Source organism: Nonomuraea sp. LP-02 (assembly GCF_036289125.1).
In the GTDB taxonomy this organism is placed as follows: Bacteria; Actinomycetota; Actinomycetes; order Streptosporangiales; family Streptosporangiaceae; genus Nonomuraea; species Nonomuraea bangladeshensis.
In genome coordinates, this window is record NZ_JAXCLK010000002.1 from 793,421 (window position 1) to 851,091 (window position 57,671).

A 57,671-nucleotide genomic window follows, 5' to 3' on the forward strand; every position below is an offset into this window, starting at 1 on the left:
GCACCAAGATCGCATACGTGTTCAAGTCGGATGTCTACACCCGCAACGCCGACGGCACCAACCCGCAGAAACTGACCACCCAATTCGTCACCGGCTCCTCCACCCGCCCGGACTGGTCGCCTGACGGCACGAAGATCCTTTACATCCAGTCGCAGATGGGCCCGCCCCCGGTCGTCTGGGTGATGAACCCCGACGGCAGCGACAAGACGATGCTGATCGCCATCGCCACCTCGGCGGTGTGGTCCCCGGACGGCACCAAGATCGTCCGCTACAGCGGCGGCTACCTCGTCACCTTGGACGCCGACGGCTCCAACCAGGTCGTCTTGCCCGTGAGAGGCAACGTCGGCGACTGGGCGCCCTCCCGCTACCGTTTCGGCGGCTTCCAACCGCCCCTGGCCGCCCCGCCCGCCGTCACCCACCGCAAGGCGGGCGCCGCCGTGCCCGTGACCTTCAGCGTCGGCGGCGACCAGGGCCTCGGCATTCTCGCGCCCGGCTCTCCGTCCAGCCAGCCGTACGACGCCGAGACCGGCGAACCGACCGGCCCGCCCGAGCCGGCCCAGGACGCCGGACAGTCCGGCCTGCACTACGACCAGGACACCGGCACCTACACCTACGTGTGGAAGACCGGCAAGGCGTGGAAGGACACCGCGAGGAGACTGATCCTCACCTTCGAGGACGGCACTCGCCACACCGCCGACATCCAGTTCCGCTGACCCCGATCCGGTCACCAGCCCAGGCTCAGGCCGAGGGCGGCGATCAGGGTCGTCGTCACGGCGGCGCCCGCCAGCGCGCGCAGGTCCGTCGAGCGCAGGAAGGAGCGCAGGAAGGAGCGCAGGAACGGGCGCGGGAGCGGGCGGCGGGCCAGGGCGGTGGCCAGCCCGGCCACCGGCCCGGCCGCCAGCGCGACCACGGCGGCGGGCGAGCCGTCCTGCAGGCCGCGTACCGCGCACACCACCGCCACGGACGCCGCCAGCCCCACGAGCAGCGGCCCGGCCAGCACCCGCGCCCGCCGGCCGAGCGCCATGGCGGCCGTGGCGAGCATCGCCACGGGGGCCAGCGCGATCACCGCCATGGTGGCCCGTGAGCTGGCGGTCGTGGCCGACGGCAACGAGTCGGCCACGACCGTGAGCAGGAACAGCAGGGCGGCCGAGGCCACCAGGGCGCAGCCGTTCCCGCCCAGCAGCCACGGCGGGGGCGGCTGCGCCCTGGCCCGCCGCAGCAGCTCCCACGCCAGCCCGGCGGTGCAGGCCGAGACGACGATCAGGAAGGCGGCGTGGTACCAGCCGGCCCAGGAGAAGGTGTGCGCCCGCACGAGCAGCCAGTTCACCCGCGGCGCGGGGTCGAGCAGCCAGGCGAGCTGGGTGGCGAGACCCACCAGGCCGCCGGCCGCCGCGGCGAGCCCCGGCGGCCGGCCCCGGTGGGTGCGCGGCAGGAGCGTGACGCCTCTGGTCAGGCCGTAGACGATCGCCGGCAGCAGGATCGCGTCCCCCACCGTGCCGCTCCAGTAGCGCCACATGTCCGGCCCGGGCAGGTTGCCGGGGACCGTGGCGGCGGCCATCGCCCCGAACCCCGCCGCCAGGCAGGCCGCGGCGGCGAGTGCCGGGTGTCGGTCAGGCGTCATACGGGGGCGCCCCGAGTCGTGCCGGCCGGTCATCGCCGGTGCTCCTGCTCATCGCCCGTACAGGACACGGGCCGGGCGGTTGCTGGGGGTCTGGCCGTCGCCGGGGGACTCGTACCAGGCGCGCAGGCACCACAGGATCTGGCCGCGGCGGGCTGCCCCGGCGTCGATGCCGATGTTCCTGGACGCGGTGGGCGCCCTCTGGCCGGATTCGCCCTCGCCGTAGCGGCCCTCCTGGATCAGGCCCAGCCTCACCCGCGGGTCGGCCTCGGCGACGTTGCGCAGCAGGGCCTCGAAGGAGCGCTCGCCCAGCCTGACCCACCAGCTGCCGGGGGCGGGCAGCGGCTGCGGGTAGACCGAGCGGACGGCCTCGTCGAGCCGGACCAGCCAGTCGATCGTGGACGTCCCGGAGGCTCCCGCCAGCTGGCCCACCCACTGCAGCACGGCCGAACGATACCGTTCGCGCTCCTGCTCGTCGGCCAGGTGCACGCTCTGATAGTCCTGCCTGAGCGGCGTCCACAGGTCCGGGTCGAGGTCGATGGCGTTGAGCACGTCGCTGATGACCGCCGCCACGTCGCGGTGGCGTTCGAGCGCGTCCGGGCCGAGCGCGGCCCCGACGTCGTCCCGCAGGCCGTCGGGGGGACGGAAACCGGCGGTGACGTCGGGGAACGCCTCCGCCGCCCTGGTCCGCCAGCGCTCCGCCTCGGCGGCCGGCAGCCGCAGCAGGACGCCGGCCAGCCGCGCGGGATCGTCACCGTCCAGGGGTCTGTGGCAGTGCGGGCGTACGGCGGGGTCGGCCGACAGCTCGGCCGCGAGCGCGGCCCATCCGTCAGCGACCGCGGGCCCGGCCGGGGCCGGGAGGAGGAGGCGGGCGCCGAGTTCCCGGTGCACGGTCTCCGCCGCCCGCCACACGGCCTCGTCCTGACCTCCGGGGTCGCCCCGGTACAGCAGCAGCGCCAGGTCGCACGCGCACCGGGCGAGGACGTCGCGGGCGGCGCCGCCCAGCTCGGACGTCCGGTCGGCGAGCAGCGTGGTGAGCGCGGCGTCCAGCGGGCCGGCGGCCATCAGTGCTCCCCGGTGAACGGGTCCCACGAGCGCCGCCAGTTCGGCACGCCCACGTCCATCGCGGCGGCGTGCACCGCTCCCGGCACCTTGTGGATCAGCTCGACGGCGCCGGCGGGCAGGTATTCGGGATGTCCCGCCATCACCCGCAACCGTCCGGTGGAGTCGAGCGTGGCCCAGTGCCGCAGCGTACGCCGGGTCCGCGGGTCGTCGTCCGGGTACGGCGCCGCGACCGCGCCCAGCTCGATCCGCCGCCCGTCCGCCTCGCACGCGACGAACAGGTACTCGTCGCCGGCGGGAAGGGGCAGTGCCGTGGCGGACACGGCTCCGCGCACCGGCGCGGCCCCCATGTCCAGCGAGTGGAAGGCGTGCGGGAAGGCGGCCTCGGGCTCGGCAGGGAGGGGCGGGAACACCGGCACGCTCGCCCCGTCGGCGGTCAGCACGTGGACGGCCAGCCCTCGCCGCATGATGTCCTGCAGCGTGTCCGGCCGGATCGTGGTGCCGTCCGTCGCGCCGTCCACGATCAGGTGGCTCGTGGTGCCGCGGCGCAGCAGGATGGTCGGGTTGAGCTCCTGGTCGATCTCGAACTGGAAGTAGAGGTCGCGCGGCGGCTGGGCGGCGCCGGCTCTGGTCAGATAGCGGAAGCGTCCCCATTCGATCGACTCGCCGCCCTCGATGCGGCGGTGCACGCGGATGTCGGGCCGCAGGGGCAGCCAGCGGCCGCGGGCCCGCATGCGGCCCTGCCGGTCCCCGATGTCGAAGACCGCGCCGGAGCCGATGAGCTCGGTCGTGCCGGTGTCGTTGTCCACCAGGTCGAAGCCGCCGGGCACGGTGAGCAGCAGGTTGTCCACCTCGATGTGCAGCACGTCGTCGCCTCTGGCCAGGCGTTCGACGTGGTGCTGCTGGCCGCGTTCGACGGCGCTGTTGTCGCGCTGGCTCTGCGCCCAGCAGGCGCCGATGGACGTGGCCTGCTTGGCGTAGTCGCTCTCCACGATCAGGGCGGCGGGGTTCCACACGATCGGCGGCGCCGGGTCGTCCGCGGCGCCGGCCTCGGCCTCGGCGTTGACCTCGGCGGCGAAGCGGTTGAGCACGGTGTCGCGGACGATGGCCATCTCGCACGACTTGCCGGACAGCGCGATGCAGTCGAGCTCCTCGCCGGGCTCGGCCCGCAGTCTCGACCGGGTGAGGTCGGCGGCCAGCGTGACGGCCGTCTCGATGATCGGCCTGGCGAGTCTGGCGAAGCCGTCCTGGTCGAGGTGCACCTGGGCCGGCTTGAGCCTGCCCACCTCCTCGCGCCGGCCGAACCCGTCGGGCAGCACTCCGGCCAGGTCGCTGAGCAGCGGGGCGGGCATCTCCCAGTCGGCGCCTTCGCCGAGCTGGTACTTGGCCCGTTCGGCCTCGCCCCACAGCAGGTCGAAGGCGCGCTGCCCGCCGCCGGCCGCGTGCGTGGGCAGCAGGTCCCGCAGCGCCTCGGCGACCGGCGGCGGAGCCGGCGAGGGGTCGGCGTTGCCGAGGATCAGGTCCGCGAACCGGGGCTGCGCGCCGAGGTGGCGGGCGCCGTCGCCGGTCGCCTGGGCGTCGAGCGCGTCCACGATGAGCGCCTTGAGCCAGTAGAAGATCTTCAGGGTGAGCAGGTCGCCGCCGAGCTGCGCGTGGCCCGTGGAACCGAGGACCCGGGGGCGCAGCAGGTAGTAGCGTCCCTGGACGAGCGGGTCCAGCCGGGGATCGGGCACGGTGAGGTCGTGCAGCTCCAGCAGGAGCAGGGCGATGTCGGTGGTGCCGCCGCCGATGTCGATGACCAGCAGGACCTGCCGCCACATCCGCTTGCCCGGCACGGGGCGGCAGCGGGCGCGGAACGCCTCGATGCCGGCCTGCGCGTCCCCGCCGAAGTCGCGCATCAGGAAGAACAGGGCGGCGGCGACGGCCTCGTCGTAGTCCATGTGCACGTCCATCGGGGTGCGCAGGCCCAGCGCGTCCGCCACCAGCTCGCGCAGGCGCTGCCGCGCGCCGGGAGGCGTGGTCGTCGGGTAGGTGACCACCACCTGCTCCACCCGGCGGCCCTGAAGCTGGGCCTCCTGCAGCGTGTCCGCGTACTCCTCCACGCGGCGGGCGAGGTCGGCGTAGGCGGCGGCGAGCAGCAGGTCGGTGTCGTCCGCCCAGCCGTCCTGCCGGACGTCCAGGCCCGGCGCCAGGCGTTCGGGGGTGACGAGCCGGCGTTTGAGCCCCCGGTACAGCCGCCGGTGCCGGCCGTCCTCCAGCGGGTCGACCAGCAGCGCCGCCCCGGCCCCGCCCTCCGGCACGGCGAGCACGCTGGCGATCTCCCGCGACCGTTTGGGCGCGAGGGTGAGCGCGACCCGGTCCAGCCTCAGCGAGGGCATCGGCGGCACCCGGAACACCTGGTCGTGCACCTCGTGCAGGCGCTCGACCAGCCAGCGCAGCTCGTCGTGGTCCAGGGGCAGGGTCTCCAGCTCCGTGCACACCGCGTCGAGCAGCGCGCCGCGCGTGCTCCGCCGATGCGCGCCGTCCAGCTGCTCGGCCAGCGCGGCGCAGCTGGTGATGGGTTCCTCCTGCCCCGCCTCGCCGGCCAGCCGGAAGTTGACCCGGTCGAGCAGCTCCCGCTTGGCCTCCTCGCGCGGCCATTCCCGCCTCAGCAGCGCGGCCACGCGGCGGTCGGCCTCCCGGGACCTGTCGGGGTCCAGGCCGTGGGGCGAGCGCCGCCGGTCGTGGAACATGGTCGCGGTGGCGGATGACGTGCCCAGGTCGAAGGCCAGGGTGTAGAGCCGCTCGCAGCCGGCCAGGGACGGCCGCAGGGGGGTCCTCGTGCTGTCGTTCATCGGTTCTCCTTGATCGTGGTCGGCTGTCACAGCAGGTCGTCGTAGCCCTGGCCGGGGAGGTCGGGGCCGGGGCGGGGCCGGCGGGTCCTGCCGAGGTCGCCGGGGGTGGGCAGCTCGCGTTCCAGCTCCTGCATCGCCTCGGTCAGCCGGCCGTGCAGGTCGGCCACGACGCGGGCGACCCTGCTCTGCACGGTGTAGGCCATGCCGTTGGCCAGGTCCCTGCGCAGCTGGAACAGCCGGCTCTGGTGCCGGCGCGCCACGGTGCGCTCCCTGGCCTCCGTGTGCCGGCCCATGGCCGCGTGCCAGGGCAGGGCGTGGTGGTCCGCGAGCGGGAACAGGTGCTCGTCCACGGTGAGGTCGGCGCCGCCCGCCGAGTGGATCGAGGTGCGCAGCACCTCGGGCACCCAGTCGCGCGGCCGGGTCAGGTAGCGCAGGAGCAGCATCCGTCGTTCGCCGCCGTCGGCCGGGTCGAGCAGGGCCAGCCGCTCCTCCAGCAGCCCGCCCGTACGCGGGTCGTCCAGCAGCTCACGGGCGGCCGCCACGGCCTGCTCACAGTCGTCCATCCACCGGTCGAGGGCGGCCGAGAGCAGGTCGAACGCCTCGTGGTGGGCCTCGGCGAGAGCCCGCATGTACGGCTCGCGCAGGCTCTCCGTCGTGTCGGCGGCGCCGTCGTCCGTCCGGGCGGGCGCCGGCCCGGGGAAGACGGAGCGGTGCTGCACGGCGCGCGGCTCGATCGTGCCCCTGACGCTGCGCCGCATCGTCTCCGTCCAGCAGTTCCACAGGTAGACGTCGCCGATGACGGCCCGGCGGACGTGGTCGAGCACCGCGCGGCCGTCCGGCAGGGTGAGCGCGCTCAGGCCGCTCAGGCGGGAGATCCGCTCGCGCATGGCCAGCGCCGCCTGGCTCAGCGCACGCGCGGCGTGGGCGACGCGCTGGTCGTCGCCGTCGGCCGCCGGGCCGCCGCTCTCCAGCCGCTGCAGCCGTTCGAGCCGGTCGCGCAGGTCGCGCTGGACGGCGCGGCATTCGCCGAGCAGGATGCGTACGCCGTGCTCGCGCAGGTGGACGGTGATCCGCCGGCGCAGCGACTCGATGCCGCCGTCGGCGGTGTAGCCGGCCAGCGCCGCGGCGAGGCGGTGTTCCGGCGCGTGCGCGTCGCCGGCGGCGTGCGCGCGTAGCGAGGCGGTCACGGGCTCCCAGCCGCGGGCGCGCTCGCGCACCTCGCGGTCCCGGCCGAACACGGCGCTGGTCAGCGTCGTGGTGTCCGCGCGGCCGCCGCTCAGCTCGCCGGCCGCGCGCAGGAGCGAGGCCAGCTCCTCGCTGAGCCCGCGCAGCGCGGTGAGCGTGACGGCGGGGCCGGGGACGGGCGGGGTGATCGCGTCGAAGTGGTTGGCGACCACCAGCAGGGAGTGCGCGAGCTCCTCGCGTGACCAGCGTCCTCCCTCCAGCAGCCCGCGCAGCCGGGCCGGCCCGACGGTCTCGGACTGGCGGGCGTTGATCACCACGGCGATGCTGGTGACCCGGCGCAGCTCGCGCTGGCTGAGGTACTCGTCCCTTGCCCCGCCCAGGGTGTTCAGGCCGGGGTGGTCGCACAGCTCGACGCCGCGGGGGTCGCCGACGGCCGACAGGTCCCACAGCCTCTCGGGCATGCGTACCTCGTAGGTGACGCGGCGTACCAGCGGGAAGACCTCGCGCAGGGACTGGGCGGTCAGCTCGGCGTCGGCCGGCAGCGGCGCGACGAAGTGCCGCTCGGGGAACGCGTCCGGGATCGTACGCGAGCCGCCGATCTCGATCGCCTGGTGCAGCAGGGCGGCGTCCACGGCGAGGTGCTGGCCCGGGTCGGTCGCGGGCAGCAGCCGCCCGCCTCTGGCGACGGCGTCGCGCAGCCGCAGCAGCTCGTAGGCCAGCGCCCGCACCTCGGCGTTGGCCTGCGCGTCGCGCCAGAGCGGCCGGGCGAACTCCTCCAGCCGGTCCCAGCCGTCCACGACCGGGTTGTAGCCCCGCAACATGCCGATCGGGTACGGCAGGCGGCACTCCGCGACCACCGCGTGCAGGCGGGACATGATGAAGCCGGCGCACTCGGCGACGGCGTTCAGCGACAGGAAGCTGATCCAGCTGCCGGCCAGTTCCGGCACGTCGCCTCGCGGGTCCGGCAGCACGCGCACGGCCGTCACGTTGCCCGTCGCCGGCGCGCCCGAGACCTTGAGCAGCTCCGGCATGCGCAGCAGCGCGGACATCAGCCGCGACTTGCCGGCGTTGGAGTCGCCGACGAAGGCGAAGGTCATGCGTTCCTCGGTGCGCTCGGCCAGCTCGGCGGCGAGCCGTTCGGCCTCCTGCCGGGCGACGCGGACGTGCGCCTGGGTGGCGGGCGGCTGCTCGCGCAGCCGGGCCAGCACCTTCTCCGCGTAGTCGCGCAGCTCTTTCAGCTCGGCGAGGTCATCGGTCATCTCCGGACTCCATTCGTGTTCTGGGGAGCGGTCCGCATGTGGTCCATGCGCCAGTCGTGGCGCCAGGACTCGCGGGTCATGGCGGTGTCGAACTCGAGCCGGTCGCGCGCCCTGTCGAGGTCGGCGCGGAGCCGGTCCCGGCCCATCTGCCGGTCGAACTCGGCCCGCTGCCTGGAGCCGTAGATCGTCCACCGGCCGAGTGCCTTCATGCTCAGCGGCATCAGGTCGAGCGTCACGAACAGGCCGCGCACCAGCCAGGGCAGGGAGGCGATCGCGGGGTCGCGGTTGGCGTCCATGAAGGCGGAAAGGCCCCGCAGCTGGGTGAGCCAGCCGTTGTTGGCGTAGATGGCGTCGATCTCCTTCTTCAGGCCGGGGACGGCGGCGACCGCCTTGTCGCCGCCGCGGCCCAGCGCCACGGCCTGCCGGGTGAGCGCGGCGCTCTGGCGGTCGTAGCCGGCGTCCTGCAGGGCGGTCGCCTTGCGGACGCGCCGCAGCTCCCCTCTGGCGTCCAGGTAGTCGGTCCTGGCGTCCCCGGCGGCCGGGCCGTAGCCGACCAGGCCGGTGCCGGAGATGCCCTTGGCCTCCTCGACGTACCGCTTGCGGGCGCGCTCGGCGGCCCTCGCGGCGGCGTCGCGCAGGTCCTTGTTGTGCGCGAGCTGCTTGCGCAGCTCCGCGGCCCGGAACTCCAGCCGCGCCACCGCCCTCTGGCGGGCCTCGGCGGCCTGCCGCTCGTGCACCCGGGCCGTCTCCTCGGCGATCTCCGGGCGGAAGATCATGAGCACCAGCGCGTCGCCGATGAGCCAGGCCACGATGACGGCGAGGACCACCCGGGCGCCGAAGAAGACCGCGCGGGCCGGCCCGGACCGCCGGCTGCCGCCGTAGGAGGGTTCCCCCACGATGGAACGATCCAGACAGAAGATCAGCAGCGCCCACACCGCGGCGTACGCCAGGAACGCCGGCTGGAAGGCGCCCGCGATGATCGAGGCGTACAGCGTGAACGTGATGCCGGCCATCAGCGCCACCAGCAGCACGAAGACCCCCACCATGCTGTAGCGGTACAGCTCGGTGCGCGAGGCCAGATGCCCGGTGTCCACCGCCCCGCACCACAACAGGAACCTGGTGACCCGGCCGGCCCGTGGCCGTCCTCGTTCCTCCATCGTCGCCCCCATCCCGTGTCCCCTCGCGTGCACTTCCAGCGTGCGCGGGAACGGGGTACGCGGCATCGGGCGAGCGCACCAACCGGCGGGCGGCCCTCTGGGGGCTCGCCCCCACGGGCCCGGTTCAGTGCCGGTCGCGCAGCCGCAGCAGCGCCTCCCTGATGCGGTGCGGATGACGCAGGCGGCCCGTCACGAACTGGGCGAACAGCAGCCGCTGCTCGGTGGTGGCGCTGGTGATGCCGACCCGGGTCAGCGCGTTGGTGATGTGGTTCTCGATCGTCTTCTCCGACAGCCCGAACTCGCCGGCGATCTCCTTGCGGGTGTGGCCGTCGGCGTACCTGGCGAGGATCTTCAACTGCTGGTCGGTGAGCTGCCCGGCCCAGTCGAGGTGGGGTTCGAAGTCGAGGACGGTCAGGACGTCCAGGCCCTTGCGGCGGCACTCCTCGCGCATGCCGATGACATTGGCGACGAACCTGTCGGCGGACATGCCGACGCGGTCGAGCACGATCGGGATGGAGTTGCCGTGCAGGATCTCCTCCAGCAGCCGCGCCTGCTCGTCGGTGAACCTGATAGCGCCGCTGCGGCCGGCGTCGATCAGCGCGTTGGCCAGGTTCGGCTCCAGGAACGGCTGCCCGCGGTGCGTGTGCATCAGCGCGTCGCACATGCCCATCGGGTGCACGCCCTTGTACAGCACGCTGTGCGCGCCCAGCGCCCACGCGCCGACCTTCGTCTGCCAGTCGTCGCGCATGGTGACGACGACCACCCTGAACTGGCGCAGCAGCCGCAGCACGTCCGCGCGGGCGCTGCCGGTCATGAGGTCGAGCAGGCAGACGTCGAAGATCGCCCGCGAGCGCAGCAGGGAGGTCGCGCCGCGCTCCTCGGCCACCACGACGAAGCGGGGATCGGCCTCCAGGTGCCTGACCAGGCCCTCGCGTACCAGGAGGTGGTCCTCGACCACCGCCACCCGGATCGGATCGCTCATGCCCGCTCCTGTCGCTCGTGCACGCCGACTTCGAGGATCACGATCGCGCCGTGCCCCGGCGAGGAGATCCGCAGGTCCCCGCCGAGCTCGCGCAGGCGCGTACGGTGCCTGGCCAGGCTGTTCAGCTTCGCGTCCGGCGGGAACCCGGGGCCCTGGTCGCTGACGGAGACGCGGATCAGGCCGTCCTCCGCGTCGGCGCGGACGAAGGCCCGCTCGACGCGGGCGCGCGTCGCCACGTTGAGCAGGACGGCCCGCAGGGCGGCCTCGACGGCGTCCGACACCTCCTGCGGCACCGCGCCGGCGCGTTCTCGGAAGGCCTGCGACAGCAGCGGCTCGGCCACCAGGCCCAGCTCCGCGACCTCGGAGACCTCCCGGTGCACGGTCTCCACCAGGCCCAGCCGCTCGGCCGGGCGTCCCGTGTCGATGAACGCCCGCAACCGCGCGTAGTCCTTGACCAGCAGCGTGCGCAGCCGTTCGAACTCGCCGGGCCGCCCGCACTCGTGCTCGGCGACCCGCTGGACGGTGTGGCTCCAGTGATTGTGCAGTTCGTCGGACAGCTCGCGGTGATGGCGCTCCTCGGCCGCGCGCCGGCTGAGATCCGACAGGTCGGCCGCCGACCGGCGCAGGAACCCGGCGCCCCGCTCGATCAGCACGGCCAGCGCCACGAACCCGCTCAGCGCGATGATCGTCTCCGGCAGCAGCACCTTGCCGGGATCGCCCAGGGCGACCAGGTAGGCCACGGAGATGCCCGCCGTGCCGGCCGACAGCACCGGCAGGCTCTTCGACAGGCCGGCCCCGCTGATCTGCCCCGTGGTCCAGATCACCAGCGGCGCGAGCACGCTCGTGCGATCCCCGGCCGGCGCGGCGAACGCCGCCAGCGAGAGCATCACCACGCCGGTGCCCACCTGCATGATGCCGGTCCACGCGCCGCCGTACTCGCGCAGGTGGATCAGCCGCGCCGCCAGCGCGGCCGTCTCCGCCGCCGCCAGGACCACGATGGCGACGCCCACCCAGGAGGGTCGCAGGGCGTCCATCATGTACGGCGCCGCGCCCACCCACTGCACGACGTGCAGCGCCCGGTACAGCAGCAGGATCTTGGCCAGCTGCCATTCCATCCGCCGGCCGGCGAACCGGTACTTCTCGGCGAGCTGGTCATGGGTGATCGAGCGTCTCACCCGCCCGGTACGCCCCGCACGGCGGAACCCCGTCCCTTTCACGGGCGTTCAGGGCAGTCCGTGCAGGACGAAGGACCCCCAGATCGCGGGGTCCGGATAGGCCTCGCGCCCCCGCAGGAGCGCGGCCCTGAACGCGTCCGCGGCGGATCCGCCGCGCCGCAGTTCCTCGTGCAGCACGGCGGCGATCCTGGCGGCCGGCACGGCGGGCACCTCCCGGCTCATCGCGACGACGCGCTCGGCGCCGCCGACGAAGAAGGCGCGCACCAGGCCGCGTACGCCCTCCGGGGTGTGCAGGCCGGAGGCGGAGTGGCAGGACGCCAGCACGACGAGGCCGGCCCGGAGGGCTTCGGCGGCGATCATGTCCGAGGTGAGCCGGCCGTCGTCGTCCGCCGACGGGGTGAGCGCGATGATGCCGGGCGGCCGGTCCAGCCGGAGGTGCGCGTCGAGGAAGGCGTGGGCGTAGACGTGGACCAGATCCGCGCCGCGCAGGCGGTCCCGTACGGCGTCGATCGTGCAGGCCGCGCCCGTGAGCGGCTCGACCCCGTACAGCGCGGCGATCGGCTCGGTCTCCCGCGCGTCGAGCGCCGTCGCGTCCTCGAAGCCGCCGTCGGGGTGCGGCAGCTTCGCGTCCTCGGGAGCGCTGACGATCAGCGGCGCCCTGACCGGGCCGCGCAGGGGGTCGGCGGCGAGCAGTTCCAGGAGGTGGACCGACTGCGCGTAGGTCACCGGATGGCGCTCGATGAGCTGCACCCCCTCCTCCAGGGTGAACGCCGCGAAGGGCAGCTCCCACAGGATCCAGTCCGGCACCACGACGACGGGCCGGTCCGCGGCGAGCAGGTCCTTGAACGGGCGCAGCAGCACCGGCCCGAGGTCGGGGATGTCGCGGCTGTCGGGAACGTTCCCGCCGGTCTCCAGCAGCGCCGTGAAGACGTCGGCGGGGACGCGTTCGTGCGCGCGCCGGCCGTCGGGGCCGATCGCCCAGGCATGGATCTCCCGTAAGTGGTGCAGCGTGGCCAGGGGGTCGACGCCGATCGCCGTTCTCATGAAGTCGAAGTGGGCCTGGTAGTAGAGCAGCGAGACGTTCAGCCGCCGGGCCAGCCCGCCGATCCTGTCGAGGTCGGGGGGCTCGGCGGGCACGCTCTGGCGTTCCGTTCGCGCCGCCCGCACCTGCGCGGCCAGCGGCCCGAACCGGCCGCGTTCGGCGACGCGCAGGGCCTCGTACGGCTCTCCGGCCGCCAGGTGCAGCTCCTGCAGCGCCTGGGAGAGGGGATACACGATCTTGCCGTGCAGTCCGGCCAGGCCGGGTTCGTCCGGGGCGCGCTCGATGAACGTGCTCCACAGCGACTCGCACTCGGGCGCGTAGCTCTTCGCCCGCTCCGGCCGCCCCGTGTCGAGGTTCAGGCGGACGAGGTTCATCAGCGCGACGGCGACGCCCCGGACGTCGCCCACCTCGCGTTTGAGCTCCAGGCTCTCGGCCAGGTGGCCTTCCGCCCGGTCGAAGTCGCCTTCCGCCATCTGCACCAGGGCGCGCAGGTTGAGCGCCAGGGCACGCCCCCGCCGGTCCGACGGGTGCGCCTGAGCGAGCCAGCGATCGAGATAGCCGATGGCGTCGGCGTGCCGCGCGGCGCAGCGGGCCGTCTCGGCGGCGACGAGGAGCCCCTGCCGGTGCAGCACCGGGATTCCCTCCGACATGCGCAGCGCCGTGCCGATCGCGGCGGCGGCCTCGTCGTGCCGGCCCAGCAGGGCGAGCGCGTGCCCGAGATTGCCGAACACCTCGGCGGTGTGGCCGGGCGGCCCGCCGGGCAGCCGTCCGAGATGTTCCTCGGCGCACCGCCCCCACTCCACGGCGCGGTGCGTCTGCCCGAGGGCCAGGCTGACCTGGATCAGCTGCGCGGCGGTGAGCGCGGCGTCCTCCTCCCGCCCGGCCTGCGCGCACTGGCGGTAGGCGTGCTCCAGCACCTCGGAGGACGCGTCCAGCAGGCCCGCCTGCCGCGTCGCCTCTCCCAGGATGGACAGCGCGGACCACCGGGTCGTCGGGGCGGGGGGCTCCCGATCGCCGAGCAGCGCCAGGGCGCGCCTGACGTCCTCCGCGCCTTCGGCCGGGCGGCCGCCGATGACGCTCGTCTCGCCGTACTGGATCAGGGCGGATGCGAGCAGCAGGTCGTCACCGGCCTGCTCGGCGAGCGCGATCCGGCGGCGCGCGTACTCGGCCGCCCTCGGGGCGTGCCCGAGGCCGGTGTAGAGGGCCGCCAGGTGGAGCAGCGCCAGGTCGAGCTCCCGCGCGTCGCTCGACCGTTCGGCGGCCAGCACCGCGAGGTGCGCGTTGACCAGGGCGGCGCGGAGGTGCTGGCGCTCCAGCGCCGCGACCGCGCGGACGCGCAGGCGGCGCGAGATGAAGCCCATCATGGTGTGCCTTCCTTCCTGCGCCGCTCGTCACGGGCGCGGAGCAGCGTCACCGTGACGTGCGGCGCGAGCAGGGCGACCACCGCCCCGGCGATCGCGGCCGGCACCGTCTGCAGGGGAGGCGGCGGGGCAAGGCCCCGCCCGAGCGAGAGCACCGACCAGGCGAGCCAGGCGAGCGCCCCGCCGAACAGGGCGCAGGAGATCCGGCCGAAGGCGTCCGGCGCGGTGAGCTCGCCCGCCCGTTCGGTGATCGCGGGCAGCGCGAGGGCCAGTGCGGCGAGCGCCGCGACGAGCGGCGCGTCCAGGCGGCGTGGCAGCGGCACCTGGTACTCCAGCGCCTGGACGACGGCGAGCGCCATGAGCAGGGAGCCCAGGAACGAGGTCTGCAGGATGGTCAGGCGGCGCGCCCGTTCCGCGAGGCGTTCGGTGATCACGACGCGGGCGCTCCGGGCGACGTCCGCCGCGCTGTCGCGGGTGGCCCGCAGGTAGCCGATGTCCGCCTCCAGCTGCTGCCGCAGGACGGCGGTCAGCAGGCGGTCACGTTCGAGGAGCGGACGTCCTGCGGGCAGGGCGTCGGCCATCTGACCGGCCGCGATGCGTACGCTGACCCGCATCTGGCGCAGGTCGCGGAGGGCGGCGACGAGCCCGGCGGTGCTGTTGACGGCCAGGGCGAGGTGCGTCTGCCCCGCCGACAGCGCCGCCATGCCGACCCGCTGCCGTCCGGTGGCGTCGAGCAGCCTGACGAGGTGGTCCGTGGCGCCGTCCACGGTGCGGCTCGCCCGGCGGAACCAGGACGACCCGCGCAGCACCCAGGACGCGTGCCGTGCCTTGGCGGCGGCGAGCAGGTAGCGGGCGAACGGCCGCAGCGTGACCCGCTCGGGAACCGGCCACAGCCAGGCGTACATGACCCGCTCGCGGTCCGCGCGGGTCAGCACGGCCAGGCGCCGGGTGGACGGACGGCCGGCGTTCGGCGTCTCCTCCAGCTCCCAGACCGCGATGTCGTCGTCGAACGGGTGCGCGGGATCGTCCCACAGCGCCTGCTCGCCGGGAAAGCCGCGGCGGGCGGCGCCCGCCCCGATCCGGTCGCACACGCCCAGGTAGACGCGGACCGTGCCGAGCGTGCCGGTGGCATTCCGGGGCCACTGCTCGTCGAGCTCGGTCCACGGCCGCCCTCCGACCGGGGAGAGCAGCGCCATCAGCCCGACCACGTCGTGTTCCCGGTAGAGGACGGCCTGGTAGACCCCGGGCCGCTTGATCTCGCCGGTGGCCAGCACGGTGAAGTCCTCGCCCGCCGCGAGCGCGGCGGGGACCTCCGCCGGCGTGCCGGTGACGAGCTCGGCCACCTCGCCCAGCTCCGCGAAGGCCGCCCACAGCCGCTCGGCCGGCGCTCTCCACGCGGTGCCGCTCGCCCCCACGGCGCAGTACGCGTGGATGACGAGCGCCTGCTCAGTGATCGTCATCAGGCGGCCTCCGGTCCTCTCCGGCGACGAACGCCCCGATGCGCTCGATGGTCTGGTTGACCACCAGAGGGACCGCCTGACTGTCGGCCGAGCCGTCCACCGCCGCATCGTGCCTGACCCGCGGCCCTCCGAGAGTGGGCCCCGCCATCTCGACCCGGCTGAGCGCGAGCCGCGCGCCCCGCACATCGCCACGGGCCAGAGCCGCTTCCAGCAGCCCCAGCTGGGCCGCGACCTCCTCCCAGCCCTCCGGCGAGAGGTGCCAGGCGCTCACCCGCGTCATCAGGTCATCGGTGTCGGCAAGGGTTTCCTCGAATGTCGGCACGGGGAGAGTCCTCCACTCGCCTCGGGTCGCGCGCGTCGCCGATGGACCTCGGCAATGAACCCATACACACCGAGTCGTCCGTCGTTACGCCGCACACGCCGTCTCCACACTTTCCGGAGACTGACCGTACGGCCGGGGTGCAGCGGCCGGCGAGACGGCCGTTCGGCCGTCGGCACGAGGAGTGGTGATCGCAGATAACGCGTTCGTCACTTCGGGCCCGCTCGTCCTGGTTCGGCAGCACTCTGGAGGCATGTCGACAGCGGACGACACCTCCCCCCACGGCGAGGAAGCGCGGCGTGCTCAGCTGCGGGCACGGGCCTCCGGCCAGGGCCAGGTGTATCAGTCCGCCAGGGATCAGACCATCCACCACCACTATCCGTCCGCGCCGGCCCCCGGCCAGATCGTCGAGGGCGACATTCCGCAACGCCCGCCCGGCTTCCAGCCGCGGGAGTCGCTGCTGCGGCAGCTCGCCGAACTGCTCGGCGACCCCGCCGCGGACGGCGGCGAAGAGGATGCGGGCGGCGGGGCGGCGGTGATCTGCGCGGTAGCCGGTACGCCCGGGGTGGGCAAGACCATGCTGGCCGCCTCCTACGCCTGGGCCTGCCAGGCCGCGCGCTGGCCGGTGGTGGCCTGGATCGCCGCCGAGACCACCGACCAGATCCTGACCGGCCTGGCCGCCCTGGCCGAGCGGCTGGGCGTACGCCGCCCCGACGAGGACGCCGCCGCGGCCGCCCGCCGCGCCAAGGCCTGGCTGGCCGCCACCACCCGGCCGGCGCTGCTGGTCTTCGACAACGCCACCGACGTGAACGCCCTGCGCGCCTGGTGCCCGGCCACCGGAGCCACCCGCGTGGTCATCACCACCCGCAACCGCGCCTTCGCCCGCGCGTACGCGCCGCTTGAGGTGGAGGTGTTCACCGCCGAGCAAGCCGAGGCATTCCTGCAGCGGCGTACCCGCCTGACCGACCCCGGCGGAGCCGCCGCGCTCGCCCACGAGCTGGGACATCTGCCGCTGGCACTGGCGCAGGCCGCCACGGTGATCGTCCGTCTGCGCCTGGACCATGCCGGCTACCTGGAGCTGCTGCGCGGCTTCCCCGTCGGCGACCATCTGACCGCGCAGGACGGCGACGCCTACCCGGCCGGGGCCGCCGAGGCCATCCTGCTGTCGGTCACCCAGGCGGAGTCCGCGCTTCCCTTCGCCCATGAGCTGCTGTCGATTCTCGCCGTGCTGTCGCCCTCCGGCGTCCCGCTGCCGGTGCTGTCCGCCCTGAGCGACGCGGGTCCCGAGGCCGGCAGCGCGCCGGTACGCCTGCGGGAAATGCTCGCCGACCTGGCCGACACCTCGCTCATCACCTTCAGCGAGGACGGGACCACGGTCCTGATGCACCGCCTCATCCAGCGCGTCCTGTGCGACCGCGCCGCTCGCCAAGGCGACCTCGGCACCGTACGGGACCAGGCCGTCGCGCTGCTCCAGGACTACACCGACACGCTGCCGGACGGCGCCCGCACCTGGGCGGCCCGCGCCGCGGTCGAGATGGTCATCGACCAGAGCGACGCCCTCTACCGGCGAGTCCCCGCCGACGAGCTCCCCGAGGAGCTTCTGGTGCTCCGGATCTGGTGTGGCAAGTCCCTGCACGACCTGGCCGAGCTCGCCCGCGCCGTACAGTTGCTCGAGGCCACCTTCGCCGACTGTGAGCGGGTGCTCGGCCGCGACCACCCCCATACCCTGGCGTGCTGTACCCACCTCGCCCACGCCTACTATGCGGCACAGGACCTGGGGCGGGCCATTCCTTTGTACGAGGCGACGCTGGGCGGCTGTGAGCAGGTGCTGGGCGCCGACCACCACTACACCCTGATCAGCCGTAGCAACCTGGCCGGCGCCTACCACGCGGCGGGGGACTGGCGGCGGGCCCTCGCGCAGCTCGAGGCCACCCTCCCCGATCTGGAACGGGTGCTCGGCCGGAACCATCCCGACACTCTGTTCGCCCGCCACAACCTCGCCGTCGGTTACCAGGAGGCGGGGGACCTGAGCCAGGCCGTCCGACTGTTCGAGGCCGCCCTCGCCGGCCGCGAACAAGAGCTCGGTTCTGATCACCCCTCGACCCTGGCCTCCCGCACCAGCCTGGCCGGCGCTTATCAGGCGACGGGGGCCCTGAAGCGGGCCATCCGACTGTTCGAGGCCACTGCCGGCGACTATGAGCGGGTGCTCGGCCCCGACCACCCCGACACCCTCACCTGCAACACCCACCTGGCCAACGCCTACCAGGAGGCGGGGAACCTGGACCAGGCCATCGCACTGTTCGAGCGGACGCTGGACGAACGCGAGCGCGTGCTCGGTCCTGTTCACCCCTCGACCCTGGTCTCCCGCGTCTACCTCGGCAGCGCCTACCATGCGGCGGGAGACCTGGATCGGGCCGTCCACCTGCTCGAGGCCACTGCCAGCGACTATGAGCGAGTGCTGGGCAACGACCATCCCGACACCCTGACCTGCCGCAGCACCCTCGCCATCGCCCTGAGGTCAGCGGGTGAACTGAAGCGGGCCATCCTGTTGCTCAAAGCCGGCGTCAGCGACGCCGAGCGGGTGCTGGGCCACGACCATCCCTCCACCCTGACCTCCCGCATCTACCTGGCCGACGCCTACCGGAAGGTGGGGAACCTGGGCCGGGCCATCCCGCTGTACGAGGCCACACTCGCAGACCGCGAACGCGTCCTCGGCCCCGACCACCCCGACACCCTGGCCTCCCGCGTCTACCTCGCCAACGCCTACCATGCGGCGGGGGACCTGATCCGGGCCATCGCCCTGTGCACGGCCACCCTCGAGGCTTGTGATCGCGTGCTGGGGAGTGATCATCCCACTACCCGTGTCGTCAGTGCGAATCTGGCCATTCTCACCTCCGAGGCTGCTCGTCGAAGGGCTCGCCGGCAGAGGTAGCCACCCGGGCTCACGAAGGCGAGCTGGTGACCATGGCCGTACGGCAGGAGGACGTCGTTCAGTCGCGGGCGGCGGACCCGGCCCGGCTGAGGAACCGCAGGCTCGGACGGCCGGCGGCGGAGCGGGTGATCTCCGCTCGTACGCGGTAGACCCGCTCCACCGTCTTCTCCGTGAGGACCTGTCCCGGAGGTCCGGCCGCGACGAGCCGCCCCTCGTGCAGCAGCAGGAGATGGTCGCAGTACTGGGCGGCGAGGTTGAGGTCGTGCAGGGCGGTGACGACGGTGACCGGGGTCGCGGCGAGCAGGTCCAGCAGGGCGAGCTGGTGGGCGATGTCGAGGTGGTTGGTGGGTTCGTCCAGCAGCAGTTCCGTGGGTTCCTGGGCGAGGGCGCGGGCGATGTTCACCCGCTGGCGTTCGCCGCCGGAGAGCGTGGACCAGCGGCGGTGTTCCAGATCGGCGACGCCGCACCGGCGCAGGGCGCGGCGGGCGTGTCCGAGGTCGTCCTCGCCGGTCGGGGCCGCCAGGCGGCGGTGGTGGGGGATGCGTCCGAGCAGCGCCACGTCGAGGACGGTCAGCTCCGCGTCGGTGCTGACCTCCTGGGCGACCACGGCCAGGCGGCGGGCGACGTCGCGCCGGGGGAGGCGGTCCAGGTCGTGGCCGTCGAGCAGGACCGTGCCGCCGCGCGGCCGCAGCAGCCCGGCGAGCAGCCGCAGGAAGGTGGACTTGCCGGAGCCGTTCGGGCCGAGCAGCCCGGTCAGGCCGCCCGGGGTGAACTCGACGGTGATCCCGTCGACGATCGGCCGGCCCTGGGCCGTCCACCTGACGTCGTGGGCGTGCAGGCTCACGCCGGTGTCTCCTTTCTCCGCCGCATGACGAGCGCGAAGGCGGGCACGCCGATCAGCGCCGTCAGCACGCCGACGGGGATCTCACGGGGGGCGAAGGCGGTGCGGGCGACGGTGTCGGCGGCCAGCAGGAACACGCCGCCGTACAGGGCGCAGGCGGGCAGCAGCACGTGGTGCCGGCCACCGGTCAGAGCACGTACGGCGTGCGGGACGATCAGCCCGACGAAGCCGATCGCGCCGCTCGCCGCGACCAGCACCGCCGTGGTGAGCGCGGTGACCGTGAACAGGATCAGCTCCGTCCTGGCCGGGGCGATGCCCAGCGACGCGGCGGCCTCGCGGCCGAAGGCGAACGCGTCCAGCGCGGACGAGGCCGCCCAGCAGGCCGTCATGCCCGCCGCCGCGACCACGGCGCACAGGGCCACGCTCGCCCAGCTCGCCGAGGCCAGCGAGCCCAGCAGCCAGAAGGTGACCCCGCGGGTGCTCTGCGCGTCCGCCGCCCAGATCACGGTCAGGCTGGTGAGGGCGCTGAAAAGCTGTGAGACCACGACCCCGGCCAGCACGACGCGGACCGTGCTGCCGAACCGCCGGCCGATCATGGCCAGCACGCAGCAGAAGGCGAGCGCGCTGCCGCCGAAGGCGCCCGCCGACAGCGCCGCGGCGCCGGTGCCCAGGCCCAGGACCAGTACGGCCACCGCCCCCGTCGAGGCGCCCGAGGAGATGCCCATCAGGTACGGGTCCGCCAGCGGATTGCGGGTCAGCGCCTGCAGTACGGCCCCGCACACCGACAGGCCGGCTCCCACCAACACCGCCAGCAGGACCCGCGGCAGCCGCAGCTCCCAGATGATGCCGTCGTCCAGCGGCGCGAGCGGCCGCACCGGCAGGCCGGCATGGGCCGCGACCGTCCGCAGCACGTCGGCGGGGGACAGCCCGGCCGCCCCCACCACGGAGGCGGCCGCGATCGACAGCAGGAGGAGCAGCAGGCCGGCGCTGATCGCGGATGCCGTCCTCATCGCCTGGCGAAGACGACGTAGTCGTCGAGGTACTGCCAGACGGTGCCCACCTCGGTGAAGCCGGCCGTGCGCAGGGCGGCGAGGTGGAAGGGCAGCGGGGCGATCGGCTGGGGCGGGCGATCGGCGAAACGCCGCTCGCGTTCGGGGACCCGCTCGGCGAGGTCGGGCAGCTGCCCGGCCAGCGTCCACCAGGCGTCCCAGGTGGGGGTCCCGGCGTTGAACGCGGCTTTTTGCACCTGCTCGTCGTGGCGGGCCGAGAGCTCGGCGAGCGTGGGGTGCCCAGGGCCGAAGCGCAGGTGGTCGGCGTTGAGCAGGACCGCGCCGGGCGGCAGGATCGCGGCCAGTTCGGTGTAGACGCCGAGCAGCTGGGACGGGGACAGCCAGTGCAGCGCGGTCGAGGTCAGTACGGCGTCGAAGCGCCGGTCGGCGAAGCGCCGGCTCCAACCGGGCTCCGCCAGGTCGGCGTCGACGACGGTGACGCGCTCGCCGTACTCGCTGAGCACGGTCTCGGCGAGCCGGGCCAGCACGGGGTCGTGGTCGGTGGCGACGACGCGGGAGCCGGGCACGCGGGCCAGCACCCGGTCAGCGATCGAGCCCGGCCCGCAGGCCAGGTCCAGCACGGTCGGCTCGGCGGGGGAGTGCAGGCGCAGGACGTCCAGCATGACCTCGAAGCGGTTCTCGCGGTGGGCGACGTACGCGCTCTGCTGCTCCTCCCAGCGGGCCAGCAGGTCGCGCGGGGTCAGGACGGGGGCGGTCATGAGTTCTCCTTGTTGTACAGGCGGGTCAGTCCTCGGCCGACCTGCTCGACGGCGGTGACGGCACGGATGGACGGGTCCACGGAGGAGCCCGGGACGACGATGAAGCGGTCGTTCCTGACGGCGGTGAGCCTGGAGGCGACGGGGTCGTCGCGGAGGAAGCGCTTCTTGGCCTCGGCGCTGTCGCCGTCGCCGCCTCGGGTCAGGTCGGCCAGCACGATGACGTCGGGGTCGCGGGCGGCGATCTCCTCCCAGTTGCCCTCCGGCCACTGCTGCCGGACGTCGGCGAACGCGTTGCGCGCCCCCAGCAGCCGGGTGATCGTGCCGGGCAGGCCGGTGTCACCGGCGATGGCGGGGGTCTTGGTGCCGGAGTAGTACCACATGAGGTCGGCGTCGAGGTTCGCCGGCGCCGCGCGCTCGGCCGCCTCCAGCCGGCGGCGCAGGTCGGCGACCACGGATCGGCCCCGTTCCGGCACGCCGAAGACGGTGGCGATGTCGTCGATCTCCTTGAAGATCGCCTCGAACTCGGCGGTGGCGGGGATGAGCGCCCGGTCCTCGCAGTCGTTGGACGACAGGTAGGCGGGGACGCCCAGCTTCGCGAGCTCCTGGCGTGACCCGGCGGCCTCGGGGGCGAAGGCCGAGGCGCGCATGGAGTAGACGAAGTCGGGCTTGCCGGCCAGCAGCGCCTCGCGGCCCGGGTACTGCTCGGCCAGCACGGGCACCTTGGCGTAGGACTGCGCCAGTTCGGGCAGCACGGGGTCGGTCTGGTAAGCCGTGCCGGCCATGTGGTCGGCCAGCCCCAGGGTCAGCATGATCTCTGCCGCGTTCTGTTCCATGGCCACCGCCTGCCGTGGCGGGGCCTGGATCGTCAGGGGGAGCCCGCAACTCGTCACCCGGGTCGCCGGGGAAGCGGAGGCGGTGGTCGCCGTACCGCTGCCGCTGCCGCAGGCGGCGGCCAGGGTCAGCACAGCGGCCGCCACACCCCAACGAATGGGAATGGTTTTCATGTTCGCTGACCCTAGCATTACCGGCGTGATCTCCGGGATAATCTGCCGGTGGCAGGTGGAACCCGGTGCCGCCGCGGAGTCGTGAAGGAGTCGGAACGTGCAGCTGCGTCCCGCGAGGCATGAAGACGCGCAGGAGATCGCCAGGATCTGGCACGAGGGCTGGGGCGACGGGCACCGAGGCAACGTCCCCGACGCACTCGCGGCGGTCCGGACCCCGGAGTCGTTCGGCGAACGCGCGGAGCAGCGGATCGCGGACACCGTCGTCGCGATCGTCGGGGGCGCCGTGGCCGGGTTCGTGATGGTGGCCGAGGACGAGGTGGAGCAGGTCTACGTGGCCAGGGAGCACCGCGGCGGCGACGTGGCGACCGCGCTGCTCGCCGAGGCCGAACGCCTCGTCGCGGCGAACGGTCACGGGCGGGCGTGGCTGGCGGTCGTCGCGGGCAACGCCCGCGCCCGCCGGTTCTACGAGCGGAACGGCTGGGTCGACGAAGGGCTGTTCGACCACCTCGCACCGAGCGAGACCGGCCCCATCGTCGTCCCGGCCCACCGCTACGTGAAGCTTCAGCAGGGCTCATCGTCATGATCGGTGCCGGCCGCAAACTCCGTCTGCCTGCGGCTGTCACTTGTATGCACAAGATGGTTGCGTCCCTCCGACCGATCTCCAGGGGAACGTGATGAAGCGGACCGTCGTGGGCGTCATCCTGATCGCGGGTCCGGCACAGCTCGTCGCCGCCCCTGCGCAGGCGGCGCCCGCACCTTGAAGGTGGACGGCATGGTGGGGTTCGGGCCGCACGGCGAGATCGTCATGGCGGGGCGGGGTGGTGAAGGGCACGATCAAGGCCGACAAGCTGGTCGAGGTGTCTGATTCCCGGCATCCGGCTGACGCCTGAGCACGTACGCGGCCCGCTGCCCCATGCGGCTTCCGTCGCGCACCTGTACGAGGGCCGGGACGGGCAACCTCCTGCGCCGGCCTGCTGACGGCGGTATCGCCTCTTCCCCTGGTGGCGGTCCGGGCATATAAGTAAGTATCTAGTTCGTTAATCGACGCCTGGAAAGGTGAGACGACATGCTCACCGCTGATCGTGGCAAGGCCCCTACCGTCGGCCGCCGCTCCGCGAGCCCTTCGCTGGCGCTCGCGACGGTCTGTCTCTCCGGCACTCTGGAGGACAAGCTCACGGCCGCCTCGGCGGCGGGCTTCGGCGGGATCGAGATCTACGAGGACGACCTCATCGTGTCGAGCTGGTCGCCGGGACGGATCCGGCAGGAGTGTGCCGACCTGGGCCTGTCGATACACCTCTATCAACCGTTTCATGACTTCGAGGCGGTGCCGCCCGAGACGTTCGAGGCCAATCTCCGCCGCGCGGAGCGCAAGTTCGACGTGCTGGAGCAACTCGGCGCGACCACGATGGCGGTCTGCTCGACGACCTCCGCGGACGCCGTCGACGACGACGACCTCGCCGCGGAGCAGCTGCACACGCTGGCCGGCCGGGCCGCCCGGCGTGGCCTGCGCATCGCCTACGAAGGTCTGGCCTGGGGCCGGTTCGTGAACACCGTCGAGCACGCCTGGCGGATCGTCCGGCGCGCCGACCATCCCGCGCTCGGTTTATGCCTCGACAGTTTCCACGTGTTCGCCCGCGGCGACGATCCCGCCGCGATCCGTGCCGTGCCCGGGTCGAAGGTGTTCCACCTGCAGCTCGCCGACGCGCCACGGCTGAACATGGACGCGTGGGAGTGGAGCGAGCATCACCGGCTGTTCCCCGGGCAGGGCGATTTCGACGTGGCCGAGTTCCTCGGTCACGTCCTGGCCACGGGGTACGACGGCCCGCTCTCGGCCGAAGTGTTCAACGACGTCTGCCGGCAGGCGGACCCCCGGCACGTCGCCGTGGACGCGATGCGTTCGCTGCTGTCCCTGGAGGAGACGGTCGGCGCGGCCGGGCCGGTGACGGTACGTGAGCGTGTCCGGCTGGCCGACCTGCCGCCGGCTCCGCGACTGGGCGGTCACGTGTTCACCGAGCTGGCCGTGGACGAGATCTCAGGCCCGGCCGTGGCGCGGGTGCTCACCGCGCTCGGATTCACCCATGCCGGCCGGCATCGTTCCAAGCCGGTGCAGCTGTGGTCGCAGGGCGCGGCCCGGCTGCTGCTGAACTTCGCGCCGCAACGGACGGTGTCGGCGGGCACCGCCGCCATCTGCGCGCTGGCCGTGGAGAGCGCCGACCCGGCCGGTTCGGCGCAGCGCGCGGAGCGGCTGCTGGCGCCCGTGCTCCCTCGGGTCCGCCGGGAAGGGGAGGCCCATCTCAACTCCGTGGCGGCCCCGGACGGGACGGCCGTCTTCTTCTGCCGTACGGGCGGCGACGACAACTGGCTCGACGATTTCGCCTCCACCGGGCACGAGGTCCGCCTCGACGGCCTGCTGACCGGGACGGACCACGTCTCGCTCACCGAGTCGGTCGACGACTTCGACCAGGCCGCGCTCTTCTATCACGCCGTGCTCGGCCTGCAGGCGACGCGGACCACCACGCTGCCCGCGCCGTTCGGGCTGATTCACCGCCGGGCCGCGGCCGATCCGCAGCATCACGTGCGGATCAATCTCAACACCGCGCCGCTCCGGCGGGGCGACTGGTCGCCGGCGGTGCCGAGCCCGCAGTACATCGCGTTCAGCACCGACGACGCGATCGCCGCGGCGCGGGCGATGCGAGCACTCGGCGCGCCGCTGCTGACGATCCCCGGCAACTACTACGACGACCTCGACGCCCGCCTGGCGTTGCCGCAGGAGCTTCTCGCGGCGATGAGGCGGCACTCCATCCTCTACGACCGGGATCAGCACGGCGAGTACCTGCATTTCTCCACCGAGATGATCGGCGCGCGGATCTTCTTCGAAGTGGTCCAGCGGGTCGGCGGGTACTCCGGCTACGGCGCCCCGAACAGCGCGGCGGTGCGCATGGCCGCCCATCGCAGGCGACGGCTGACCACGTTGAAGCGGCCGCCCGCCCTCTCCGGCGGTGACCACGGGCACGACTACTCCCTGGCGCATCTGACCGCGTTGAGCCTGTCTCCCCCCGAGCTGGTGAGCGCGGCCGCCGACGCGGGCTATCGGTACGTGGGCCTGCGCATGACCAAGGTCACCCCGCACGAGCCGCACCACCCTCTCGCCACCGACCCCGCGTTGATGCGGGCGACCAAGGTCCGTCTCGCGGCCACGGGAATCCAGGTGCTCGACATCGAGCTCGCCCGGATCCCGCCCGAGGCCGATCCCGCGGACTTCCTGCGCTTCCTGGAGGCGGGAGCCGAGCTCGGAGCCCGCCACGTGATCACTCAGCTTCCTGACCCGGACTTCGCCCGCAAGGCCGACCGGTTCGCGCGGCTGTGCGAACTGGCCAGGCCGCTCGGCCTCACCATCGACCTGGAGTTCCCGTCGTGGACTCAGACCGGCGACCTCACCGAGGCCGTCCGCGTCCTGCGTGACGCACGCCAGCCCAACGCGGGCATCCTCGTCGACCTGATCCACTTCGCCCGCTCGGGTTCGAGCCTGGCCGAACTGCGTGACCTGCCGCCGGAGTGGTTCCACTTCGCCCACGTCTGCGATGCCCCGGCCGAGGCGCCGCCCACCCAGGAGGAGGTCATTCACGCCGCTCGCTTCGAGCGCCTGTTCCCCGGTGAAGGCGGCCTCGAGGTGCACGGGATCCTCGGCGCCCTGCCGCCGGGAATCCCGTACGCGCTGGAGATCCCCCGGGCCACCCTCGTGGCCCAGGTGGGCGCGAAGGAGCACGCCCGCCTCGCGATCACCGCGGCGCGCCGCCATCTCGACGCGGCCGTCCGGCGGACGGGGCCCACGGAGGCGGCATAGATCCATCACACGCGCGGGCGATGGCGGAAGCCGCCTCCTCGGCGGCCAGGAAACACCGATGAATCGAGCCGCCACTGCCCGCGGCGTCCCCGATCACGTGAACGCCGAACCGCGGCCGCCGGGCTTCACAGGCCGCGAGCAGGCCGGTGCGCGGGACCACGCCCTGAGAGATCAGGACGCGTCCCGACACCGGCCGCCATTCTTCGCCGCCGCCGGTGCGGAGGAGCAGCCGGCCGGGTTCGATGGACGAGATCGCGGAGTCGAGGAGCAGGTGCACGTTCGGGTTCTCCGTCAGTCGCGGCACCATGAGGATCTTGGCCCGGCGGCCGACGTCGGGGGCCGGCTCCGGCTGGGAGCCGATGAGCGTCACCTCGGCTCCGCCGGAAGCGAGGTGATCGGCGACGGCGACGCCCTCGCGGTCGGCGCCCCAGACGACGCAGGCGCCGGGTACGTCCTCGCCGCGGGCGAGCCAGCGGCGTACGTCGACGACGTGGGGCAGGTGGACGCCCGGGATGTCCGGCAGCCGGCCGGTGCCTCCGGTCGCCAGCACGATGGCGTCGGCCTCGTGCCGTGCCAGCACCTCCGCCGTGACCGCGACACCGGTGAGGACGGGGACGCCGAGGCGGTCCAGCTCGCCGGCGCACCAACGCAGGATGCCGGGGAACTCGGGATTGACGCGAAGGCGGCCGGCGAGCGCGAACTGGCCACCGATCTGGCGGCCGCGTTCCAGCACCCGCACCTGGTGTCCCTGCCCGGCCAGCAGCCGGGCCGCTTCGAGACCGGCCGGGCCCGCGCCGACCACCACCACCGACGCCTTCTTCGCGGGAGCGTGCGGCACGCCGGCGTACTCGCGGCCCGCCCTGGTGTTGACCGAGCAGGGGATCGGTTCGCCGGTGCCGAGCTGGTCGATGCAGTGGTTGCAGGCGATGCACGGCCTGTAGGGGGCGCCGGTGAGAGCGTGGCGGGGAAAGTCCGGGTCGGCGTGGAGCGTGCGGGCCAGGGAGACGAAGTCCGCCTGGCCGCCGGCCACGATCGCCTCGGCGCTGTCCGGGGTGTTGATCCGGCCGGCGACGCCGACCGGCAGCCCCAGCGCGCGGTAGCGCTCGGCATGAGGGGCGAGCAGGCCGCGCTCCCACTCGCCGGGCTGGATGATCCATTGGCCGGCCTCGTACGAACCGGCCGAGACGTCGAGGAAGTCCAGCAGATCCAGGCGGGAGCGTGAGATCAGCTCGAAAGTACGCTCCGGGGTCAGGCCCCCGTCGAAGCCTTCGTGTGCGGAGACCCGCAGACCGACGGCCACGCCGGGTCCTGCCTGCCGCCGGACCGCGTCGATGACCAGGTCGAGGAAGCGGAGAGGGTCGGCGAACTCGTCGGTACGCAGGTTGAAGGCGGGGGAGAGGAACTGGTGCACGAGGTAGCCGTGCGCACCGTGGATCGAGATCACGTCCACGCCCGCCTCCCGGCAGCGGCGGGCGCCTTGCGCGTAGTCCTGGATCAGCTCGTACACCTCGGCCGTGGTGAGTTCGCGCGGCGTCTCCCCGCCGGCCGGTCGGCAGGGGATGGGGGAGGGCGCCACCGGCTGGAACCCGTTGACCGCGCCCTGAGCGGTCCGGCCCCCATGGTTGAGCTCGACGCCGAACAGAGCGCCCTCGGCCTGTACGGCTTCGGCCAGCCGGGCCAGTCCGGAAACACGGGCGTCGGCGTCGATGCCCAGCTGGCGCAGCCGTCCCCTGCCGTCCGCGCGGACGTACGCGGCTTCGGCGAAGACCAGGGCGGCGCCGCCGCGCGCCCGCCGGGCCAGGTAGTGGAGGTAGCGAGGGGTCACGGTGCCGTCGAGTTCGCAGTAGTTGCGTTCCATCGGCGCCGAGACGAATCGGTTGCGCAGGCGGGCGGGGCCCAGGGCCAGGGGGAGGCCGAGAGGATTGGCGCTAGTCACGTAACTCACTAGTACGTACATTAGGAGGGTCTGTCAACGTGCTTAAAGGGAGACGTGATGGAGTCCTACCTGGTCGGACTGATCGGCTCGGGCATCGGCCCCTCCTTGAGCCCGCAGCTGCACGAGCAGGAGGCCGCGCACCACGGGCTGCACTACGTCTACCGGCTGCTCGACATCGACCGCGTGGGCGCTGACCTGGGGGAGCTGGTCCGCACGGCGCGCAGGTTCGGCTACGACGGGCTCAACGTCACGCACCCCTGCAAGCAGGACATCATCCCGTTCCTGGACGAGCTGTCGCCGGACGCCCGCATGCTCGGCGCGGTGAACACCGTGGTGTTCGACGGCGACCGGGCCATCGGTCACAACACCGACTGGACGGGTTTCGCCGAGTCCTTCGCCCGCGGGCTGCCCGACGCGCCCGCTCATCACGTCGTCCAGCTCGGCGCGGGGGGAGCGGGGGCCGCGGTCGCGCACGCGCTGCTCACCATGGGCGCCGATCGCGTCACCCTGGTCGACGCCGACCTGGTACGGGCCACCACGCTCGCCGGCGAGCTGGCCACCCGCTTCGGCGCGGGACGGGCCCGCCCCGCCGACGCCGCGGAGCTACCGGAGCTACTGGCGGAGGCGGATGGGTTGGCGCACGCCACCCCCACCGGCATGGCCCATCATCCCGGCATGCCGTTGCCCGCCGAGCTGCTGCGTCCCGAGCTGTGGGTGGCCGACATCGTGTACCGGCCGCTGAAGACGGAGCTGCTCGAACAGGCGCGTGCGCTCGGCTGCCGGACGCTGGACGGCGGCGGCATGGTCGTCTTCCAAGCCGTGCACGCGTTCCGGCTGTTCACCGGCCGGGAACCGGACACCGAGCGGATGCTCGCCCATCTGACCGATCTCGTCGCTGTATGAGCGGAAGATGTGCCTAGGATGAGCCGGTGACCAGTCAACCCGCAGCCCCTGAACGCCAGCGGGATCCCGACCGCACCAAGTCGGAGATCCTGGAGGTCGCTCAGCAGGAGTTCGCCCGCCACGGTTACGCGGGAGCGCGGGTGGACGAGATCGCGGCCCGCATGCGCACGACCAAGCGCATGATCTATTACTACTTCGGCAGCAAGGAACGGCTCTTCATCGCGGTGCTGGAGAAGGCCTACGCCGAGGTGCGGAAGGTGGAGCAGGGGATCGAGGTGGGGCACCTGGCGCCGGTGGAGGCCATCCGCACCCTGGCCGAGCTGACCTTCGACCACCACGACGCGCACCGCGACTTCATCAAGCTGGTCACGATCGAGAACATCCACCAGGCCGAGCACATCCGCAAGTCGCAGGCGCTGGCCAACCTGGGCACGCCCGTGCTCGACCTCATCGAGGCGATCCTCGACGCGGGCACGGCGAGCGGCGACTTCGTCACCGAGGCCGACGCCATCGACGTGCACATGCTGATCAGCTCGTACTGCTTCTTCCGGGTGGCCAACCAGCACACCTTCGGGGCGCTGTTCGGGCGGGACATGACCGCCCCGGCGCACCGCGAACGGCTGCGGCGGATGGTGGGGGACGCGGTCGTGGCGTACCTGCGGGGCGCGGGCGCCTGATCCCCCGGGTCAGGGCGTGACCTCGATCTTGCCGGTGGGCCTCGGGCTGTGGGAGTCGTTGAAGAAGTATTCGCCCGGCTTCGTGAAGGTGTACTGGAACGACTCACCCGGCTTGAGCCTGATGTCGAACAGGCCCTCGAAGAACTGCGTGGCCCCGTGGACGTGCACGTTGTCGGCGGGGTTGACGAAGGTGACCGTCGTCCCGGCCGGCACCCGCAGATGGGTGGGGGCCATCGCGTTGACCGCCGTGGACTCGACGGCGCCCACCTGGCCGCCCGCGTAGACGCGGGCCAGGACCACGGTGTTGTTCACGGCGCTGCCGTCCACCGGGCCGCCGGAGACCGGCCGCCGCACCACGGGAGGCGGCGGGGTGGGGGCAGGAGGCGCGCCGCCGCCCAGCTTGAAGGCCCACAGGTGGTCGCCGCGCGGGGCGGAGTTCCCGTACGGGATGCTCGTGCCGCCGGCGTAGACGGCGATGTACTGCTCGCCGTCGATCTCGTAGGCGATGGGGGCGCTGCTGACCCCGGCCCCGGTCTGCCAGCGCCACAGCTCGCGGCCGTCGCGGGCGTCCAGGCAGAGCAGGTTGCCGTCGGGCTGCCCGATGAACAGCAGGTCGGAGGCCGTGGTGAGGATGCCGTTGCCGTGCGCCATCGAGTACGGCAGGTTCTTCTTCCAGCGCACCCGGTTCGTCGAGGGGTCAACGGCCACGACGCCGCCCGTCATGTACTCGCCCGGCGGGCGCAGCCCGTTCGACGCCTCGGTCAGCGAGTGGGCGGCGGCCACGTAACCGAAGCCCGTGTAGACCAGGCGGGTGCTCGCGCTGTAGGAGTGGGCGCTCCAGTCGGCCCCGCCGCCGTGGCCGGGGATCGTCAGGATCGGCTCGTCCCAGTGCGGCGTGTAGAGCGGCCCGATCCGGTAGTTCGGCACGGCGCGGTGCGGCAGGCCGGGCACCTCGGTGCCGAGCGGCTGCCGCACCGGCGTCAGCTCGGTCCAGCCGCCCTGGCGCGGGAAGGGCTGCGTCGGCCAGGTCTTCTGCCGGGGCTCCTGCGGCACCGGCACCTCGTCGATGCCCAGCGGCGCGGAGCCGTCGGTGCGGTCGAGGATGTAGTACATGCCGGTCTTGCTGCCGTACACGACCAGCTTGCGGACGCGGCCGTGGACGCGGGCGTCCACCAGGACCGGCGCCATCACGTTGTCCATGTCCCAGATGTCGTGGTGGACGGACTGGAAGTGCCAGCGGTAGGCGCCGGTCTTCAGGTCCAGGGCCACGATCGAGTTGGCGAACAGGTTCTGGCCGCCGCGCTCGGAGCCGTCCTGCGAGGACCTGCCGCCTCTGGCGTTGCCGAACGTCCAGTAGACCAGGCGCAGGTCGGGGTCGATGGCGCAGTGCATCCACGGCGTCGCGCCGCCCTCCCGCCACGACTCGCCCTCCCAGGTGCCGCCGCCGACGGTGCCGGGCTCGGCCGTGCCCCAGAAGTGCCACACCAGGTCGCCGGTGGCGGCGTCGAAGGCGAGGGCGGCGCCCCTCGGGCCGTCGTTGGTGCCGCAGTGGAGGAGGCCGTCGTGGTAGGTGACCGCGACCTTCTCCAGGTTGCCGTACCCGTTGTGCTGCCGCTCCCAGACCACCTGGCCGGTGCGCTGGTCGAGGGCGATCAGCCAGTTGTCGTTGGCGCAGGTGAAGACCTTGCCCGCGCCGACCGCCACCCCGCGCCTGGTGACCGCGCCGCGCGTCTGCTCGTACTTCCAGATCGTGGCGCCGGTACGGCCGTCCACGGCGACCACGTTGCCCAGCGCCGACTCGATGAACAGGACGCCGTCCACCGCCACCGCCGTGCTCTGGCTGTTGCCCGCCATGAGCCCGCCCTCGATGTTGTTGACCCACGCCCCGCGCAGCCGCCTGACGTTGCCCCGGTGCAGCCCGCGCAGGGCGCTGTGGTTCTGGTTGGCCAGGTTGCCACCGACCTTGGGGAAGTCGCGGTCGGAGCGCCGGCCGGCCGCGGCGGCGGGCGACTGCCCGGCTCCCGCGAGCGCGACGGCGGCTACGGCTCCCGCGAGCAGTTCTCTGCGACGGACCATGACCATCTCCTAACGTTCTCAGAGGCCGAGATAGATGCGCCGGACCCGCGGGTCGTCGCTCAGCTCCGCCGAGGGGCCGCCGGCGGCGATCTCGCCGTTCTCCATGACCAGGCAGGTGGTGGTGACGTCGAAGGTGAGCTTGGCGTTCTGCTCCACGAGCAGGATGGCCAGGCCGTCGGCGTTGAGCTTCTTGAGCGCGGCGGCGATGTCGCCGACGAGCTTGGGCGACAGGCCCATCGAAGGCTCGTCCAGCAGCATCACCTTGGGCCGGCACATCATGGCCCGGCCCACCGCGAGCATCTGCTGCTGGCCGCCGGACAGCGCGCCGGCCAGCCGGCCGCGCATCTCGGCGAGGACCGGGAAGAGCTCGTACACCTCGTCGATCGGGGTGTGCTTCCAACTGCTCGTGTACGCGCCGAGCAGCAGGTTCTTCTCCACCGTGAGCCCGGGGAAGACGTGCCTGCCCTCGGGGACGTAGCCGATGCCGTGCCTGACCAGCGTGTGCGCGGGCGCCCGCAGCAGGTCGTGCTCGCCGAACCGGATGGCCTCGGCCTGCCGGGGCGCCAGCCCCATGATCGCTTTCAGGGTGGAGGACTTGCCGGCGCCGTTCGCGCCGATGATGCCGAGCGACTGGCCGGGCTCGACGGTGAAGGAGACGTCGTGGGCGGCGCGTACGCCGCCGTAGTGCACGGACAGCCCTTCGACGGTGAGCGTGGTCCCAGCGGATGTCATCGGGTCGCCTCCTCGACGGCGGCTTCGGCGGTCTCCTCGGTCGGCGCGGCCATCGAGTCGCCGAGGTAGGCGGCGACGACGTCCGGGTGCACGGCGACCTCGGCCGGTGGGCCGTCGGCGATCACCCTGCCGCTGGACAGCACGGTGACCTGGTCGCACAGCGACATGACCAGCCCCATGTTGTGCTCGATGATGATCACGGTGACGCCGGAGTCCCTGATGGAGCGGACGATGTCGGCGAGCTGGCGCACCTCCTCGCCGTTGAGCCCGGCGGCGGGCTCGTCGAGCAGCAGCAGGCTGGGGGACATCGCCATGGCCCTGGCCAGCTCGATGCGGCGCTGGATGCCATAGGGCAGCGAGCGCGGCTCGGCGTCGGCGACCTCGGCGAGCCCGAAGCGGTCGATCAGCTCCGCGGTCCGCCGGTGCAGCGTGCGCTCGTAGCCCAGCACCTTCCACGGCAGGACCGCGTAGCGCCAGATCCAGCTCGTACGGGTGCGGTCCAGCGCCAGCAGCAGGTTCTCGCGCACGCTGAGGTCCTCGAACAGGCGCAGGTTCTGGAACGTGCGGGCCACGCCGAGCAGCGACAGCCGGTACGGCGCCAGCCCGGTCGCCCCGCGCCCGCCGAGCTCCACCGACCCTTCGGTGGGGTCGTAGAAGCCGCTGATCACGTTGAACAACGTCGTCTTGCCGGAGCCGTTCGGCCCGACGATGCCGCGGATCTGGCCGGTGGGAACGGTGAGCGACACCTTGTCGAGCGCCACCAGGCCCTTGAACCGCTTGGTCACCTCCCGGACCCGCAGAGCGTTCTCTGCTGAGGAGGCGGGCGCGGGGTCGTAGGGCCGGAACGCGCCGAGCTGGGCGCGCGAGCCGCCGGTCCGCCTGCGCAGCACGGACCGCAGCTGCTCGGGCAGCCCGGCCAGTCCCTTGGGCGCGAACACCACCACCAGCACGACCACCAGGCCGTAGCCGAGCTGCGCGTAGCCGGACGCGTCCAGCAGCGCCTCCCTGACCAGCGACAGCGCGACCGCGCCGACGACGCAGCCCAGGATGCTGCTCCGCCCGCCGATGATGACCATGGCCAGCAGCAGGAACATGTTGGCGATGTTGAACGACTCGGGCGCGACGAACCGGATCAGCCCGGCGTACAGGACGCCGGCCAGGCCGCCGTACAGGCCGGAGAGCACGAACGCCGTCATGCGCAGCAGCGGGATCTCCGCCCCGAGCGCGCCCGCCGCGAGGTCGTCGTCGCGCATGGCGCGCAGGCGGCGGCCGAGCGGGGAGTGCGTGACGAACAGGGCGAAGGCCAGCGCGACCGCGAAGACGACCAGCTCGACGTAGTAGAACAGGTAGCCGCTGGACAGGTCGATGCCGAACATCGGGGGCACCGGGATGTCGCTGATGCCCTCGGCGCGCCCCGCGATCGTGGAGTTGGTGACCCAGTTGGTGAACGCCAGCGCCAGCCCGAGCGTGACGATGCCGAGGTAGTGCGACTGCATGCGCAGCGCCGGGATGCCGGTCAGCACGCCGAACACCACGGCGATGAGGACGGCCAGCACGGCGGCGGTCCAGAAGCCGAAGCCGGCCTCGGTGGTGAGGATCGCCACCGTGTACGCGCCCACCCCGAAGAACGCGACCTGGGCCAGGTTGATCTGCCCGGCCACGCCCATGGTCAGGCCGAGCCCGATGGCCAGGACGGCGAAGATGATCGCGACGTCGGCGACGTGGATGGCGTAACCGCCCAGGGTGTACGGCAGGAACCAGGCCACCACGATCAGGGGGACGAGCCCCATCCAGCGCTTCATGCTCGGTTCACCGTTGCCTCTCCGAAGATGCCGGTCGGGCGGATCATGACCACCACGGCGAACACCAGGAACGTGACCAGTTCGGAGTACTCCTGGAAGTTGCCGGCCGCGAAGCTGTCCAGCAGGCCGAAGGCGAGGCCGCCGACGATCGCGCCGGGCATGCTGCCGAAGCCGCCGAGCATGGCGGCGGCGAAGCCCTTGATGCCGAGGGTGCCGCCCATGGTCGGGTTGACGTACAGCATGGGCCCGATCAGGCTGCCGGCCAGCGCGGCGAGGCCCGCGCCGATGGCGAACGCCATGGCGTTGCTGCGGCCCACGTGGATGCCGACCGCGGTCGCGGCCTGGTGGTCCATGGCGACCGCCTGCATGGCCGCGCCCCGCTTGGTGCGCTGCAGGAACAGCGCCAGCAGGCCGGTCGCGGCCGCGGCGACCGCGATCACCAGCAGGCTGTAGGTGGGGATGCGGATTCCGGCCACGTCGATCGGCCCCGTGGCGACCGGGGACGGCACGGCGTGCCCGGTGGCGCCCCAGATCAGCACCGCGCCCGCCTCCAGGACGGCGCCGAAGCCGATCGTGCCGATCAGCATCAGCGTGAAGTCCTTGTTCTCCAGCGGGCGCAGGAACCGTTCGATGACCAGGCCGATCAGCGCCGTCACCGCGATGGCGACCACGATCGCGACGGCGAAGGGGAGCTGCGTGGCCAGGTAGAAGGTGGAGGCGGCGTAGGCGCCGATCATGACGACGCTGCCGTGGGCGAAGTTGACCAGCCCCATCGTCCGGTAGACGATCGAGAACCCCATCGCCACCAGCGCGTACACCGCTCCGAACGTGACCCCGCCGATCAGGGTCTGAAGGAAGACCTGCACGTCAGCTCGCGGCCTCGGGCACGACCTTGCCGTCCTTGACCAGGCCGATCTTGGTGGCGTGGATGCCGACGCCGTTGGCGTCGTAGGTGTAGTCGCCGAGCAGCCCGGCGCGCTTGACGCCGCGGATGGCGTCGGCGAGTTTCTGGCCGCCCTCGCCGTTCGTCTGCTTGAGCGCCTCGATGAGGATGGACGCGCCGTCGTAGGCCTTGGCGACGTGCATGCGGGCGTCCTCGTTGTAGGCGGCCTTGTACTTGGCGGCGAACTCCTTGATCTCCGGGGTGGCCTCGTTGCTCAGGTAGGGGGAGCTGACGATGGTGCCTTCCGCGTTGTCGAGGCCGGCGGTGGTGGCGTACACGTCGGTGCCCACGGGGGCGCCGCCGGCGAAGACCGCCTTGATGCCGAGCTCGCGGGCCTGCTTGGCGATCAGCCCCGACTGGACCTCCTCCGCGCCGATGAACAGCACGTCGGGGTTCTGCTCGCGGATCTTGGCCAGGTTGGCGTTGAAGTCCTTCTGGTCGGGGGTGACCACCTCGTCGGCCACGGGGGTGACGTTCCTGGTCTTGAGCGAGTTCAGGAAGGCGTCGTGCTCGCCCGCCCCGTACGCGCCGTTGTTGCTGATCAGCGCGATCTTCTTGTGGCCCTTCTCGTCCACGAGGTACTTGGCGAGCGTCTCGTCGAAGGTGACGCTGGTGGGAGCGTTGAGGAAGAGGAAGGGGCTCTTCAGCTCGGCCAGCTTGGGCGACTGGCCCGAGGTGATGTTGGGGATCTTGGCGTCCTTGAGTATGGGCGCCATGGCGAGGGTGACCGCGCTCTCGGCGGTGCCGAGCATGGCGATGTAGCCCTCGGCGGCGATCTTCCTGGCCACGTTGGTGCCGACGGTGGGGTCGCCCTGGCTGTCGAACAGGTCGAGCTGGATCTGCCGGCCGCCCACGCCGCCGGCCTTGTTGGCCTCGTCGATGGCGAGCTTGACGCCCTTGTGCTCCCACTGGCCGAGCGAGCTGAGCTGGCCGCTCTGGGCGTTGACGTTGGCGATCTTGATGGGGCCGGTGGCGGTGGCTCCCGACTCGGTGGACTGGCCGGGTGGCGCGCACGCGGCGAGGGCTATCAGTGCGGCGGCTGCGATGGGGAATCTCGTGAAACGCACGGTTCACCTCTAGGGGGGTGGGTGAGGATTAATTCACGGACTAGTACGTTCGTTATAGGCGACGGGAAACGGCGAGGGAATCTCGAAAGCGCAACGGTTCCGACCCGGAGGGCGGGCACGCCGGTCAGTCGGCGAACTGCCCCTGATAGATGTCCTTGATGTTCCAGTGCCCCGGCGTGGGCACCGGTTCGTTGACCATCGGCACGTCGATCACCGCAGGCCGCCGGTTCGCGACGGCCTCGCGCAACGCCCGGCCGAGGTCGGAAGGGGCGGCGACGGTGTGGCCGTCGGCGCCGCACGCCCGCGCGAGCGCGGCGAAGTCGGGGCTGTAGGACCGCCCGGCGGGATCGGTGAAGTCGCAGCCGTGGCTGCGGCCGAAGTGCGCCGACTGCAGGTCCGAGATCGTGCCGTGCGAGCGGTTGTTCATCACCACGAACACGACCGGGGCGCCCTGCTCGACCGCCAGCGGCAGGGCGGGAAGCTGCGCGCTCATGCCGCCGTCGCCGATCAGCGCGACCACGGTCCTGTCCGGCTGGGCGAGCTGCACGCCGACCGCGGCGGCCGGGCCGAAGCCCATCGTGGAGGCGCCTCCCGGCGTGATGAAGCGGCCCTCGGCGGGCAGCTCGTAGCACTGGGCGACGCCGTTCTTGTTCCAGCCCACGTCGGTGACCAGGACCGCGTCCGGCGGCAGCGTGTCCCGCAGGTCCTTCAGGATGCGCTCGGGACGCAGGGGGAAGTCCTCGCTCAGGCCGCGCTCCCGGCTGGCCGCGTACAGCTCCGACCGCGCGGCGGCGATCCGCTTGCGCACCTCGTGCCGGGAGCGGGCGGGGCAGGACGCGACGGCGTCCGCGATCGCGGCGACCGCGAGCCGCACGTCGGCGACGGCGCCGATCTCCGCCGGGTAGTTGCGGCCGATCTCGGCCGGGTCGATGTCGATCTGGATCAGTGTGCTGTGCGAGAAGTCCCAGGTGAAGCGGGGGTCCCAGGAGCTGGCGTCGGTCTCGGCGAAGCGGGTGGCGAGGGCCAGCACCACGTCCGCCTCGCGGGCGCAGGCGTTGGTGAGCTCCAGCCCCCAGAAGCCCGGCATGCCGAGGACCAGCGGATGCGCGTCGGGAACGGTGCCCTTGGCCATGAGCGAGTGCACGATCGGGATGTCGAGATGCTCGGCCAGGCGGATCAAGGGCTCGGGGTCCTCGCGCAGGCCGCCGCCCACGTAGATCAGCGGGCGCTCGGCATCGGCCAGGCGGGAGGCGATCAGCCGCGCGGTCTCCTCCGGCAGCCCGGGCGGGGCCGACCGGCTGATCGGCGGGTGGGGCACGGCGGGCCGGGAGAAGACGTCCATCGGCACGTTGACCAGCACCGCCCCCGGCCGGCCCGTGGTGGCGGTCCAGAACGCGCGCTCGACGAAGCGGCCGAGATCCTGGACCCGGTGCACGTTCCAGGCCCGCTTGACGAACGGCCGGAACACGCTCGCCTGGTCGGCGTCGGCGTGCAGGTTGATCTCCTGGTGCGGGTGCCGGCCGTGGTAGTAGGACGGGATGTCCCCGGAGATGACCACCAGCGGCACCGAGTCCAGCGCGGCCGTCATGACGCCGGTCGCCGCGTTGGTGAGGCCGGGGCCCACGTGCACGAGCAGCACACCCGGCTTGCCGGAGGCGCGGGCGTAGCCGTCGGCGGCGTGCGCCGCCGCCTGCTCGTGGCGGGCGATGACGAAGCGGATCGGGCTGTCGGCCAGCGCGTCCAGGACGGCGATGTTGGTGTGCCCGCAGGTGCCGAAGACGTACTCGACGCCGAGTTCTTCGAGCTGGGCGACGAGGGCGTGGGCGGCCGTGGTGGTCACTGGTCTCCCCAGATGGTCAGGCCCTTGAGCAGGAGGGTCTTGGTCACGGTGAAGTCCTCGATCATCCAGCGCGGCGACTCGCGGCCGATGCCGGAGTCCTTCACGCCGCCGAACGGGACGTGGTCGAGGCGGAAGTTGGACGAGCCGTTGACGACCAGGCCGCCGACCTCCAGCTCGCGCCAGGCGGTGACGATGCGGCGCACGTCGTGGGTGAACAGGCCGGCCTGCAGCCCGTACGAGCTGCGGTTGCATTCCTCGACGACCTCGTCGAAGCCGTCGTAGGGGAGCACGGCCACCAGCGCTCCGAACACCTCCTCCCGCACCACCCTGGCCTCGGCGGGCGGGGCGACGACGACGGTCGGCGCCATCACCGCGCCCTCGCGCGTGCCGCCGGCCGTCACCCGGGCGCCCTGGCCGGCGGCCTCGGCGGTCCAGCGGACCACTCGCTCGGCCGCGTCGTCGTCCACCATGGAGCCCACGTCCGTCGCCGGATCCAGGGGATCACCCACGATCAGGCTCTTGACCTCGGCCGTCAGCGCCTCGGCGAACTCCTCGAACCGGCTGCGGTGCACATAGACCCGTTGCACGGAGATGCAGCTCTGGCCCGAGTTGCTGTAGCCGGTGCGAGCGCACACCCGCGCCGCCTGGGCGACGTCGGCGTCCTCGCAGACGATGGTGGCGGCGTTGCCGCCGAGTTCGAGCATGACCCGCTTCGGGCCGGCGGCGTGGGCGACGGCGTGCCCGGCCGTGACGCCGCCGGTGAAGCTGACGACGGCGATCTCCGGCGCGGCGCACAGCCGCGCGCCCACGTCACCGCCGCCGTGCAGGATCTGCACCGCCTCCACCGGCATCCCCGCCTCCAGGAGGATCTCCACCAGGGCGGTCGAGACCGCGGGAGCCTGCGGCGGCGGCTTGACGATCGTGGTGTTCCCGGCCGCGAAGGACGCGGCGAGCTTGTGGGCCAGCAGATTGGCCGGGGCGTTGAAGGGGGTGATCGCGAGCACCGGGCCGGCCGGGGCGCGCTGCGTGATCGCGGTGTTACCCACCCCGCGGCTCCAGCCCGCCACCGGCAGCACCTCGCCACCGATCATCCGCGCCTCGGCCGCGGCGACGGACAGGGTGTCGGCGACGCGTAAGATCTCGCCGCGCCCGTCCTTGAGCGGTTTGCCCAGCTCCAAGGCCAGCAGGCCCGCCAGTCGCTCGCCTTGCGCGGTGACCGACGCGGCGGCACGTTCCAGGATCTCGGCCCGCGTGGCGGGCGCCAGCCGCGCGACCTGCCGTGCCGCCTGCCGGGCGTAGACCAGGGCGGCGGTGATGTCGTCGGCCTGGGCGGTTCGGGCCCGGCTGACGATTTCCCGTAAGTAGGGACCGATGCGTTCGGCCTGTTTGCCGCTGGTCAACCATTCCCCGGCGACAAAGCACCCGGCGTCGTTGATGGTGTTCATGGTTGAGGACTCCCATTGATCCGCGCAGTGGTTCTCAAACTCCGCACTGTGGATTGCCTCACGGTATGAGCACGGTAAAGGTTCTGGCAAGAGGGCCGCGCAAACCGCTTGATGGAGCGTATGGACCGCCAAGCGGACTCGGTGTTAGCGTACGGACGACGTGAGAGGGTGAGCGCAAGTTCACCTTCAACCCACTAGTGAGGATCCGTGCCTTCGAACATTTCTGCGGGGTCGGGGGAGAGCGGGGGGGTGCGCAGCGTTCAGCGCGCGTTCGACATTCTCTCGCTGCTCACCGAGAACCGGCGGACGCTGACCATCCGCGAGGTCGTCGACGAGACAGGTCTGGCCAAGACCACGGCGCTGCGCCTGCTGCAGACCCTGGAGCACATGGGGCTGCTGTGGGCCACGCCGAAGGGCTACGCGGCAGGGCCCGCGCTGTGGCGCTGGGCGCACCTGGCCCGCTCGGCGTGGGAGCTGCCGCCGGAGACCGTGCAGCTCATGCGCGAGCTGAGCGCCCGGCACCGCGAGACCGTCAACCTCTACGTGCTGCGCGACACCCACCGCATCTGCATCGCCCAGCAGGAGAGCCCGCAGCCGCTGCGCCACGTGGTGCGGGTCGGCGACGAGCTGCCCCTGTGGGCCGGCGCCTCGTCCAAGATCCTGCTCAGGGACGCGCCGGAGCGGCTGCTCGTCAGGGTGGCCCGCTCCTCCCCGTACGGGGAGGCCCATCTGGCGACCTTGCAGGAATGGATCGACCAGGCCGCCCGCGACGGCTTCACGGTCAGCCACGGCGAACGCGAGCCCGGCCTGTCGGCGGTCGCCGTCCCGGTCATGGGCGGCTCGGGGGCGACCGTGGCGGCGCTGACGCTGAGCGGGCCGACGGTCCGCTTCACCGAGGACCGGGTCGAGGAGTTCACCGCGGATCTGCGCGAGGCGGCCAAGCGAATGTCGGAGCGCGGGTTCGACCACCCTCTGACCTGACTTCTATGGAGCGTGAATGCATCGTCAGCAGTTGCCACTGGACGGCGTCAAGGTCGTGGACCTGACCAACGTTCTGGCGGGCCCGTACTGCAGCTACCAACTGGTGCTGTTCGGCGCCGAGGTGGTCAAGGTCGAGTTGCCCGGCACCGGGGACCTCGCCCGGCGGCTGGGGCCGGACCCCGAGCTCAACCGCGAGCTGATGGGCGCCTCCTTCCTGGCCCAGAACGCGGGGAAGAAGTCGGTCGAGCTCGACCTGAAGACCCCGGCGGGGCGGGCCGCCTTCGAGACGATGCTCGCGGAAGCCGACGTCCTGCTGGAGAACTTCAGAGCCGGCGTGATGGCCCGGCTCGGCTACGGCTGGGAGCGTCTGCGCGAGCTCAACCCCGGCCTCGTCTACTGCGCGATCTCCGGCTTCGGGCAGAGCGGCCCGATGAGCGGCGCCCCCGCCTACGACCAGATCATCCAAGGGCTGTCCGGCATGATGAGCGTCACCGGCACACCCGACACGGCTCCACTGCGCGTCGGCTTCCCCATCTGTGACACCGTCGGCGGGCTGATGGCGGGTCTGGCGATCTGCGCGGCGCTGGCCGGGCGGCAGCGCAGCGGGCGCGGCTGCTTCCTGGACCTGTCGATGCTGGAGGCGTCGATCTCCGCGATGGGCTGGACCGTCTCCAACTACCTCGTCAGCGGGGTCGAGCCGGAGCCGATGGGCGACCAGAACGCCACCGCCGCGCCGTCCGGCACGTTCGAGACCGCCGACGGGCCGCTCAACATCGCCGCCAACCAGCAGGCCCAGTTCGAGACGCTGTGCCGGCTCGTCGGCAGGCCCGACCTGGCCGCCGACCCCCGCTTCGCCGAGCGGGAAGCGCGCAAGAACCACCGGCAGGCACTCAACCAGGAGCTCAACAAGGCGCTCCGGGCCAGGACCGCGCTGGAGTGGGAGGAGCTGCTCTCCCGTGAGGGCGTGCCCGCCGCACGCATCCTCACCGTCCCCCAGGCACTCGCCCTCGACCAGGTACGCCACCGCGGCTTCCTGACCGAGACGCCGCCGCCCGGATCCGGGGGGCGGCCGGTCACCGTCACCGGCAACGGCGTGGTCATCGACGGCGTCGCCCTGCGGCCACGCGGGCCCGCCCCGCTGCTCGGGGAGCACAACGCCGAGTTCGAGGCTGTCTCATGAACGAGGTCGTGAACGAGCGGGCCGCGGCGGCCGACTGGTGGGCCACCGCCGTGTCGCGTGTCGAGCCCGACCTCATCGAGCTGCGCGGAGAACCGGTACAGGACCTCATCGGGCGGATCGGCTTCGCCGAGATGATCTGGCTCATGCTGCGTGGTGAACGGCCCGGCCCGCGCCAGGCGGCGCTGCTGGAGGCGGCGCTCGTCTCGTCGGTCGATCACGGGCCGCACGCGCCGTCCATCGCCGTCGCCCGGATGGCCGCCACCTGCGGCGTGGGGCTCAACAACGCCGTCGCCACGGGCGTCAACCTGCTCGGCGACGTGCACGGGGGCGCGGGTGAGCAGTGCGTCGGGCTGCTGGAGGAGGTGGTGGCGGACGGGGACGCGGCCGCCGTGGTGGCCCGCCGGCGCGCCGTGAACAAGTACCTGCCCGGTTTCGGCCACCGCTTCCATCGGCGCGACCCGCGCCGCGACCCGCTGCTCGGCCTGGTGTCGGAGGCGGTCGCGGAAGAGGTGGTGCCGGGTGCGCACCTACGGGCCGCGCTGGAGGTGGAGCGGCTGATCGCGCCGGTGCCGATGAACATCGACGGCGCCACCGCCGTGATCTACGCCGAGCTGGGCTTTCCCGCCCCGCTGGCGCGCGGGCTGTTCGTGCTCAGCAGGTCCGTGGGGATTCTGGCGCACGCCTGGGAGGAGACCGGCCAGGGACGGCGCAACAAGGGGCCGATCCCGCCGTCCATCCTGCCGACCTGGCTCTGAACGTGGAAGGGAGCCCCGCCACCGGCGGGGCTCCCTTCCACGTGGATCAGTACACGACGATCTTGCCGGTGTTCTGCGGGAAGATCGCGTCGTTGTAGAAGTACTCGCCCGGCGTGTCGAAAGTGTGCGTGAAGGACTGTCCGGGCATCAGGACGCCGGTGTCGAACTCGTACTCGAAGAACGAGACGGCGGCGTGCGCGAAGGCGTTGTCGGCCGGGTTGACGAAGGTCACGGTCGTGCCCTTGGGCACCCGCAGGTGCTGCGGCGACATGGCGTTCTGGGCCACGGTGTTCTCGGTCGCGCCCGGCCGCTGGTTCGCCGCGTCCCAGACCCGGCCGAGCGTGACCGTGGTGCCGGCGACGGCGGCCGTGCGGATGTCGTTGCGCTTCTTCGGCGGCGTCGGCGTGGCGGCCGGCGCGACCTTGCCGCCCAGCTTGAACGCCCACAGGTGGTCGCCCCGCGGAATGTCGGGGTAGGGCAGGCCGTTGCCGCCCGCCAGCACCGCGACGTACTGCTCGCCGTCGATCTCGTAGCTGATCGGGCTGGTGTGCACCCCGGCGCCGCACTGGAAGCTCCACAGGACGCTGCCGTCGGTGTCGTCCATGGCGTGCAGCACCCCGTCGGGCCCGCCCTGGAACATCACCCGCCCCGCCGTGGTCAGGATGCCGTTGCCGTGGGCGAGCGACCACTCCCGGTCCAGCGTCCACACCGGCGTGTTGGTACGCGGATCGACCGCCGCGATGCCGCCCGCGAAGTGCTCGCCGAGGGGGCGGGAGGTGTTGACCCGCCCGTCGCGGCTGTTGGAGAAGCCGGAGTTGATCAGCCCGTAGCCGACGTAGATCCAGCCCGTGTGCGGGTTGTACGACAGGTGCGCCCAGTCGGCGCCGCCACCCGCCCCCGGGAAGATGATCGTCGCCCGGTCCCAGTGCGGCGTGTACAGCCCGCCCCAGGCGTAGAACGGCACCGGCCGGGTGGCCTTGCCGAACTCGGGAGCCTGCGTGATGAACGGCTCGCCGCCCGGGAACGGCTGTGTGGCCGCCGTCTTCTGCCGCGGGTCCTGGGGGACCGGCCGCTCCTCCATGCCGTGCAGCGGCTCGCCGCTGGCCCGGTCGAGGATGTAGAACATGCCGACCTTGCTGCCGTACACGACGGCCTTGCGCATCCGGCCCTTGACCTTGATGTCGACCAGCACCGGCGCCATGACGTTGTCGAGGTCCCAGATGTCGTGGTGCACCGACTGGAAATGCCACTTCCGCTGGCCGGTCTTGGCGTCGATGGCCACGATCGAGTTGGCGAACAGGTTGTCGCCGCCCCTGCCGGAGCCGTCCAGGCGCGGGTAGGAGCCGCCGAACGTCCAGTAGACCAGCCCGAGGTCCGGGTCGACGGCCGGGTGGATCCACGGGACGGCCCCGCCGGTCTTCCAGGACTCGCCCTCCCAGGTGTCGTTGCCGAACTGGCCCTCGCCGGGGCACGACCAGAACGTCCAGGCGACCTCGCCGGTGGCGGCCTTCAGCGCGTACGCCCGGCCGCGCGCGCCGCCGGTGCTGCCCTGCATGCCGACGTAGATCAGCCCGTCCCAGTAGACGACCGCGCCGGCCAGGGTGCCGGTCAGGCCGCCGCACTGGCCGTTCTGCGGGTCGCAGCCACCGGTGTCGCCGCCGCCCTCGCCGTCGGTGATGAGCTGCCGCTGCCAGGCGATCTCGCCGGTGTCCTTCTTCAGCGCGTACACGATGTTGGCGCCGGAGGTGGAGAAGACCAGGCCCTCGCCCAGCGCGACGCCGCGCATGTTCGTCTGCCTGGTGCCGAGGTTGGTCTTCCACCTGACGGCGCCGGTCTTCCCGTCCACGGCGAAGACGTTCTGCTGGGTGGTCTGGACGTACAGGACGCCGTTCTCCACGACGCAGGTGCTCTGCTGGGCGGCCGACGTGCTGCCGCCCTCCAGGTTGACGTGCCAGGCGCCGCCGAGCCGCTTCACCGTGCGCGGCGTGATCTGCTTCAGCGGTGAGTAGTTGTGATTGCCCAGGTTGCCGCAGACCTTCGGGAAGTCCTTGCCTGTCACGCCCAGCGAAGCGGGCTGCCGTTCCAGCGGCGGGGCGGCGGCCTCGGCGGGGTCGGTGAGGGTGGCGGAGGCGGTCAGCGTGGCTGCCGCGCCGAGGAGGAAGTGACGTCGTTCCACAGGCACCAAACCTTCGGTGGTCCATTTAGTGGACCAGTAGAACCGTGAGACGGACGCACCTTAAGTCCGGGCCGCCGGTGAATTCAAGAGCTTGTGGTGGCGAAGATCTGTAGTTACGCTCAAGCCCCCGAGTGGACCAATTGATCCACCTAGCGGTCTCCATGCGAGGTGCCCCATGCGCAGCAAACTCTCCGTCGCCGCCGCCACCGGAGCAGCGCTCCTCCTGCTCACCACCACCGCCCCGAGCTCCGCCGCCTCCCCGGAGCCGGCCAGGAACCTCGGCGATCCCGACTACGGCGTCTGCCGGGGCGCCGACCCGCGCTGCTACCACGACTGGGGCAACTTCGACCCGGCCAAGGGGTACAAGCTGCTCGTCTACAGCCGTACCGCCGGCCCGCGGCACGCCCACCTCGGCACCCCGCTCGGCCCCGGGCTCAACCCGCCGCTCAACGAGGACAACGTCGCCGTCAGGGCCGTGGTGAAGCTGGGCCAGGAGAACGGCTTCGCCGTCGACTACACCGAGGACGTCACGCAGCTCTCCTCGGCCGGGCGCCTGCTGGGCTACAACGCGGTGATGTTCCTGAGCACCACCCGCGACGCCCTCGACGACGCCGCGCAGACGGCGCTGCGCCAGTACGTCAGGGCCGGCGGCGGCTTCGTCGGCGTGCACAACGCCTTCGGCACCGAATACAACTGGCCCTGGTACGAAGGCCTGCTCGGCAACGCCAACTTCTACGACCACAGCGCCAACCAGCCCGGCACCGTCGAGACCGTCAACCGGCGCGACGCCTCCACCCAGGGCCTGCCCAGGACCTGGGCCTTCTCCGACGAGTGGTACAACCTCGTCCCCGCCCCCACCCGCGTCCGCGTCCTGGCCGAGGTGGACGAGCGCAGCCTGGCCCGGGGTGTACGCGGCAACCTCGGCCACCCCGGGCACGGCGAGCACCATCCGGTGAGCTGGTGCCAGTACTACGACGGCGGCAAGGCCTGGCTCACCACGCTCGGCCACGACGTCAAGGCCTGGACCGACGAGCCCATGGAAGGCGACCAGTACTTCGTCCAGCACCTGCTCGGCGGCGTCAAGTCCGTGCTCGGCATGTCGGCCTTCTGCCAATGACGCCGGCGGGCGCCCACGATCACTCTGGTTCCTGAGCCAGGACGGAAGAGGCGATGAGGCGCACCTGGGTGATGGCGTGGCGTTCGACGGCCACCACCTGGAAGCGCCAGCCGCCGATCTCCACGCTCTCCCCGGGGGCGGTGGGCACGTGCCCGAGCAGGGTCAGGACGAGGCCCGCGACCGTGGTGTAGTCGCCGTCGGGCCGCTCCTCCAGGTGCACGTCCAGGTCGGGCAGGTCGTGGACGGGGAACGTGCCGGTCAGCAGCAGACCGCCGTCGGCCTCGCGGACGGCCGCCAGCACGTCGCGGTCGGTCTCGTCGTAGATCTCGCCGACCACCTCCTCCAGGAGGTCTTCGAGGGTGACGATGCCGTTCACGGAGCCGCGTTCGTCGATGACGAGGGCGAACTGCTGGCGTTCCGCCTTGAAGCGGCGCAGCGCGTCGGAGACGGGCAGGCTGTCGGGCAGCAGGAGCGGCGGGCGGGCCACGTCGGCGACGGTCGTGGCGTGCTCCTCGGTGAGCAGGTCACGCAGGTTGACGATGCCGGTCACCTCGTCCAGGCCGCGCCCGCCGACGACCGGGGCGCGGGAGTGGCCGGACGCGGCCAGCAGGCGGCGGGCCGGCTCGACGGGGGTGGCGGCGTCGAGGGTGAAGACCTCGCGGCGGGAGACCAGCACCTCGCGCAGGACCCGGTCGCTGATCTCGACCGCGCCGGAGATGATGAGCCGCTGCTCGGGGGTGAAGCCGCGGTGGGTGGCGACCAGGTCGCGGATCTCCTCGGGGCTGATCTCCTCGCGGTGCCGGTCCGGGTCGCCGCCCATGAGGCGTACGGCGAGGTCGGTGGACTTGGCGAGGGCCCAGACGACGGGCCGGGACAGGGTGGCGATGAGGCTGAGCGGGCGGGCCACCAGCAGGGCCCAGCTCTCGGCGCGCTGCATCGCGACCCGCTTGGGCGCGAGCTCGCCGAACACCAGCGTGAGGAACGTCAGCACGATCGTCACCAGCACGATGGCGATCGGGTTCGCGGCGTCGCCGAGGAAGCCGAGCAGCGGCACCAGCGGCTCGGACAGGGTGACCGCAGCGGTGGCGGAGGCGAGGAAGCCGGACAGGGTGATGACGAGCTGGATGGTGGCGAGGAACTGGTTGGGGTCGCGGGCCAGGCGGGCGAGGACCTTGCCGCCCTGTCCGCGCTGTTCCAGCCGGCGGAGCTGGCCCTCACGCAGGGAGATCAGCGCCAGCTCCGAGCCGGCGAAGATGGCGTTGAGTACGACCAGGACCACGACGAGGGCGAGCTGAAACCAGTAGCCGTCCAAGGCAGAGGGGCTCCTTGAGAGAACGATGACCCGGCACGAAGCCGGCGGGGGGAACGCCGCCCGAGCGGCGCGTGAACGGCGGCTCGGGCGAGGGAGAAGACCGCGCTTTCCGCGAGGGGTGCGCGCACGAACGACGAGGCACCGGGCCACTGCCCGGCCTGGTACAGCACTCTTCCACGGAAGAGCCGTCACTCCACTCGTTCGTCGCGATCAGCACAGGTCATACGGCAGAACGGACGAGAACGGGGCATAGTTCCCGTCGGCGCGGCGCTCAGGCGGGGACGAGCAGCGTGGTCAGCAGGTCGTCCAGGCTGACGATGCCCAACACGTGGCCCGCCACGCCGCCCGTCGCGCCGCCCGCCACCACGCCGCCCGTCGCGCCGCCCGTCGCGGCGCGGACCAGCGCGACCTGCCCGTGGGCGCTCCGCAGCCGGCTCACCGCCTCGGCGATCGAGGCGTCCTCGGCCAGGTCCGGCAGCGGGTGGGCGAGCTGGGCGGCGGTCGTCCGGGTGTCGCCGCGGCGGCGCGCCAGGTAGGCGTCGCGGACGTGGACCACCCCCGACGGATCGGTGAGCGGCCCGGCGATGAGGCGGGAGCGCCCGGCGTGCAGGCAGGCGTCGATGATCTGCTGCGCGGTGGCGTCGGCGGGCACGGTGACCACCTGATCGGCCGGGGTGACCAGGGTGGCGATCGGCGCTTCGGGGGCGCGCAGGGCCTGGGTGAGGACGGCGTGGTCCTCGGCCTCGATGAGGCCGAGTCGGCGCGATTCCTCCACCAGGTGCCGGAGCTGGGCGGGGGTCCTGGACGCTTCCCCCTCTTCGCGCGGATGGACCTTGAACAGCCGGAGCAGGCCGTTGGTGATGCCGTTGAGCGCGCTGATGAGCGGCCGCACCAGCAGGGTGAAGCCGCGGAACGGCAGCGCCAGGACGGTGGCCGACCGCTCCGGGTGCGCGATCGCCCACGACTTGGGCGCCATCTCGCCGAGCACCATGTGCAGGAACGTCACCAGCGCCAGCGCGATCACGAACGCCACCGAGTGCGCGGCCGCGTCCGGCAGCCCGACGGCGTGGAAGAGCGGGGCGAGGGTGCCCGCGATCAGCGGCTCGGACACCACGCCGAGGCCGAGCGAGCACAGCGTGATGCCGAGCTGCGCCCCGGCCAGCATGAGCGACAGCTCCTTGATGCCCGCGAGCGCGGCGGAGGCGGCCCGGCTGCCCGAGGCGGCGGCCTTCTCCAGGCGGTGGCGTTTCGCGGCGACCAGAGCGAACTCGGCGGCGACGAAGAAGCCGTTGCCGACGAGCAGGAACAGGGTCAGGGCCAGGCCGGTGGTCAGGCTCACGGCTGCTCCTCGTTCTCGTCGTTGCCGTCGTTCTCGTTGCTCTTGTCGCTCTTGTCGCGGTAGGGGGTCAGGCGGACGCGTTCGGGGACGTGCCGGCGCAGGGTCAGGACCTCGATGCGGGCGTGCGTGGGGGCGTTGGCGTCCAGGGTGGCGGGCAGGCGGACGGTGATCGTCTCGCCGGGGGCGGCGAAGCGGCCGAGCCGGTGCAGGACGAGCCCGGCGAGGGTGTCGTACTCGTCCTCGTCGGGCAGGGCCAGGCCGGTGGCCAGGGCGATCTCGTCGATGCGCAGGGAGCCGTCCACCTCCCACGCGTCGCCCTGCCGCACGACGGCCGGGGGCTCCACGTCGTTCTCGTCGGCGATCTCGCCGACCAGCTCCTCGGCGACGTCCTCCCAGGTGAGCAGCCCGGCCAGGCCGCCGTGCTCGTTCACCACGCAGGCCACCTCCTCGCCGCGTTCGTGCATCTGGCGGGCCAGGTCCGGCAGCGAGAGGGAGAACGGGACGACGAGCACGTTCCGGCAGATGCTGCCGACCCGGACGCGGGCGGCGTCCTCGGGTGCGACGGCGGCGGCGTCGCGCAGGCTGACCAGGCCGACCACGTGGTCGAAGGTGGCGCCGAGCACCGGGTAGTGGGTGTGGCCGTGCGCGGCGATCAGTTCGTCCAGATCCGCGACGGTGGCGATCGCGGGGACGGCGACGACGTCCACGCGCGGCACCATGACCTCCTCGGCGGTGTGCTCGGAGAAGGCCAGGGCGCGCTCCAGCACGTCGGCCTGGCTGCCGGGCAGGTGACCGTGGGCCTCGGACTCGCCGATGATGTGGCCGAGCTCTTCGAGGGTGGCGCCGTGGTGCAGCTCCTCGACCGGTTCGATGCCCACGGCGCGCAGCAGCCGGTTGGCCGCGGTGTCGAAGAGCTTGATCACCGGGCCGGCGATCGTCAGGTAGACCAGGGTGGACCCGGCCAGCGCGCGGGCGAGCGGCTCCGGCCTGGCCAGGGCGAGGTTCTTGGGGGCCAGTTCGCCCAGCACCATCTGGATGACCGTGGCCAGCGCGAACCCGATCGCCAGGGCGACGGCGTCCACCAGGCCGGCGGACAGGCCCAGCCCGGTCAGGGCGGGGGCGATGAGCTCGGCCAGCGCGGGGCGGGCGATGAATCCGACGATCAGGGCGGTGACGGTGATGCCGAGCTGGGCGCCGGACAGCATGAACGACAGCCGCTCCATCACCTGGACCGCCTTGGCGGCCTTCTTGTCGCCCGCCTCGGCCTGGGTGACCAGGGTGAGCCGGTCGGCGCTGACGTAGGCGAACTCCTGGGCGACGAAGTAGCCGGTGGCGGCGGTCAGCAGGAAGACGGCCAGCAGACCGAGAGCCACGCTCACCTGGCACGCCCTTGCCGGACTCGCGGGCGGGTCAGGTTCACCGACACGTAGGTTCCCTTCTGTCGCACCGGACGGACCGGCCTTGATCAGCGCATGCGGGCAGGCCCGCCCGCATGCGCTGCAACTCGACGCTAGCGGATTCGTGCAGTCGGTCGCTAATTGGGGCGTATCGCCCCGCATCCGACTACTGACTCCGAACGTACCCAGCCCGGCGAACGTTCCCCCTACGATGATCGACGATCATGATCCTCTTCCAAGGACGGACGGAAGTGTCCAGGCAAGAACGCGTTCGCAGGTTCCTGGAGAACCGGCTCGTGCAGCGAGCCGTCATCGCCGTGATCGTCGTCAACGCGATCACCATCGGCATGGAGACCAGCTCTCGCCTCATGGATCAGATCGGCGGGCTGCTGCACGCCGTCGACCGGATCGCGCTCGTCGTCTTCACCACCGAGATCGCCGCCCGCCTGTACGCCTACCGCAAGTCGTTCTTCAAGGACCCCTGGAACTGGTTCGACACCATCATCGTCGCCGTCGCCCTCATCCCGGCCTCCGGACCCACGTCGGTGCTGCGGGCGTTACGGATCCTGCGGGCACTGCGGCTGGTCTCGGCGGTGCCCAGCATGCGCCGCGTGGTCGGCGCCCTGCTGACCGCGCTGCCGGGCATGGCCTCCATCATCGGACTGCTGGTCCTGATGATCTACATCGCGGCGGTCATCGCCACGAAGCTGTTCGGCGACATCGTGCCCGAACGCTTCGACGAGCTGCCGCGCTCGCTGTTCACCCTGTTCCAGATCATGACCGGCGACGACTGGGGCAACGTCGCCCAGGAGGTCATGGAGCACAAGCCGTGGGCGTGGCTCTTCTTCATCGCGTACATCCTCATGTCCACCTTCGTCGCGCTGAACCTGTTCATCGCGGTCGTGGTCAACGCCATGCACGAGAACGAGCCCTCGCCGGCCGAACTTCAGACCCAGGCGGAGCTGAACGCCGTCAGGCAGGAGCTGACCGCGCTGAACGCCAAACTGGATCAGCTGCTGCTGCGGGACGAACCGTCCTAGGCTGGTGGCGATGACGGGATCGGCGGCGGGCGCGCGGACGCAGGAGCAGATGCGGCAGCGGAACCTCAGCGAGGTGCTGCGCCGCGTCCACAAGGACGGAGCCGTGTCACGGGCCGCGCTCAGCCGCCGGATGGGCCTCAACCGCAGCACCATCATGGACCTGACCGCGGAGCTCGCCGCGGCCGGGCTCGTCCGCGAGGGCGTCCCCACCGGTCAGGGCCGCGCGGGGCGGCCGTCCATCGTGGTCATGCCCGAGCAGGAGACGGTGTACGGGCTCGCGTTCGACGTCGCCGTGGATCGGCTGCTCGCGGCCCGGGTCGGGCTCGGCGGCCGGATCCTCGACCGCCGCGAGGCCGTACGCGCCCGCGCGGGCGTCGACCTGGAGGACGTCGTCGGCGTCCTCGCCGCCTTCGGCCGCGACCTGGTCGCCGGAGCCCCTCCCGGCGCGGTGTGCGTAGGCGTCGGCGCGTCGTACTGCGGGTTGATCAGGCGCGCCGACGGCACCGTCCGGTACGGCCCGCACCTCGGCTGGGTGGACCAGGCTTTCGGCCCGGAACTCGCCGCCGGGCTCGGCCTCGGGCTTCCCGTCGAGGTGGGCAACGAGGCGCACCTGGGTGCGATCGCCGAGCACGTGCGCGGCGCGGGACGCGACGTGGACAACCTCATCTACCTGCACGGGGACGTCGGCGTCGGCGGCGGGATCATCGTCGGGGGCGAACTCCTGGACGGCGACGCGGGCTACGGCTGCGAACTCGGGCACATGCTGATCAACCCGTTCGACGGGCGGCCCTGCCTGTGCGGGTCGCGCGGCTGCCTGGAGGCCGAGGTGGGGGAGGAGGCGCTGCTCGACTACGCGGGACGCTCCGGCGACCTCATCGGACGCACCGGCATCCGGGCGGTCGTCGCCCTCGCCGGGAGCGGTGACGCCCGGGCACGGGACGCCCTCGACCGCGTCGGCGACTGGCTCGGCGTCGGCGTCGTCAACCTCATCAACCTGTTCAACCCGGCGCTCGTGGTCTTCGGCGGGATGCTCCGCGACGTCTACCCGGCCGCCGCGCCGCGCGTCCGCGCCCGGATCGACGCGCATGTCCTGCCGGTGTCGCGCGAACGTGTCCGCCTGGCCGTGACGGCCCTGGGCGACGACACCACGCTCGCCGGGGCCGCCGAACTCGCCTTCGCCGACCTCCTGGCCAACCCGCTGAACGCCTTGGCCGCCCGGCCCTGACGTTCACGTCCGATGGAGGGTCTGTGTGCCGATGACGGACAGCACCTGCAGCTTCTCGTAGGTCTCGCTGCCGGGGACGGCGGTGTAGACGAGCAGCGAGTGCGCCTGATCCGGGTCGATCAGCCGCTGGCAGGTGAGCTCCAGCGCCCCGACCTCGGGGTGGACGAAGTTCTTGACGTCCTTCGGGCGGATGCCGATCTCGTGGTCCTGCCACACCCGCCGGAACTCCTCGCTGCCGGCCAGCAGCAGGTCCGCGAGGTGCGCGGCCCGCGAGCCCGGCCCGCGCAGGGTGACGACCTCGCGCAGCCCCGAGGCGTACATCCTGGACAGGAACGCGTGCTCGCGCGGCGCGTAGAGCCGCCGGGCCGCGGGGTCGGTGAACCACCGGTACCCGATGCTGCGGGCCGGCCCGGTGTAGCGGGTCGTGTCGCCGGTGAGCGCGACCCCCATCGGGGTCTGGCGCAGGGTCTCGCCCAGCTCGGTGACGATCTCCGCGGGCGTGTCGGTCAGCCGGTCGAGGATCCGCAGCAGGCCGGGGCTGATGTGGTCGCCGGACGTGCCCCGCGCCGGCGGGTTGTGCCCGGCGAGGCGGAACAGGTGGTCCCGCTCGTCGAGCGACAGGTGCAGCCCCTGCGCGATCGAGGCGAGCATCTGGTGCGACGGCTGCGGCCCGCGTTCCCGCTCCAGCCGGGCGTAGTAGTCGGCCGACATGTTGCACAGGGACGCGACCTCCTCGCGCCGCAGACCGCTGGTCCTGCGGCGCGGCCCGCGTGGCAGGCCCACGTCCTCGGGTTGCAGAGCCTCCCGGCGGTTGCGGAGGAACTCCGCCAGCCCGGCCCGATCGATCACCACGCGTCCTCTTCCTCTCGGGTACGGCCTTTCTAACAGCTGCCCGCCACGGCAGCCACGGACCGTTGAGCCGGGGATCGGCAGGTCCTGGATCCGGCCGTGCCGTCCGCCGAGGATCGAGGGCACGCCCACCCGAAGGAACAGGACCTCATGTCACGTACCCGAACCGACCTCACCGTGCCCGATCTGTCCGGCAAGCGCGCCGTCGTCACCGGGGCGAGCGACGGGATGGGCCTCGCCATGGCCACCCGCCTGGCGGCGGCCGGCGCGGAGGTCGTCATGCCCGTACGCAACCCGCGCAAGGGGGAGAGCGCGCTCGCCGCCATCAGGCGGGCCGTCCCCGGCGCGGACGTCTCGCTGCGCGCCCTCGACCTGTCCTCGCTCGACTCCGTCGCGGCCCTCGGCGCGGACCTCTGCGGCGAGGGCCGCCCGATCCACCTTCTCATCGGCAACGCGGGCGTCATGACGCCGCCCGACCGGCAGACCACCGCCGACGGGTTCGAGCTGCAGTTCGGCACCAACCACCTGGGCCACTTCGCCCTCGTCGGGCACCTGCTGCCGCTGCTGCGGGCCGGGCGGGCCCGCGTCACCTCGCAGATCAGCATCGCCGCCCGCCGCGGCGCCATCAACTGGGACGACCTGAGCTGGGAACGCGGCTACCACGGGCAGCGTGCCTACAGCCAGTCCAAGATCGCGTTCGGGCTGTTCGGTCTCGAACTGGACCGGCGCAGCAGGGCGCACGGGTGGGGCATCACCAGCAACCTCGCCCACCCCGGTGTGGCGCCCACCAGCCTGCTGGCCGCCCGCCCCGAGCTGGGCCGCAGCCGCGACACCCCGCAAGTCCGCCTGATCCGGGCGCTCTCGGCCCGCGGCATCCTGCTCGGCACGGTCGAGACGGCGCAACTGCCCGCCCTCATGGCCGCCACCGGCCCCGGCGCCCGGCCCGGAGTCCTGTACGGCCCCAGCGGCCCCGGCCACCTCGGCGGCCCGCCCGCCGAGCAGCCGCTCTACCCGCCGCTGCGCAGCGCCGCCGACGCGGCCCGGATCTGGGCGGTCTCGGAGGAGCTGACGAAGGTCTCCTACCCGGCCTGACCTTCCCGTCTCAACCGGCCCCTCTCAGCCGGCCCCTCTCAGCCGGCCTGGCGGTCGACGATCACGCCGCCGATCGCCGTGCGGCCGGCCGGAGTGGCGACCAGCTCGACGGCGATGGTGTCGCGCAGCTGCGCCCCGAGGACGCCGGCGACGGCGTCGGTGACGGCCCGCACGAGGTTGTCGGCGATCTCGTCACTGTCGGGACGGGTGAACGCCGCCTCCCGGACGCCGAACGTGATCGCGGGCGCGGCCTCGTCGGCGGGCTTCCCCCGCAGACCCCACCGCCCAGGGGGTACGCCGTCGAGGTGGATGACCGCGATGTCGCGCGCCCATTCGCCGTACACGCTCACCACCGCGTCGGTCAGCGCGGCGATGAGGGCCGTCTCGTTGCCCTGGAGCTGCGGCTCGAGGGCCCGGACCGTCAGATGTGGCATCGTAGGACTCCTGTTTGTTCCTAAATTAGCTTTGATGACAAAGGTAATAGGCGAGGTGCCCCATGGTCAACGACGCGGACGGCATGACCACCGACCAGGCGGTGCGGTCCATGCTCCTGCTGATGCCCCGGCTCGTCGGGCGGGCCAAGCGGCTGCCCGTCCCGGAGGCGCTGCGGACGCTCGACCTCGCGCCCCGCCACCTGTCGCTGCTGGCCTACCTGCAGTACGACGGCGCTCTCACGGTGAGTCAGCTCGCCGAGCGCCTGGAGATCGCGCCGACGACCGTCAGCCTCATGGTGGGCGACCTGTCCCGCCGCGGCGTCCTGACCCGCGAGGAGGACGACGCCGACCGGCGGCGGCGGGTCGTCGCGATCGCCCCCCAGTACGTCGAGCCGATCCGCGAGTGGCTGGCGGGCAGCGCGCTGGCCTGGGCCGAGGTCCTGACCGGCCTCACGCCCGCCGAACGCGCCACGATCGTACGCACGATGCGCGCCTACGAGACCGCCCTGGGCCGGCGTTCGCACGGCTGAGCCTGGTCGCCCCGTGCGTGGTCCCGCGGCGACCAGGCTCAGCCGAGCAACGCGGTCGCCTCGACCTCGACGAGCACATCCGGCTCGAAAAGGTGGTCGACGCCGATGAGGGAGGCCGGTGGCATGGGGAGCCGAAGACCGATCTCCTCTGCGACGGCCTCGACTCCGGCCATGAAGCCGCCGATCTTCTCCGGGCTCCACTGGGTCACATAGAACGTGAGGCGCAGCACGTCCGTGAAGGAGGCTCCCGCGCCCGCCAGGCCGAGGGCGGTATTGCGCAGCGCCTGCGCGACCTGTCCGGCCAGATCGCCGGGGGCCACCGGGGTTCCGTCGGCCTGACGTGCGACCTGCCCGCTGACATGGACATGAGTCGTGCCCGTGCCGACGGCGACGTGGTGGTAGGGGGTGGGCTGCAGCAGGCCTTCAGGGGTGAAGTGCTTGACGGTCATAGCTGTTTCTCCTTGTCCAGGTAGGTATCTGTAAGCTACCTAGTAGGAAAAGGACACTTCAACGAGACCAGGTTTCGCCATGGATACCGACCGCGAGCTCCGCATTGACGCCCCGCACCGCGAACTCCTCGACCAGGTGCTCGACAAGTGGTCCCTCGGGGTGCTCAACGAGCTCTGCGAACGCCCCTGCCGCTTCAACGAGCTACGCCGGGCCATCCCCGCGGTCACGCAGAAGTCGCTGACCGCGACTCTTCGCCGTCTTGAGCGCAACGGGGTGATCGAACGCGAGGTCGTCTCCACGCGGCCGGTGGCGATCAGGTATCGGATCACACCGCTCGGCAAGACCCTGCGGCAGCCCATTGACGTCTTGCTGGCCTGGGCCGGCGAACACATGCCCGCCATCGAACAGGCCCGCGACGCGTTCGACCTGCGCGAAGGCACCGGCCTCTGAGAGGGCGTCGTCATCCCCCTCTGTCCGCATCCCGAGGCACGTTTTCCGAGGCGGGCGCGCTCTGGCCGTCCGAGCGCGGCCCGCGGATCGGTTTCTCCCGGATCAACACCCGCTTCGCCGCCTGTCGTGACGCGCTCGGCCTGGACCGGGCGCTGGACTTCCCGGTCACCCGAGTTCCTGCTGCATCGAGCGACTGCCATCCCCCGCCGCGGAGGACGCCTGAGCAACCGGCGGTGGGCCTGGAAATACGTCGCCCAAAGGCCAAAAAGACCAAATCAAAATTCCTGACGAGCTGAACTATTGGCCTATTCCGAGCTCACGTCAACGATTACCTGTCTACTGGCCGATGTCGGCCAAGCGCCGGCGACGTCGTGGTGATCTTTCCTGACACCGCTGGTGGGACAAAGTGGCGGAGGCGTGAACCCTGTCCGGATGTGGCCACGGCTGGAGGGTGATTTCCTGCCCGCAATCAAGTTTCATAGAGGCGAACGGCGCGTCGCCGCCTCGATCATCGACTGGGGGGATTATATGGCCATTCCTGCTGTCGCCAACCTGATCAACAGGCAGTCGCAACTGGCGACAGTGGACTGAGAACAGAAAGCCAGCCAACCAGCAATTCGAAATCAAGCCCTCCGGTGATCCTGCCGACGCTTACCATCCCTTCGCCAAACATTCCGGGAAGGCGCTGACAGTCACTCCCGAAGGAATGGTGGAGGCTTTAACCAGGCACTGTCCGTGAACTCCATCAATGCGGGCGCGCCGCTGGTGCTCGCGGCTCAGAAGCCGAGCACCCCCACCCAATCATGGATGCTCCTGGAAGTTTGCTCGCGTCTACTCCGGCAGGCGCAGAGTTTCCGGGCCAGCACCGACGACTCCATTAGCCGTGATTTGGCAGCTCATCACGGGTTTTCTTGACGGGCACATCTGTCGGGATTCGAGGTTGAGGAATATATCCCGTATATGGCCGCTGTGTCTGTATTAACCCTTGAGTGTCGACCGGCTCAATGTAGTGACCACTGGCAGGGCCGCGCCGTCCGGTGTGTTTCAGAGCCCTGCCCCCGATTCCCCCCTACCAAGGAGGTAGCCATGGCTTCTTTCCCTGCGCGAGCCCGGCTGATCGTCAAGCATTCGGGCAAGGTGCTGGCCATCGAGAACGCCAGTCTCAAGGACGGTGCCAGCCTGAACCAGTACGACTCCGGCACCCAGGACAACGAGAAGTTCGAGCTGCGCGACGCCGGCGATGGCTACGTCCGCATCATCGTCAAGCATTCGGGCAAGGTGCTGGCCATCGAGAACGCCAGCCTCGACTACGGCGCTAGCCTGAACCAGTACGACTCCGGCACCCAGGACAACGAGAAGTTCGAGCTGCGCGACGCCGGCGATGGCTACGTCCGCATCATCGTCAAGCATTCGGGCAAGGTGCTGGCCATCGAGAACGCCAGCCTCGATTACGGTGCCAGCGTGAACCAGTACGATTCCGGCACCCAGGACAACGAGAAGTTCCGGCTGGCGCCCATCAGCGACGCCAGCTGGTAGCTCACAAGGTTCAGCACGCCCGTGCCGTCCGTACGCCGGATGGCACGGGCGTCTGACATCGCGGTTCATCATCTCCGCGCTGCCGCCCAGCAGGCAACCGCCACAGAACGGGCGGACGGGCCCCTGCCGGACGGCAGCGCACACCCACCTTCGCCACCTAGATCAAGATTGCTAGGCGGCGACAACCCCAGCCCCGGGGCGTCGACGACGTGCTCGCAGTGCCGCCGGGCAGGGCGACCCACTCGGCGGCCGATGACCGACAGGCTCCTGGCTATTTTCTCTTGATGTGCTCAAGAGTTGGCACTATAAAGAGTCAGTGAGCGAGACGCCAGAGGACAACTTCTTCCGTGAACTCGGCGGCGCCTGGGCCGAACTGCGACAGGCGTTCCCCCGGCACATCGGCATGAGCCCCCAGCGCGTCCAGCTGCTCATCCGGCTGTGGCGTGACGGCGAGACCAGTCACAGCGACCTCCGCCACACGCTGGGCATCGACGGGGCGAGCGTCACGCGCCTGGTCAAGGAGTTCGAGGCCGACGGGCTGATC

47 protein-coding genes (2 of these 47 running past the window's edge) are annotated in these 57,671 nt (G+C 72.1%); 18 read left to right on the forward strand and 29 right to left on the reverse strand.

The features are described from left to right. A protein-coding gene (locus SMD20_RS47000; protein WP_329594263.1) for a PxKF domain-containing protein crosses the window boundary here: on the forward strand, positions 1-713 show its 3' portion. The gene continues 511 nt to the left of window position 1, outside the view; the window shows 713 of its 1,224 coding nt (coding positions 512-1,224); its start codon lies beyond the left edge, outside the window; it ends in the stop codon at positions 711-713. A gap of 11 nt (positions 714-724) precedes the next feature. On the opposite strand, the gene SMD20_RS47005 is transcribed toward SMD20_RS47000, so the two are convergent. From SMD20_RS47005 to SMD20_RS47050, 10 genes are read right to left on the reverse strand one after another with little or no spacing between them, the layout of a single operon-like run. Then, positions 725-1,621, reverse strand: coding sequence for a hypothetical protein (locus SMD20_RS47005; RefSeq protein WP_329594265.1), 897 nt, complete (start codon positions 1,619-1,621; stop codon positions 725-727). A gap of 48 nt (positions 1,622-1,669) precedes the next feature. Next, positions 1,670-2,683: a hypothetical protein gene (locus SMD20_RS47010; RefSeq protein ID WP_329594267.1), complete on the reverse strand. Its 1,014-nt coding sequence runs from the start codon at positions 2,681-2,683 to the stop codon at positions 1,670-1,672. Beyond that, a complete protein-coding gene (locus SMD20_RS47015) occupies positions 2,683-5,514 on the reverse strand; it encodes a hypothetical protein (RefSeq protein ID WP_329594269.1) in 2,832 nt (943 codons plus the stop codon). Before SMD20_RS47015 ends, SMD20_RS47010 begins: the two co-directional genes overlap by 1 nt. 26 nt (positions 5,515-5,540) lie before the next feature. Continuing rightward, positions 5,541-7,958 carry a hypothetical protein gene (locus SMD20_RS47020; protein ID WP_329594271.1) on the reverse strand — a complete coding sequence of 806 codons (2,418 nt, stop codon included), beginning with the start codon at positions 7,956-7,958 and terminating at the stop codon, positions 5,541-5,543. Next, entirely contained in the window at positions 7,955-9,181 is a 1,227-nt protein-coding gene (locus SMD20_RS47025; RefSeq protein ID WP_329594273.1) for a DUF4407 domain-containing protein, read from the reverse strand. Before SMD20_RS47025 ends, SMD20_RS47020 begins: the two co-directional genes overlap by 4 nt. Before the next feature lie 58 nt (positions 9,182-9,239). Continuing rightward, entirely contained in the window at positions 9,240-10,097 is an 858-nt protein-coding gene (locus SMD20_RS47030) for a response regulator transcription factor (protein WP_329594275.1), read from the reverse strand. Continuing rightward, positions 10,094-11,272: a hypothetical protein gene (locus SMD20_RS47035; protein ID WP_329594277.1), complete on the reverse strand. Its 1,179-nt coding sequence runs from the start codon at positions 11,270-11,272 to the stop codon at positions 10,094-10,096. Before SMD20_RS47035 ends, SMD20_RS47030 begins: the two co-directional genes overlap by 4 nt. A 48-nt stretch (positions 11,273-11,320) precedes the next feature. Then, a complete protein-coding gene (locus SMD20_RS47040) occupies positions 11,321-13,678 on the reverse strand; it encodes a CHAT domain-containing protein (protein ID WP_329594279.1) in 2,358 nt (785 codons plus the stop codon). Then, the gene (locus tag SMD20_RS47045) at positions 13,675-15,135 is read right to left on the reverse strand and encodes a CATRA conflict system CASPASE/TPR repeat-associated protein (protein ID WP_329594281.1); all 1,461 of its coding nucleotides are present in this window, start codon (positions 15,133-15,135) and stop codon (positions 13,675-13,677) included. The genes SMD20_RS47040 and SMD20_RS47045 overlap by 4 nt, the downstream gene beginning before the upstream one ends. After that, on the reverse strand, positions 15,122-15,457 hold the full coding sequence (locus SMD20_RS47050) for a CATRA system-associated protein (protein WP_329594283.1): 336 nt from the start codon (positions 15,455-15,457) through the stop codon (positions 15,122-15,124). The genes SMD20_RS47045 and SMD20_RS47050 overlap by 14 nt, the downstream gene beginning before the upstream one ends. 250 nt (positions 15,458-15,707) lie before the next feature. Here SMD20_RS47050 and fxsT point away from each other — a divergent pair, with 250 nt between their 5' ends. After that, positions 15,708-18,386 carry an FxSxx-COOH system tetratricopeptide repeat protein gene (fxsT, locus tag SMD20_RS47055; RefSeq protein ID WP_329594285.1) on the forward strand — a complete coding sequence of 893 codons (2,679 nt, stop codon included), beginning with the start codon at positions 15,708-15,710 and terminating at the stop codon, positions 18,384-18,386. A 58-nt stretch (positions 18,387-18,444) separates the two neighbouring features. On the opposite strand, the gene SMD20_RS47060 is transcribed toward fxsT, so the two are convergent. The 4 genes from SMD20_RS47060 to SMD20_RS47075 are packed head-to-tail and all read right to left on the reverse strand — an operon-like array spanning position 18,445 to position 21,972. Further along, positions 18,445-19,230 carry an ABC transporter ATP-binding protein gene (locus tag SMD20_RS47060; protein WP_329594288.1) on the reverse strand — a complete coding sequence of 262 codons (786 nt, stop codon included), beginning with the start codon at positions 19,228-19,230 and terminating at the stop codon, positions 18,445-18,447. Continuing rightward, the gene (locus SMD20_RS47065; protein WP_329594290.1) at positions 19,227-20,237 is read right to left on the reverse strand and encodes a FecCD family ABC transporter permease; all 1,011 of its coding nucleotides are present in this window, start codon (positions 20,235-20,237) and stop codon (positions 19,227-19,229) included. The genes SMD20_RS47060 and SMD20_RS47065 overlap by 4 nt, the downstream gene beginning before the upstream one ends. Next, the gene (locus SMD20_RS47070) at positions 20,234-20,995 is read right to left on the reverse strand and encodes a class I SAM-dependent methyltransferase (RefSeq protein WP_329594292.1); all 762 of its coding nucleotides are present in this window, start codon (positions 20,993-20,995) and stop codon (positions 20,234-20,236) included. Before SMD20_RS47070 ends, SMD20_RS47065 begins: the two co-directional genes overlap by 4 nt. Continuing rightward, positions 20,992-21,972, reverse strand: a complete 981-nt coding sequence (locus SMD20_RS47075) for an ABC transporter substrate-binding protein (protein ID WP_329594293.1) — start codon at positions 21,970-21,972, stop codon at positions 20,992-20,994. Before SMD20_RS47075 ends, SMD20_RS47070 begins: the two co-directional genes overlap by 4 nt. Positions 21,973-22,096: 124 nt before the next feature. Here SMD20_RS47075 and SMD20_RS47080 point away from each other — a divergent pair, with 124 nt between their 5' ends. Beyond that, positions 22,097-22,582 carry a GNAT family N-acetyltransferase gene (locus tag SMD20_RS47080; protein WP_329594295.1) on the forward strand — a complete coding sequence of 162 codons (486 nt, stop codon included), beginning with the start codon at positions 22,097-22,099 and terminating at the stop codon, positions 22,580-22,582. 483 nt (positions 22,583-23,065) lie between these two features. After that, entirely contained in the window at positions 23,066-25,843 is a 2,778-nt protein-coding gene (locus SMD20_RS47085) for a TIM barrel protein (protein ID WP_329594297.1), read from the forward strand. Here SMD20_RS47085 and SMD20_RS47090 read toward each other — a convergent pair. Further along, positions 25,779-27,788 carry an oxidoreductase gene (locus SMD20_RS47090; protein ID WP_329594299.1) on the reverse strand — a complete coding sequence of 670 codons (2,010 nt, stop codon included), beginning with the start codon at positions 27,786-27,788 and terminating at the stop codon, positions 25,779-25,781. The genes SMD20_RS47085 and SMD20_RS47090 overlap by 65 nt on opposite strands. Before the next feature lie 48 nt (positions 27,789-27,836). On the opposite strand from SMD20_RS47090, the gene SMD20_RS47095 reads away from it, so the two are divergent. Both SMD20_RS47095 and SMD20_RS47100 read left to right on the forward strand, forming a co-directional pair. Continuing rightward, positions 27,837-28,682: a shikimate dehydrogenase gene (locus SMD20_RS47095; protein ID WP_329594301.1), complete on the forward strand. Its 846-nt coding sequence runs from the start codon at positions 27,837-27,839 to the stop codon at positions 28,680-28,682. A gap of 26 nt (positions 28,683-28,708) precedes the next feature. Continuing rightward, positions 28,709-29,359: a TetR/AcrR family transcriptional regulator gene (locus SMD20_RS47100; protein ID WP_329594303.1), complete on the forward strand. Its 651-nt coding sequence runs from the start codon at positions 28,709-28,711 to the stop codon at positions 29,357-29,359. Positions 29,360-29,368: 9 nt separating this feature from the next. Here the strand turns inward: SMD20_RS47100 and SMD20_RS47105 are convergent, their stop codons facing one another. The 7 genes from SMD20_RS47105 to SMD20_RS47135 all read right to left on the reverse strand — a co-directional run bounded on the left by SMD20_RS47105 (position 29,369) and on the right by SMD20_RS47135 (position 39,264). Continuing rightward, on the reverse strand, positions 29,369-31,435 hold the full coding sequence (locus SMD20_RS47105) for an outer membrane protein assembly factor BamB family protein (RefSeq protein ID WP_329594305.1): 2,067 nt from the start codon (positions 31,433-31,435) through the stop codon (positions 29,369-29,371). An 18-nt stretch (positions 31,436-31,453) separates the two neighbouring features. Further along, complete coding sequence (locus tag SMD20_RS47110) at positions 31,454-32,167, reverse strand: ABC transporter ATP-binding protein (protein ID WP_329594307.1); 714 nt, start codon at positions 32,165-32,167, stop codon at positions 31,454-31,456. Next, entirely contained in the window at positions 32,164-33,969 is a 1,806-nt protein-coding gene (locus SMD20_RS47115) for a branched-chain amino acid ABC transporter ATP-binding protein/permease (protein WP_329594309.1), read from the reverse strand. Before SMD20_RS47115 ends, SMD20_RS47110 begins: the two co-directional genes overlap by 4 nt. Then, positions 33,966-34,835, reverse strand: a complete 870-nt coding sequence (locus SMD20_RS47120; RefSeq protein ID WP_329594311.1) for a branched-chain amino acid ABC transporter permease — start codon at positions 34,833-34,835, stop codon at positions 33,966-33,968. The genes SMD20_RS47115 and SMD20_RS47120 overlap by 4 nt, the downstream gene beginning before the upstream one ends. Position 34,836: 1 nt before the next feature. Continuing rightward, a complete protein-coding gene (locus SMD20_RS47125; RefSeq protein WP_329594313.1) occupies positions 34,837-35,979 on the reverse strand; it encodes an ABC transporter substrate-binding protein in 1,143 nt (380 codons plus the stop codon). Positions 35,980-36,103: 124 nt separating this feature from the next. Next, positions 36,104-37,819: a thiamine pyrophosphate-binding protein gene (locus SMD20_RS47130; protein WP_329594315.1), complete on the reverse strand. Its 1,716-nt coding sequence runs from the start codon at positions 37,817-37,819 to the stop codon at positions 36,104-36,106. Then, positions 37,816-39,264: an aldehyde dehydrogenase family protein gene (locus tag SMD20_RS47135; protein ID WP_329594317.1), complete on the reverse strand. Its 1,449-nt coding sequence runs from the start codon at positions 39,262-39,264 to the stop codon at positions 37,816-37,818. The genes SMD20_RS47130 and SMD20_RS47135 overlap by 4 nt, the downstream gene beginning before the upstream one ends. A 249-nt stretch (positions 39,265-39,513) precedes the next feature. Between SMD20_RS47135 and SMD20_RS47140 the strand changes: the two genes are divergently transcribed. Genes SMD20_RS47140 through SMD20_RS47150 form a run of 3 tightly spaced genes read left to right on the forward strand, consistent with a single transcriptional unit; the run spans position 39,514 to position 42,180 of the window. Further along, the gene (locus tag SMD20_RS47140; protein WP_329594319.1) at positions 39,514-40,245 is read left to right on the forward strand and encodes an IclR family transcriptional regulator; all 732 of its coding nucleotides are present in this window, start codon (positions 39,514-39,516) and stop codon (positions 40,243-40,245) included. Positions 40,246-40,261: 16 nt separating this feature from the next. Beyond that, on the forward strand, positions 40,262-41,425 hold the full coding sequence (locus SMD20_RS47145; protein WP_329594321.1) for a CaiB/BaiF CoA transferase family protein: 1,164 nt from the start codon (positions 40,262-40,264) through the stop codon (positions 41,423-41,425). Continuing rightward, entirely contained in the window at positions 41,422-42,180 is a 759-nt protein-coding gene (locus SMD20_RS47150; RefSeq protein ID WP_329594323.1) for a citryl-CoA lyase, read from the forward strand. Before SMD20_RS47145 ends, SMD20_RS47150 begins: the two co-directional genes overlap by 4 nt. 46 nt (positions 42,181-42,226) lie before the next feature. Here SMD20_RS47150 and SMD20_RS47155 read toward each other — a convergent pair whose 3' ends face one another. Then, entirely contained in the window at positions 42,227-44,356 is a 2,130-nt protein-coding gene (locus SMD20_RS47155) for an outer membrane protein assembly factor BamB family protein (protein ID WP_329594325.1), read from the reverse strand. A 175-nt stretch (positions 44,357-44,531) separates the two neighbouring features. Between SMD20_RS47155 and SMD20_RS47160 the strand changes: the two genes are divergently transcribed. Next, a complete protein-coding gene (locus SMD20_RS47160) occupies positions 44,532-45,473 on the forward strand; it encodes a ThuA domain-containing protein (protein WP_329594328.1) in 942 nt (313 codons plus the stop codon). Positions 45,474-45,492: 19 nt separating this feature from the next. Here the strand turns inward: SMD20_RS47160 and SMD20_RS47165 are convergent, their stop codons facing one another. The 3 genes from SMD20_RS47165 to SMD20_RS47175 form a co-directional block, all read right to left on the reverse strand. Beyond that, positions 45,493-46,785, reverse strand: coding sequence for a hemolysin family protein (locus tag SMD20_RS47165; protein WP_329594330.1), 1,293 nt, complete (start codon positions 46,783-46,785; stop codon positions 45,493-45,495). Between the two features lie 271 nt (positions 46,786-47,056). Beyond that, positions 47,057-48,124 carry a hemolysin family protein gene (locus tag SMD20_RS47170; protein ID WP_329594332.1) on the reverse strand — a complete coding sequence of 356 codons (1,068 nt, stop codon included), beginning with the start codon at positions 48,122-48,124 and terminating at the stop codon, positions 47,057-47,059. Further along, positions 48,121-49,503, reverse strand: a complete 1,383-nt coding sequence (locus SMD20_RS47175; RefSeq protein WP_329594335.1) for a hemolysin family protein — start codon at positions 49,501-49,503, stop codon at positions 48,121-48,123. The genes SMD20_RS47170 and SMD20_RS47175 overlap by 4 nt, the downstream gene beginning before the upstream one ends. A gap of 269 nt (positions 49,504-49,772) precedes the next feature. Here SMD20_RS47175 and SMD20_RS47180 point away from each other — a divergent pair, with 269 nt between their 5' ends. Next, positions 49,773-50,561 (forward strand): ion transporter, encoded by a 789-nt coding sequence (locus SMD20_RS47180; RefSeq protein ID WP_329594337.1) that lies wholly within the window; start codon positions 49,773-49,775, stop codon positions 50,559-50,561. A gap of 10 nt (positions 50,562-50,571) precedes the next feature. Continuing rightward, on the forward strand, positions 50,572-51,786 hold the full coding sequence (locus tag SMD20_RS47185) for an ROK family transcriptional regulator (RefSeq protein ID WP_329594339.1): 1,215 nt from the start codon (positions 50,572-50,574) through the stop codon (positions 51,784-51,786). Between the two features lie 3 nt (positions 51,787-51,789). Here the strand turns inward: SMD20_RS47185 and SMD20_RS47190 are convergent, their stop codons facing one another. Then, complete coding sequence (locus SMD20_RS47190) at positions 51,790-52,635, reverse strand: helix-turn-helix transcriptional regulator (RefSeq protein WP_329594773.1); 846 nt, start codon at positions 52,633-52,635, stop codon at positions 51,790-51,792. Positions 52,636-52,785: 150 nt separating this feature from the next. On the opposite strand from SMD20_RS47190, the gene SMD20_RS47195 reads away from it, so the two are divergent. After that, positions 52,786-53,727, forward strand: a complete 942-nt coding sequence (locus SMD20_RS47195) for an SDR family oxidoreductase (protein WP_329594341.1) — start codon at positions 52,786-52,788, stop codon at positions 53,725-53,727. 38 nt (positions 53,728-53,765) lie between these two features. Here SMD20_RS47195 and SMD20_RS47200 read toward each other — a convergent pair whose 3' ends face one another. Next, complete coding sequence (locus SMD20_RS47200) at positions 53,766-54,161, reverse strand: tautomerase family protein (protein WP_329594343.1); 396 nt, start codon at positions 54,159-54,161, stop codon at positions 53,766-53,768. A gap of 62 nt (positions 54,162-54,223) precedes the next feature. Here SMD20_RS47200 and SMD20_RS47205 point away from each other — a divergent pair, with 62 nt between their 5' ends. Further along, the gene (locus SMD20_RS47205) at positions 54,224-54,691 is read left to right on the forward strand and encodes a MarR family winged helix-turn-helix transcriptional regulator (RefSeq protein WP_329594345.1); all 468 of its coding nucleotides are present in this window, start codon (positions 54,224-54,226) and stop codon (positions 54,689-54,691) included. Between the two features lie 38 nt (positions 54,692-54,729). Here the strand turns inward: SMD20_RS47205 and SMD20_RS47210 are convergent, their stop codons facing one another. After that, a complete protein-coding gene (locus SMD20_RS47210) occupies positions 54,730-55,140 on the reverse strand; it encodes a RidA family protein (protein WP_329594347.1) in 411 nt (136 codons plus the stop codon). A 79-nt stretch (positions 55,141-55,219) separates the two neighbouring features. Between SMD20_RS47210 and SMD20_RS47215 the strand changes: the two genes are divergently transcribed. The 4 genes from SMD20_RS47215 to SMD20_RS47230 all read left to right on the forward strand — a co-directional run. After that, positions 55,220-55,591, forward strand: coding sequence for a winged helix-turn-helix transcriptional regulator (locus tag SMD20_RS47215; RefSeq protein WP_329594349.1), 372 nt, complete (start codon positions 55,220-55,222; stop codon positions 55,589-55,591). 432 nt (positions 55,592-56,023) lie between these two features. Then, positions 56,024-56,182 (forward strand): hypothetical protein, encoded by a 159-nt coding sequence (locus SMD20_RS47220; RefSeq protein WP_329594351.1) that lies wholly within the window; start codon positions 56,024-56,026, stop codon positions 56,180-56,182. A 495-nt stretch (positions 56,183-56,677) separates the two neighbouring features. Next, positions 56,678-57,127 carry an RICIN domain-containing protein gene (locus SMD20_RS47225; RefSeq protein ID WP_329594353.1) on the forward strand — a complete coding sequence of 150 codons (450 nt, stop codon included), beginning with the start codon at positions 56,678-56,680 and terminating at the stop codon, positions 57,125-57,127. A gap of 316 nt (positions 57,128-57,443) precedes the next feature. Continuing rightward, positions 57,444-57,671, forward strand: partial view of a MarR family winged helix-turn-helix transcriptional regulator gene (locus tag SMD20_RS47230; protein ID WP_329594355.1) — the 5' portion only. Its footprint extends 204 nt past the window's final position; the window shows 228 of its 432 coding nt (coding positions 1-228); the start codon lies at positions 57,444-57,446; its stop codon lies beyond the right edge, outside the window.

Bases quoted from the DNA above. Each gene is read 5' to 3' on its own strand.
- SMD20_RS47005 (WP_329594265.1), bottom strand. From the start codon at position 1,621: ATGACGCCTGACCGACACCCGGCACTCGCCGCCGCGGCCTGCCTGGCG.
- SMD20_RS47010 (WP_329594267.1), bottom strand. From the start codon at position 2,683: ATGGCCGCCGGCCCGCTGGACGCCGCGCTCACCACGCTGCTCGCCGAC.
- SMD20_RS47015 (WP_329594269.1), bottom strand. From the start codon at position 5,514: ATGAACGACAGCACGAGGACCCCCCTGCGGCCGTCCCTGGCCGGCTGC.
- SMD20_RS47020 (WP_329594271.1), bottom strand. From the start codon at position 7,958: ATGACCGATGACCTCGCCGAGCTGAAAGAGCTGCGCGACTACGCGGAG.
- SMD20_RS47025 (WP_329594273.1), bottom strand. From the start codon at position 9,181: ATGCCGCGTACCCCGTTCCCGCGCACGCTGGAAGTGCACGCGAGGGGA.
- SMD20_RS47030 (WP_329594275.1), bottom strand. From the start codon at position 10,097: ATGAGCGATCCGATCCGGGTGGCGGTGGTCGAGGACCACCTCCTGGTA.
- SMD20_RS47040 (WP_329594279.1), bottom strand. From the start codon at position 13,678: ATGATGGGCTTCATCTCGCGCCGCCTGCGCGTCCGCGCGGTCGCGGCG.
- SMD20_RS47045 (WP_329594281.1), bottom strand. From the start codon at position 15,135: ATGACGATCACTGAGCAGGCGCTCGTCATCCACGCGTACTGCGCCGTG.
- fxsT (WP_329594285.1), top strand. From the start codon at position 15,708: ATGTCGACAGCGGACGACACCTCCCCCCACGGCGAGGAAGCGCGGCGT.
- SMD20_RS47065 (WP_329594290.1), bottom strand. From the start codon at position 20,237: ATGAGGACGGCATCCGCGATCAGCGCCGGCCTGCTGCTCCTCCTGCTG.
- SMD20_RS47070 (WP_329594292.1), bottom strand. From the start codon at position 20,995: ATGACCGCCCCCGTCCTGACCCCGCGCGACCTGCTGGCCCGCTGGGAG.
- SMD20_RS47085 (WP_329594297.1), top strand. From the start codon at position 23,066: ATGCTCACCGCTGATCGTGGCAAGGCCCCTACCGTCGGCCGCCGCTCC.
- SMD20_RS47095 (WP_329594301.1), top strand. From the start codon at position 27,837: ATGGAGTCCTACCTGGTCGGACTGATCGGCTCGGGCATCGGCCCCTCC.
- SMD20_RS47105 (WP_329594305.1), bottom strand. From the start codon at position 31,435: ATGGTCCGTCGCAGAGAACTGCTCGCGGGAGCCGTAGCCGCCGTCGCG.
- SMD20_RS47110 (WP_329594307.1), bottom strand. From the start codon at position 32,167: ATGACATCCGCTGGGACCACGCTCACCGTCGAAGGGCTGTCCGTGCAC.
- SMD20_RS47115 (WP_329594309.1), bottom strand. From the start codon at position 33,969: ATGAAGCGCTGGATGGGGCTCGTCCCCCTGATCGTGGTGGCCTGGTTC.
- SMD20_RS47135 (WP_329594317.1), bottom strand. From the start codon at position 39,264: ATGAACACCATCAACGACGCCGGGTGCTTTGTCGCCGGGGAATGGTTG.
- SMD20_RS47145 (WP_329594321.1), top strand. From the start codon at position 40,262: ATGCATCGTCAGCAGTTGCCACTGGACGGCGTCAAGGTCGTGGACCTG.
- SMD20_RS47150 (WP_329594323.1), top strand. From the start codon at position 41,422: ATGAACGAGGTCGTGAACGAGCGGGCCGCGGCGGCCGACTGGTGGGCC.
- SMD20_RS47160 (WP_329594328.1), top strand. From the start codon at position 44,532: ATGCGCAGCAAACTCTCCGTCGCCGCCGCCACCGGAGCAGCGCTCCTC.
- SMD20_RS47185 (WP_329594339.1), top strand. From the start codon at position 50,572: ATGACGGGATCGGCGGCGGGCGCGCGGACGCAGGAGCAGATGCGGCAG.
- SMD20_RS47195 (WP_329594341.1), top strand. From the start codon at position 52,786: ATGTCACGTACCCGAACCGACCTCACCGTGCCCGATCTGTCCGGCAAG.
- SMD20_RS47200 (WP_329594343.1), bottom strand. From the start codon at position 54,161: ATGCCACATCTGACGGTCCGGGCCCTCGAGCCGCAGCTCCAGGGCAAC.
- SMD20_RS47205 (WP_329594345.1), top strand. From the start codon at position 54,224: ATGGTCAACGACGCGGACGGCATGACCACCGACCAGGCGGTGCGGTCC.
- SMD20_RS47210 (WP_329594347.1), bottom strand. From the start codon at position 55,140: ATGACCGTCAAGCACTTCACCCCTGAAGGCCTGCTGCAGCCCACCCCC.
- SMD20_RS47215 (WP_329594349.1), top strand. From the start codon at position 55,220: ATGGATACCGACCGCGAGCTCCGCATTGACGCCCCGCACCGCGAACTC.
- SMD20_RS47220 (WP_329594351.1), top strand. From the start codon at position 56,024: ATGTGGCCACGGCTGGAGGGTGATTTCCTGCCCGCAATCAAGTTTCAT.
- SMD20_RS47225 (WP_329594353.1), top strand. From the start codon at position 56,678: ATGGCTTCTTTCCCTGCGCGAGCCCGGCTGATCGTCAAGCATTCGGGC.